The organism is Bacillus sp. P4_E1 (assembly GCF_056401715.1).
In genome coordinates this window covers 57,672-115,342 of the sequence record NZ_JBFUIV010000001.1, presented here as the reverse complement: position 1 = coordinate 115,342, position 57,671 = coordinate 57,672, and the positions used below count along the sequence as shown (strand labels likewise).

The following is a 57,671-nucleotide window of genomic DNA, read 5'->3' as shown; positions in this document are numbered from 1 at the left end:
GGGTCACCAACAGCGACAATTGCACCAGTTACATTTCCTTTTTTTGTGAATACATCTGAAGATCAAGATCTTTTCTACATATTCGGTAGCTTTGTACGACTTGTAAGTCTTTTGGGGATAGCAATTTCTATATTTCTTCCAGGAATTTGGATAGCACTAATTACATATCATCCAGATCAGATTCCCTATACGTTGCTAGCTACATTAAGCTTATCAAGAGAAGGGATTCCTTTTCCAGCTCCTTTAGAGGGGCTAATTATGATGACCTTATTTGAAATTTTGAGACAAGCAGGATTGCGTGTTCCTGCCGTATTCGGTCAAACATTATCTGTTGTAGGGGGATTAATTATTGGACAAGCTGCTATTAGTGCAGGCATTGTTTCAGCATCTATGGTCATTATAATAGCAATCTCGGTTGTTTCGACATTTGCTTTAACTAATCAGTCAGTAACAGGAATAATAAGTATATTGCGGTATGTAGTATTCTTAGTATCTTCTTTATTAGGCATAGTAGGATTTATCTTTTGTGTCCTTGTGATGGTGATACATGTAGTAAATTTACGCTCTTTTGGAGTTCCATTCTTTACACCATATTCACCCCCTGTGTTTAAAAGTATGCTAGCAGCCACATTTAGACTTCCTTTCACGTATATGAAAAAAAGACCTGAAGAATTGCATACGCAAGATAATACAAGGAAAAGAGAGAGTACCGATGAAGAAAAATAAAAGAATAGTTATATTTCTTTTTATGATGTGTACGTTTCTAACAGGGTGTTGGGATCAAAGAGAGTTGCATCACGTTTTGTATATAAATAGTCTAGGTATCGATTTTAAAGATAATAACTATATCATCCGTCCGCAATTTATTAATTTTTCTAACATAGCTAAACAAGAAGGGAGCACTACCCGTAATTATAGCCAGGCCTATATCGGAAAGGGAAAAGGCCCCATTTTAGATGAGGCAGCATTTGATTTTTATAAGGGTGCTCAACAAGAAATCTCATGGGAGCATCTCAAAACAATTGTTGTAACAGAGAGATTTCTAAAACATGGTGACTTAAATCAATTTAATGATTTTTTTTCTCGTTTTTTTCAATTTCGAGATACTATGTGGATATTTGGAACTAAGGAGCCTTTAGAAAATATATTAGCGAACAATAATATATTAAATATTTCTCAATTATATACAATCATTAATTTACCAAAAGAGATAACCAAGCAATATACAATAATAGATCCTTTACCTTTATATAAATTCCAAAGAAATTATTATGAACCTGGGATGACAACTCGCATTCCATTCTTAGCTACGACTAAAACATATTGGAAAAAAGGACATACATCATTTCCAATGTTAAAATTTAGTGGTTATGGTTTTATAAACGATAAATCCTATATAAATCATTTAAACAGCCATGATATTGCTGGGGTTCGATGGACGGATGAAAATACCAAACGAGCTCCATTACTATTAAAATTTAACAAGAAAATCATTGGACATATAGTATTAAAAAATCCAAAGATAGATACAAAGCATGTTATTAAAAATGGAAAATTACGTATACTTATGAACATCCATTTCGATGCTGATATTTTTCAATTAATAAATTCTATGCCTGTAAATGATATTAAAAAAATTGCAGAGGACCAAGTTGAAAAAGAAATTAAAAAAACGTACCGAAAAGGAATCGAAAGAGGGATTGACACGTATCAGTTATCACATTCCTTATATCGGCAGAATTCTAAATTGTGGAAACAGTATAAAAAAGAGGGGGGGATATCCCTTCAAAATAAAGAATTAGATTTAAATGTCTCGATTAATATAGCTACAAATGGAAAATCTAAAAATATGCGTAATATGATTGAGCATTAGAATGGTTGAAGATGAAAGGAAACGTAAAATATTAACTCTAAATAGGAGATTCGAACTTGAAAGACCACTACGATGTGGCGTCGTCTTCTTTAGGAATGGGAGGAGAGTTCGATTAGGAGAAGAGGGAGGCTTTTGCCTCCTTCTTTGCCTGAAAACATGCTTACATTTCTTAGCGTTTAGATAAGTACAAGTATTTAAAACTATATGTGCCGTAAAGTAGGAGCAGCTTAAATTCATTACTATGATTTATTTGTTACTTTTAAAGCGTCTAACACTATTTTAGTTGCATTTGCAATAAGTTTATCATCGTATTTCGCATCTTCTTTCGCATGATTAGAAAGTATCGCAAGAATAATTGGATTTTTATTTGGTGGCCAAATGATTGCAATATCATTCCTTGTTCCATAAGACCCAGAGCCGGTCTTATCGGCTACTTCCCATTCTCCTGGAACTCCAGCACGAATTAAGTTGTCCCCCGTAGTATTTCTTTTCATCAAATCTATTAAAAAGTTCCGTTTCTCAATGGAAAGTATATCGCCTAGCGCGTATGCTTGAAGACTAGTAGCTAATGCCTTTGGGGTACTAGTATCACGAGTGTCTCCTGGCTGCACTTCGTTTAATTCTGGTTCAAAACGTTCAGGATTTGTGACAGTATCTCCTATTTCTCTCAGTAATTTTTTGAATTCACTTGGCCCACCTAATTGTTTAAGAATAAGATTTTGTGCAGTATTATCGCTATATCGAATGGAAGCATCCGCAAGCTCTTTCAGAGTCATACCTGTATCTACATATTTTTCAGTAATTGGATTGTAATTCACAAGATCTTTGCTAGTATACTTAATTTTTTGATCTAAATCTTCTATTGATTTCTTTTGTAACAGTGCTCCAACAGCAAGGGCTTTGTGGGTAGATGCGTATGCAAACCGTTCATCTGAACGATAAGTAACAGTTTGATTCGTACCTGTGTCCAATGCATAAATACCAAGTTTAGCATCATATTCTTTTTCCAGCTTCACAAAAGAATGATTACTTGTATTTTCTTGTTTGGTTTGTTTCGGTGGTGCGGATTGAATATTACTATTGGAACAGCCTATAAGCGTTACACATGAAAGTAATACTACAGGTAACATCTTTTTATAATGCGAAATGTGAAAAAACTTCTTTGAAACTATCATACATTTTCAACCTCTTTCAAGAATTTATGGATTTTGTATAGGTATTTTACATACCGATACAATTAATAAATGTACCAGATAGCACTCATCTTGTGTTTCTTGCATTACAAAATGAGAGAACTACCAAAAGCACCTTTTTTATACGTAATAGACAATCTAAGTAACACATTTGTTCCATTTATGATTAAGGTTTTGAATATATCCATTAATTTTATTTATAAGAATCACAAAATCCACCTTTTTTGCACGCCACTTAATTTAATGTGGATTTAGATTGAGTTTACCTCGTAATGGGAATTTCAATTGGATTGCGCATATATAACAACCTCGTTCCGGACAGAATAAGTAATAACAACTACAGATTTCATTTTAAGTGAGGTGTTATACGATACATACGACAAAGCAAAAAAGACTTGTGGTGCAAAGTATAACTACATTTAGTCTACTAATAACGACTATCTTTACACCCATGCTTATTTACATTGTTTATGGATTACAGATTTCGAAAGGCTTTGAGGGATACTGGCCATCAATCTTGTTTTATACAACTTATATGACGGGTGTGTTTATCTGGATACCTATTGTGAATAAAGCTGGGATTCACCGCTCCTTATATTGGACTGTTTCTATTCTGATAGTATCATTACTTAGTGTTACTTTCTTTGGATGGAGTTCAAGGTGGCTAGAAATAAGTGCGTTATTTTCTGGTTTTGCAGTTAGTACAATTTCTACCATGACGAGTACTTTATTGTTTCTACATGTGGAAGGCGGGGGAAAGGTTTATAATAAAAATCAACAAGCGATTATTATTGGTATCGTTTTTCTTTTACTAATAATCGTATTGTTAGCGATTAGTTTTTTATCGCCGCCGCTGATAACATGCATATATGGGATTTGTTTAATCAGTATCCTTTTTGCTATAAAAAAAATGCCGAGAACAGAGTTAGCCAAAGGGCTTTTACCTATCTCCATCGTATCGGTTGTAGGAAAGTTTCTTTTTGTCTCAATGCTTATTCTTTTGATTCGAACAAGTCGTAACATAAATAATGAACAATATATTTTTTATTTTTTTCTACTTTCTATAGCGCTTATTTGTTTCATGTTTTTGAGTTTATTGAAAGGAAAGTTCTTTCATAAACTTTCATCTTCTTTACCAATTCGCTTAAAGGCAGAATCATTTTTACTTGGATTAGGAAATGGATATTTATTTTTGATGGGTATTTTTTATAGTTTTACTTTCTATAACATGTTAACCTGTATTTTCATTGTAGTTGGACCATACCTATTAGGGATTTTGATGTCCATATTTTTAGATATCAAAGCTGCTAAGAAAGTTAATCCAATCCATTTGTTTTTAGTAAGTACTTTAATCATGATATTCGGGTTTTATTCTCCAATATTTATAGTCCTTAGCGTTACATTTGGAAGCTATGCCATTAATAGTATTTCTTCTCAAAATAATATGAAAGTATATATGGTGAATGCTACACATAGAGAGCTTTCTTTACTCATTTACACAACATGGAGAAATATGGGGAATATATTTTTACAATTTTTTATATTGATTGTGATTGTGGGAGTAGGGGTGTTTTACGATGTCGAATGGTCGCAACTTTTCCAAACAATTGTTGGGAAGGGTCAAATGCAGATTGAAGGGTTATCCGTACAACGATTGATGTTTATGTTAGCAATTTGCTGTTGGCTTGGCATGGTGGGCTTAGGTATGTGGATTGGTAAAAAAGCTAATCCCAATATTGCTTAAAAAGTAACTCGAAAAATATCAATACTAAAACTACAAAAAACAAACAAACTCGTCCTACTAAGAGGGGAGTTTGTTTGTTTTTTGTTTAGATAATGGAATGTTCATGCAAAATTGTACACTATGTTCCATATTTTTTATAGAATATTTTATATCTAGCGTTTCAAGAATTTGTTTAACAATATATAGCCCCAAACCACTTCCTCCAGTATTTCGATTCCTTGATTTTTCAATTCGATAAAATGGTTTGAAAATTTGTTGTATATCCTCTTCTTTAATATTGACACCTGTATTCATAATTTGCATTTTGATTTGACCTTGTTTAGAATCCTCACTTAACTTTATATAGACTTTTTCATTATGTGGTGAATACATAACCGCATTATGGATAATATTTTTACATGCTTTTTCAAAAAGAACACGATCTGTATAAACAGAAAGATCAGAATCAATTTCTTTTATTATTTGGATGCTTTTTTGAGAAGCAAAAAATTCGAGATCTTTTGTGATTGTATCTATTAACTTCGAAAGATTAACTTCTTCTACTTTTAGTTTAAAGGTGTGTTGTTCTAATTTCGACATGCTTAAAATTTCACGAACTAATTGTTCCATACTTTCAATAATTTGATGATTTTTCTTTAAATATTGATCACGATTTTGATAAGGGCCAATATTGTATATCATCCCTTCTAAGTATCCTTTCATTACAGTAAGAGGGGTCTTTAATTCATGTGCTACAATCGCAAAAAACTCTCTGCGTTTTGTTTCTATTTCTCGTTCTTTTTCAATATCATTTTTTAATTGTTGATTTGCTTTTTTTAAATCAAACATAGCTTGTTGTAAGTTAATAGACATGTCATTCAAACTATTAGATAGTTCTCCTAACTCATCTGTAGAGCGAACCTCAATTTTTTCGGAGAAATCTAAATTTGCCATCTTTTGTGCACCCTCATTAATATAAATAAGTGGTTTTGTAATAAACCTGGAATAGAAATAAGCACTCCCTACACCGATTATGAGTACAATGATACTAATATAGGGGAGAAAGCGTACTAAAACCTGTGAAGCTTCATCAATTGGTTGAAATGTAGCAAAGACTATAAGCGTTAAACTAACATCTTGGAATTGAATTGGTTGCGTAACGTTATATGAATTGCTAAGGGTACCTGCATTCTCGAACCGTGTGGCTCTAGTAACTACTGTTGTTTGCGAACCATTTTGAGTAAAAGAAAATGAAGGAGAGTATTTAATTATTCMCTCATTATTTTGAAGATAAAGCATCGCATTATTTTTTTTTGCATATTCATCAAAAAGTGGTATCGCATCTTGAAACGTAAGATCTTTAGATTTATCAATGATTTCTTTTATCCCTGTTTGAAGTTGATCTGTTTTTTATTGCTCATAAAAYGTAGGGAGAAAGAAGTATAAAGTTAAATAAATCAATACTGCAAAGGATAACAAAATGAGAGAGGTAGTCATAAAGAGTTTATAAGTAATTTGCTTCATCTTCATGATTTTCACAATACTATTCATCAATTTTATAACCAATACCCTTTATTGTTTTAATATAAGGGATAGCTAACTTTTTACGTAGGTTTTTAATGTGTGTATCAATTATTCGTGTTTCTCCAAAATAATCGTACCCCCAAACTTTTTCTACGATATTTTCTCTTGTGAGTACTTTTCTCTCATTTTGAAATAGTAGTTGTAGAATTTCAAACTCTTTTGTCGTTAATAAAATTTCAACGTCATTTACATATACTCTATATGCATCGACATCGATACGCACTTCTTTAAATACCAAATGATTATTTACATTTTTATCATAACTTCTTCTAAGTACAGCTTCGACTCGTCTAATCAAAACATGAAACGAAAAGGGTTTTGTTATATAATCATCGATTCCAAGATCGAACCCTTTCATTTGATCTTCCTCTTCTTCCAATGCAGTTAGCATAATAATTGGTACGTTTGACTGACTTCGAATCATCTTGGATACTTCAAATCCATTAAGATTGGGCATCATTACATCTAGAAGAATTAAATCAAAGGATTGCTTATTAAATTGTGTCATACCCTCTAATCCATCTGATGCGACTACCACTGTATACTGTTGTGTCATTAAAAATTGTTTAATTAATTCCTGAATTTCTTGATCGTCCTCAACCACGAGGATATGATAGTTTTTCATAATATCACCTCTGGTAGTCATTATAGCCGTACTATCTGTAGTTTATGTGGAGATACAGTAGGAAACTTCATAGGACATTTAACGTATTAACTCCATTTTCAAGATTGTGTATTCTCCGTAAAAAAGGATTATTACCCATACTCCTTTTTTATGGAGAAATATTTGTGTGCTTGAAAAAACTTATCATATAAAAAGCTGAACGATTAATATTTACAAAAAACTAATGTATAATAATGTAAAATGTATGTAGTTTTTTTAACTGTTTGAAAATATACTTTCGATACTTTACTAGAAGGGGAAAGGGAGATGAATTTAAATATAAAAGAAGCCAGCGAAATTCTAGAGCGTACGCCACAAACTTTGTAGTTTTTTTGCTAATTTAGTAAAGGCCTAAGGTGCGAATAAGGGATTATTTAAATCATGTGAGAAAGGTTGTGAAATTATTTGAGGAGTTATAAAGCTATGCTGTTTGATTTAGATGATACGTTACTCGATAGGGATAAGGCAGTAGATAACTTATTTTTATTAGTTTTAGAAAAGTGTTATGAGGATGTTAGTGATACAGTCAAAAACAATATGTTACAGAAATTCAAAGAATATGATAAAAGAGAATATGGCATTAGTGATAAAACAATAGTTTTAGAATCATTATTTGATGAATTCGCGCCGAAATATAGATTGCCACGCAATTATATCCAAGATTTTTGGAATGAAAACTTTCCTAAATGTTTTTCAATTGACCAAAATACTATTCTTTTCTTAAATCATATAAAGAGGCACTTTAAAGTTGGAATTATTACAAATGGCTCAACTCAGAGGCAAAAAGCTAAAATAATGAATACGAGTTTAAATGAGTATTTTGATACGATTATTATTTCTGAAGAAGTGGGATTTAGTAAACCTGATAAACGTATATTCGAACTAGCATTAAATAAGCTAAATGTACAATCAGAAGATGTACTATTTGTTGGAGATGACTTAGAAAAGGATATTGCCGGTTGTCAAAATGCAAATATAAAGGGCATATGGTTCAATCCTAATGTGATTAAGAATAATACCGACACTAAACCATATGCCGAGATTACTTCTTTTGATAATTTATTAAGTTATTGTGGAGAGATAAATTTTCAAAAATAGTAAAAAGATAGATTACCCTTAATTTCATTGACCGTATGAGAAGTTTTAAAACAATATTTATTTACGAGGATATAAAGGATATTGGGCCAGGGGCAAATCATTTATGTGTGTTAATGAAGAGCTACACAGCGTGTTTAATATATACTTTATAAATTATAGAGGGGTGAGACTATGGAAATAAAGAAAGTAGTAATTGGCGGAATAAATATTGCCGTCGTCAGAAACGATACAGTATTAATATCCGACGTTCAATCTGCATTAGATCTCATGGCAACAGTTCAATATGAAGTGGATTCAAAGCGGATTGCTATCAATAAATCATTAATAAGTGAAAGCTTCTTTGACTTAAAAACACGGCTTGCGGGTGATATTCTTCAAAAGTTTATAAACTACAGAGTAAAGATTGCTATTATTGGAGATTTCTCTATGTATACGAGTAAAAGCTTAAAGGATTTTATTTATGAATGTAATAAAGGTAAGGATATTTTTTTATTAGCAACTGAGCAACAAGCAATTGAAAAATTAAGCTCATTGAAATAAAGATATAAAGATATAAATGTAATTCGAAAGAGGCATCTGTGAAGGTGCCTCTTATTTGTATTTTTATATAAATATGTTTTTCAAATTTAAATTTTGTACCGGTACAGTAACTGCAAATGTACATTGTTACTATATCCCTTCCAATTTACAATCAGCATATATTATTTTAATTTATAACTTATTAAGGGGTGCTGAATATGACAAAGTTACAAGATCAACTTTTCACAAGATTAAACCTTGAAAAACGTACTGAAATAAAATTTGAAGAATTAAGTACAATACTCTTTGCATTTGCCCACACAATCCCGTTTGAGAATTTAAATGTAATAGCAAGTAATGCGAATACAATTTCTATGAAAAACTTACAAGAGAAAATTTTAACTAGTTCTCGAGGTGGGCTTTGTTATGAATTAAATACTCTTTTTTACTATTTTTTAAAAGATAGTGATTATGATGTACAACTCGCACTAGGTACCGTATATAAAAATGATATAAACGCTTGGGCACTTGAAGATGGGCATATAACAATTATTTTAAATTACGAAAACGTAAGGTACTTAATTGATGTAGGTATTGCTTCATTAGTACCTCTTGTGCCAGTACCGTTTACTGGCGAACTTGTTTCTTCTAAAAACGGTTCGTATCGAGTAAGACAAAAAGATACGAGTAAAGGAAACTATGTTCTAGAAAGAATAGATGTTGATGGAGAATGGAAAGTTTGTCATGCTTTTTATAAACATATTATTGATGAGACAGTAGTAAACGATGTTCAAAGAAGAGTGATAGAAGATGAGAAATCTATTTTCAATAAAGGACCCATTGCAGTAAAATTGACGAACTTTGGCCATGTCTCATTAACGAATACTAGTTTAACTGAAATTATTTATGGAGAAAAAACGAAGCGTGAAATTACAGAAAATCAATATAAAGAGCTTTTATATACTTTATTTGCTATTGAGTTGTGAATATAAAAATAGCCGGTTCTTATTCAGAATCGGCTATTTTTATTATTTTTGGTTTAAATGGTTTTCGTCTAATATGTTTCGGAAACTGCGGTATAGTTAACGTTTTTAACGTTTCCTCAGCTTCTTCATATGTATGAAAGACTGGCTCTTTTCCATGATCTCCTTGCAAAACTAGCCCTTCATCTCGGATTACATACGGCATAAAACCACTCCTTATAGTAAAAAATTATGGTCTATTGAAACAGAATGATACGATTTCAAGTTTAATTTTCTTAATAGATATAATACACTAGAACAGTATAAAGAAGTATATAAAATGAATATTGGATGCAAAGGAAGATTATAATGTCAGTTATTGATAAATTGAAACTAAATAAGTATACAAATATGGTCGTAATTAACGAACCAAGTGATTATGACATTTTCACAGGTAAAGAAACCTCATTTTCAAAAGAACATGATGCTATTTTTATTTTTGTTGAAACACTTGATGAAATGGTGAAACAAACGAATTTTATTATTAGTAATGAAGAATTACTAATTGAAAAAGGTTACGTATTTTTCGCATATCCGAAAAAAGGTAATGCTCGTTACAGTACGTTTATTCACCGTGATGAGATGTTTCCGGCATTAAACGTTGGAGATGATGGATATGTGGGGGAAAGCGAAATTAAATTTGCGCGAATGGTAAGTATGGATGACGTCTTTACAGTTGTAGGTTTAAAACGTGAAAAGAAAAAAGCGAAGAAAACACCTGCAGCGAGTCAATGTGTTGCTGATTATGCAGACCGTATTCAAGATGTTGAAGCATTATTGGCTAATCATTCAGCTGAACTTAAGTTTTATCAAAGTTTAACTCCTGGTTATCAAAAAGATTGGGCACGTAATTTATTTTCTGTGAAACAAGAAAAAACACGCGATAAACGTCTTGAGAAAATGATTGAAATCCTTTCACAAGGCTATAAAACAATTGAATTATTCCGTAAGAAGAAAAAATAATGATTAGGAACGTCACAATGATGCAACAATTAATTACGTTGAGCACATTGAAAAAAGGATTCCTTTCAGTATACTAAAGTATGTTCTTATATTTAAATAATTAGCAAAAGAGAAAAGGTGTTTGAAATGAAATCGTATATTGTAGTTGGATCTGGAATTTTAGGGGCATCTACTGCCTATCATCTTGCTAAGGCTGGTGTGAAGGTTACTATTGTAGATCGTCAAGATTTAGGTCAAGCAACTGATGCAGCAGCAGGTATTGTCTGTCCGTGGCTGTCGCAACGTCGTAATAAAGCATGGTATAAAATCGTTAAAGGCGGTGCACGTTACTATTCTTCGTTAATTCAGCAATTAGAAGAAGACGGTGAAACGGATACAGGTTACAACCGTGTAGGTGCAATTAGTTTACATACTGATGAGAAAAAACTAGATCAAATGGAAGAGCGAGCGTATAAACGCCGTGAAGATGCACCGGAGATTGGTGAAATCACTCGCTTATCAGCTGAAGAAACGAAAAAGTTATTCCCAGCATTATCGGAAGAATATAGTTCTGTTCATATTAGTGGCGCTGCACGAGTAAATGGAAGATTATTACGCAACGCATTAATAAGCGCTGCGAAAAAACATGGTGCAACTTTCATAAAAGGTGATGCAGTATTAGTCCGTGAAGGGAATCATATTACGGGAGTTAAAGTAAATGACGAAAAAATTGTAGCAGAAAAGGTAATAGTAACTGCAGGCGCATGGGCGAACGAAATCTTGAATCCATTAGGAATTAATTTCTTAGTTACGTTCCAAAAAGGACAAATTGTTCATTTGCAAATGGAAAATACAGCAACAGAAAATATGCCAGTTGTTATGCCGCCGAACGATCAATATATTTTAACATTTGACAATGGCCATGTCGTAATTGGTGCAACGCATGAGAATGATACTGGTTTCGATCACCGTGTAACAGCTGGTGGTTTACATGAAGTATTCCATAAAGCGTTAACAGTAGCGCCTGGTTTAGAGGATGGTACAATGCTTGAAACTAGAGTTGGATTCAGGCCGTTTACGCCAGGATTCTTACCTGTTATTGGCCCACTCCCTAATTTTGAAGGCATACTCATTGCAAACGGACTAGGTGCTTCAGGATTAACAGCAGGTCCATACTTAGGATCAGAACTTGCGAAACTTGCGTTAGGGCAACCGATTGAATTAGATTTAAATGATTATGATGTTGCTGGGGCAATGGAATAGTAATAAACAAAAAGATTAGGAGTGATTTCCTAATCTTTTTGTTATGTTATTTGGGCGTAACTAAGTATTTTGAGAGGTAGGAGTTCTTTTAAACAAGTGGGATCACCACATCGCTATCAAGCTAAAAAAATAAATAATATCCACAAAACGAAAATTTTTTGCCCTTTATAGCAACGAAGTACATTTTTATCGTTTGAGGTATTAGAGAAGAAAGATTGATTCGTTCAATATAGAGGCGAAAATACATATCAGAAATATAAACAATAGCCTCAAAAACTGGGGGCTATTCAATTTCACAATCTATTATGATTAATTACAATAGATAAGCTCTTTAAAGTCTGTCCCATCGCTGCATTCGTAAAATGATGAATAACATCAAAACCCTCAACTTGATGGATATTAGCGAACCGTTCCACAAATGAAATTAAAGCGATAGACGGGATCCCAATTAAAGTTTTTTAAACCTAATTGGACTTACCATTAAGAGAGCGAGGATTAATGTAATCCATGCATTGCTATATGAAAACAATCCCATACCGGCCAATGGTAATCCAGCAGCTGGAATAGGTAATCCCTTAAAATATCCAATGGTTGGTTTTACACTAAATTTAGCTAATCTTAAAGCACCCATCGTTGGGAAAAGGATAAATGCCAAAGAAGTTAAAATAGAAGGTGTTGCTATCGAATGAAATAAAAGTGCAGGAGCAACTCCGAAACTAACAATATCAGCTAAGGAATCCAATTGTACACCAAACTCACTGTTCACTTTTAATTTCCTCGCAATTCTTCCATCAAGGAGATCTAAAACAGCTGAAAAGAAAATAAAAATGGAGGCTACTTCCAAATAGTCACTCATATTCATGGTAATTGAAAAAACACCGCACAATAAATTTCCAATCGTAAATAAATTGGGTACAGCTTTTACTATTTGATTGAACAAGGTTATCCCCCCTAAGTTGATCAAACTTCACGTTTATGTAGCATTTTCTATATATTCTTCCGTTATTCTTGAAAAAATATGACCACTGTATGCTAAGTAAATTTCGGCAAGAGAAAAACCGATTTCCTGTACGTTATGTTGGTTTATAAACATGTTTGATCAAAGGTAAGTCTATTACTGCTGATTTGCCGAAAATAAAAAACGTTTTTGAAAAAAAGAGCCTATTTTCGGTGCATCATATCTTCATATAGTCATAAAATTAATCTGTAGTCGAAAATACGTAAAGAGCTGCTAGAATGAATTACTGAGAATACGAAGAATAAAGGAGAGAAGCGGAGTAAAAACTAAAAAAATTAGACAAAGAAAATGGAGAGATGAACTAAATGTTAAAGATCATCAAGCATTTAAAACCATTTATTGCTTCCATCATTGCAGTTGTATGTCTTTTAACTGTACAGGCAGTATGCGATCTATCACTGCCAGACTACATGTCTAACATTGTCAATGTAGGGATTCAACAAAAAGGTGTAGAAAATGCAGTACCTGAGGTTATTCGTAAAAGTGAAATGGATAAACTTACGCTCTTTATGAATGAAAATGAGAAGAAAAAAGTTGCTGACAACTATGTGCTTTTAGATAAGAACAACCTCTCTCAAAGTGAACTGAAAAATGACTTAAACGATTATCCGCAGCTTGATAAAGAGCCACTTTATAAGTTACATACAGAAGATAAAAAAATAATTAACGAACTTAACGATATCTTTGGGAAACCAATGTTAATTACACAAGGAATTGAAAAAGGTGGCTCATCTGCTTTCTCTCCTGCTGCGATAGGTGACAACAACACACCAGCGAAACTTCCGCCAAATACAGATCCTTTTGCAGTCATTGCGAAACTTCCTCAAGATCAAATCAATGCAATGAAAGAAAAGGCAGATGAAAAGTTTAAGAATATGCCAGGCAGCATGGTAACACAATCAGCTGTTTCATACATTGAGAATGAGTATAAGAAAATCGGTATCAATACTGATAAACTTCAATCTAATTTTATCCTTACTTCCGGCGGGAAAATGCTGCTTTTATCCTTAGTAAGTATGGCAGCTACCGTTATCGTGAGTTTACTTGCTGCAAAAGTAGCTGCAGGACTCGGCAGAGACCTTAGAAAGAAAGTATTCCGGAAAGTTACAAACTTCTCGAATGCGGAGTTTGATAAGTTTTCCACTGCATCTCTAATCACAAGAAGTACAAATGATATCCAACAAGTTCAAACACTTATGGTTATGATGCTTCGCATTGTATTCTATGCACCAATTTTAGGTATCGGCGGCATTATTAAAGTACTTACTACAGACCTTTCAATGGGATGGATTATCGCAGTTGCGGTAATTGCGATTTTAAGCCTAGTCATTGGTTTATTTAGCATCGCGATTCCTAAGTTTAAGCGTATCCAAAAGTTAGTAGATAAAATTAACTTAATCACTCGTGAATCTTTAACCGGTATGCTCGTTATTCGTGCTTTTAATACTCAAAAACATGAAGAAAAGAAATTTGAAAAAGGAAATCAAGATTTAACAAAAACAAATTTATTTGTAAGCCGTTTAATGTCATTTATGATGCCAATGATGATGTTTATCATGAATGCCGTTACTGTACTTATTATTTGGGTTGGATCACACCAAGTGGATATGGGACATATGCAAGTTGGTGATTTGATGGCATTTATGCAATATACAATGCAAATCATCATGGCCTTCTTAATGATTTCAATGGTATCTATTATGGTTCCACGTGCTTCAGTTTCCGCACAACGTATCGCAGAAGTTTTAGATACTGACATTACCATTAGTGATGTAAAAGAGCCGAAAACATTTGCTTCAGACAAGAAAGGTTACGTTGAATTTAAAAATGTTGGCTTTAGATACCCAGGTGCAGAAGAAGATGTGCTTTCCAATATCACCTTTACTGCAAAACCTGGTGAAACGACAGCTTTCATCGGAAGTACAGGTAGTGGTAAATCAACATTAATCAACTTAATTCCACGCTTTTACGATGTCACAAGCGGCCAAATATTAATAGATGGCACGGATATTAGAGAAGTATCTCAGAAGGAATTAAGAGAGAAAATTGGTTATGTACCGCAAAAAGGAGTTCTCTTCTCAGGTACAATCGAGAGTAATTTGAAATACGGTAAAAAAGAAGCAACTGAAGAAGAACTCGAAAAAGCGGCGGAAATCGCGCAAGCTATGGAGTTTATTAACGCGAAACCTGAAAGCTTCCGCACAGAAATATCACAAGGTGGTACGAACGTTTCCGGTGGTCAAAAACAAAGACTTTCTATTGCGCGTGCTCTTACGAAAAAATCGAAAATCTTCATATTCGATGATAGTTTCTCAGCTCTTGACTTTAAGACAGACGCAGCATTGCGCAGAGCTTTAAACAATGAGATTACAGGAAGTACTATTTTACTTATTGCCCAAAGAATCAGTACAATCATGAATGCCGATAAGATTATTGTACTTGACGAAGGAAAAATAATTGGAACTGGTACTCATGAAGAGCTTATGGAAAACTGTGAAGTTTATAAGCAAATTGCTTTATCACAACTTTCAAGAGAGGAGTTGTCATCATGAGTGATAGAAAAATAGAAAATAGAAAACAAAGCGGCCCTGGTCCTGGCGGTGGCGGTGGCGGTCCTATGGGCGGCGGCATGAGAAAGATTGAGAAAGCAAAAAACTTCAAAGGAACGATGAATAAACTCCTTCAATACTTGAAGCCCTATAAATTATCAATCTTAGTCGTTATCCTTTTCGCAATCGGTAGTGCAGCCTTTACAATCGTTGGTCCAAAAATTTTAGGAAACGCGACAACAAAACTTTTCGAAGGACTCGTAAGCAAAGTATCAGGAGCACCCGGTGCGGCCATTGACTTTACCTATATCAGAAACATTGTCATTTTACTCCTTGGATTATATATACTGAGCACTGTGTTTGGTATTATCCAGGGGTACATTATTTCTGGAGTAGCTCAAAAAGTATCTTATAACTTCAGAAAAGAAATCGATGAAAAAATTAACCGTATGCCGCTGAAATACTTTGATAAAACAACGCACGGCGAAGTATTATCGAGAATTACAAATGACGTAGATACGGTGAGCCAAACTTTAAACCAAAGTATGTCGCAAATCATCACATCCGTTATTACAATCATCGGTGTACTTATCATGATGTTATCAATCAGCTGGCAAATGACATTAGTGGCGCTTTTAATATTGCCAGTATCGATGATTCTCATCATGGCAGTCGTAAAACGATCACAAAAATACTTCAAATCCCAGCAAGAATATTTAGGACACGTAAACGGTCAGGTGGAAGAAATTTATAGTGGTCACAATATCGTAAAAGCCTTCAACAAAGAAGAAGAAGAAGTAAAAAAATTCGAAAAGGTAAATGATACCCTTTACCATTCCGCATGGAAATCTCAATTTTTATCTGGAATGATGATGCCGATTATGACATTTATCGGTAATATCGGTTACGTCGCTGTATCTATTTTAGGTGGATGGCTTGCGGTAAAGAGAACCATCGCAGTTGGAGACATTTTAGCCTTTGTGCAATATGTTAGAAGCTTTACGCAACCAATCGCTCAAGTAGCGCAAATCGCGAACGTACTTCAATCCACTGCAGCTGCTGCAGAAAGAGTCTTCGAATTTTTAGAAGAAGAAGAGGAAGTGCCAGAAGCAGAAAATCCAGTGAAGCTGCAAAAAGTTCAAGGAGAAGTTACCTTCCAAGATGTTCAATTTGGATACAATCCAGATAAGATCATCATCAATAATTTCTCATCTAACATTAAACCTGGACAAAAGGTAGCAATCGTCGGACCAACCGGAGCTGGTAAAACAACGATTGTAAAACTGCTAATGCGTTTCTATGACATAAACAGCGGTGCAATATGTATCGACGGTCACGATATAAAAGACTTCACGCGAGAAGACCTGCGCAACATGTTTGGTATGGTACTTCAAGACACTTGGCTATTTAACGGCTCCATCATGGAAAATATACGTTACGGTAGACTCGATGCTACAGACGAAGAAGTAATTGAAGCAGCGAAAGCAGCTCACGTTCACAACTTCGTAAAAACATTACCAAATAAATATCAAATGGAACTAAACGAAGAAGCAAGCAACGTATCCCAAGGACAAAAGCAACTACTAACAATTGCACGTGCCCTTATAGCGGATCCGAAAATATTAATACTCGATGAAGCAACAAGCTCCATTGACACTCGTACAGAAGTACTGATTCAAAAAGCGATGGAAAACCTTATGGAAGGTAGAACAAGCTTCATTATCGCTCATAGATTATCAACAATACGTGATGCAGATTTAATCCTTGTCATGAAAGACGGAGATATTGTAGAACAAGGTAATCATGAAGAGTTATTGAAAGCTGATGGTTTCTATGCTTCGCTTTATAATAGTCAGTTTGAAGGTGCGGATGCTTCTTGAGTTAGGTGAAAGTCCATTTAAATAACTAAACCCACGAAGAAAATGCATTTTCTTTGTGGGTTTTTATTATTTTTAAGGTTCTGTTACAAAGTTTTTAAAAGTAAGCTAGACTTTTGCAAAACAGAGTGAGGAGCATGATATTTGCAAGCTTTTCAAGAAGAGAAAAGGCTGAAGAAAAAGGCTAAGCAAAAGAATGAGCTATGGAAGTAAAGGAATAAGTAAATGCGAGGATAAATGATTTTTGATTAAATTTATATTTACTGTTTTAGGCGCTGCCGTGATCGGTTTAGAGTCTTGTTTGTTGTTAAGGGATGAAATAGGTTTGAAACTTAAAGATTAGAAATAGTATTACTTTAAAATGCAGAAAGCAGGCTAGTAAACAAGCTATTTTTGTTTTTTAGCATAGAATATGATGAATCCTAAAGTTAAGAGGAGGTAATTATATTTATGGGATGTAATGGTAATTTCAGACGTTTCCGAGATTGTGATAGATTTTGGGATGATTTAATGTTTTGCAGACGTAGACATAGAGATTGTGATAACCGTCGTTGTAGACGTGACCGCGACTGTGATTGTGATGAATGTCGTCGTAGACGTAATCATGATCGTGACTGTGATTGCGATAATCGTCGAGATTGGTAAATTTCTTTCAATGAGTGCGTTTCTTCACAGCACTCGTTTTTTTTATTTATGGGTTTTCTGAACTCTTTATTGATAATATATAAAATACGAAGAATGTAGTTGTAATATATGGTTGTACAAAAATCTTCACCGTAAAACAAAGTGGGCTAAAAGTGATCGAGAAGAGTTAAAGAAAGCATTAGAGCATTAGAGTATTAATTAATACATTCTTTTGACCAGAGGTGATTTCACCGATGTAAGGAATCTTGTCCAGTTTGACACTCCCACCCCTAAAGGGGCCAGCTGACTAACGTCAGTGGGATTCTTGCTACCAAAGGCCAAAGGCGAAGCCCATTTCTGGTATCGTTGACGTGCAAGATTGCGGTGTGCCATCACCACTCCCACAACAGACCATATAGGTTCGTGGGCTACGGTACTGTGACCATACCGTACAGATTGTAGGTTCTCAAATGTTTTTACGTCTTTTGCATGACTATGAATAAAGTATACCATGTTTTGCTATGTAAAAACGATGCTTTCATCCCACGTCTAAAGACGGACTAAAGTCCTGCGTGGGCTTTCCCGTATCGTAAATTCTGTAATGTTTTAGTATTTCTTCTCCTTCTCCTGTTTTATGACTTTCTCCAGAGATAATGATTATTTCTTCTCCATTAATTGTTGTACAACGGATAACCGGTTTAATTAAAGGGAATTATCAAAAAGGGTACTATAAAATAGAACAAGCCCAAGAAATAGATAAGGAGTGAGCAAGCGATGGACAACATGATTAATACGGGCAGCTTTGGTTTACAAAGGGGGCCTGCTCAAAAAACGGTTGGCCAGTATTTGTTCGATTGCCTGAAATTCGAGGGCATTACCGAAATTTTTGGTGTCGCAGGGGACTATAATTTTACACTTCTTGATACTTTGGAGTGTTATAACGGCATCCGTTTTATAGAAGGACGAAATGAACTAAACTCGGGCTACGCTGCAGATGGCTATGCAAGAATCAAAGGAATATCGGCTCTTATTACGACATTTGGGGTCGGGGAGCTCAGCGCATGCAATGCGATAGCGGGAGCCAACAGCGAGCATGTGCCAATAATACACATTGTGGGTGCCCCTCCTGAGAAGGATCAAAAAGAGCATAAGCTGATGCATCACACCTTAATGGATGGAAATTTTGACGTTTTTCGCAAGGTGTATGAGCAGATTACGGCATATACCGCGGTCCTTACGCCAGAAAATGCCAAGATTGAAATTCAGACTGCGATTCGCATTGCTAAGGAAAAGAAAAAGCCGGTATACCTGGTTGTGGCTAATGATTTAGTGACCAAGCCAATTAAAGTCTGGGCAGAACGGGTACCACCACGTCCAACATCCAATCCGAATACCCTTCAGGCTGCAGTGAATCATGTCCGTCCGCTTTTGGAACGTTCCCACCGACCAGTTATCTTGGTGGATGTAAAAACGATGCGATTCGGCCTTCAGACAGCGACTCGGCAGCTAGCCGATGCAATGAATGTGCCTGTTGTAACGATGATGTACGGGAAGGGCGGATTCGACGAGAACCATCCAAATTATATCGGAATGTATTTAGGATCTTTCGGGAGGACTGAAGTCCAAAGTACAGTGGAGAATGCAGATTGTATCATTGCGATTGGTATGGTATGGGCGGATACAAACACCGCAAGTTTTACCGCAAAGCTGAACCCACTGATAACTGTCAATATTCAACCAGATATAGTTAAAATCGCTGAGGCGGAATATCCGAATGTTCTTGCAGCCGACATGCTACTTGCTGTGCAGAAGTTGAGTTATACAGGCAAAGGTTTGACAAAAAAATTGTCATTCCCTTATGAGCAATTCACAACTACTGCCGACGGACCTCTAATGGCTGACGGCTATTATCCACGTTTTCAGCGCATGCTGAAAGAGGAGGATATTGTAATCGCCGAGACCGGAACGCTTTATTACGGAATGGGAGAGATAAGACTGCCGGGCAATGTAACATATATTGGACAAGGTGGATGGCAGTCCATCGGTTACGCAATCCCTTCGGCGTTTGGTGCTATTATGGCCGCGCCGGAACGCCGAGTATTGGTGTTTACAGGTGACGGTGCCTTGCAGCTAACGGCACAGGAAATCAGTTCTATGCTCTATTACGGCTGCAAGCCCATAATCTTTGTCTTGAACAACGATGGTTATACAATTGAGAAATATTTAAATGTCAAAACAGAGGATCAAAAGTACAACCAAATCCCTCGATGGTCTTACACCAAGCTGGCCGAAGTTTTTGGAGGTAACGCGTTTACCGTTACGGTCCGGACCTATGGAGAGCTTGATCAGGCTATAATCCATGCTGAAAAGGAAAGCGCCGAAAGACTCTGTATAATTGAAATGATCGCAGGGAATCGAATGGACGCACCTGAATATATGCGACGGATGCGTAGTTATATGGAGAAGCAGGAAAAGCAGCGCAGTCAGAAATAGTATCCAATTCTCTAGTCCCTAATTGGATACTAATTGAACAGTTCTAATCATATTCTTTTAATAAAACGCAATTAAAGGGGTGTAAAGTGAGTTGACAAAAGTTAAGGTTAGTTTACGGCCCATTGCAAGTAAGTTCAATTTACCTACTGTTTTGAAAACAACTATACTACCAGGTGACTCAATTGAAAGGTTATTTATTGCAACCCAGGTAGGAGAAATCTTTTACATAGGAGACGGAGTTATAAGGACTTTTTTAGATATTCGCCCGCGAATTATCAAATTAGGCACGTTTGAAGAAGGTGTCTCTAGTAGCGGTTATGATGAACGCGGATTGCTAGGACTAGCGTTTCATCCACAATTTTATCAAAACGGTTTATTTTACCTTCATTATTCAGTAGCTGGCACTCAAGGTCCGGGTGCCCTTTCTGAACCTTTTAAACCTAATCCGTGTGATCCGAAAACTTTAAACTTAAAGTGGGTAAATAGAGATACTCAATATGATCATATTGATACGGTTGAGGAATGGATTTTACAATCACATAGTCAACCTCAAAAACGACGGACATTACTTAACATAAGAAGGCCCTTTTTTAATCATAACGGAGTCAATAGTTTAAACTTTTCACCTGAGAGTGGAAAACTTGTTTTTACAAATGGAGATGGTGGATCGGGTTATGATCCATTTAATTTAAGCCAGGATGATTTAGAAATAGCGGGTAAAATAATTGAAATTGATGTAAGTAAAAATACATTCATAAATAACCCTCCAGTAGTTACACGCTTTAATGAGTTTCCTTTATCTATACAAGAAACACTTACAGTAATTGCGAAAGGAGTTCGGAATATAACAGGTATTTCATTTCAAAGGTTTTATAATCAGTATATCAAATATGCTGGAAATGTCGGGCAGGATATTGTAGAGTCTATTTTTTCGTTTGTTCATTATAAACCCATACCGGTTACCGAACTTGTTCAAACGCATTTAATGAGATCCACTCCTAATCAAGATGGATTTATTAATTTTGGTTGGCGAGGATGGGAAGGAGAATTTCCTACTTCTTTTATAAGGCACTGTTCTGAGAATCCTACTTTGGATGAGAGAACAATGGCTTATTATAATGAAACAATAGAAACGTCAGTGAGGCGCATACAGCCCCTAATTAGTTATTTTCATAAAGATTCCAGAGCAGATAAGTTTGGAGGAACCTCACTTACAGGAGTACAACCATATATGGGAACTACAATTCCTAGTTTAACTGGTAGTATCGTGTTTACTGATCTTGCCAAGAAAGAAGAATCTCAGTCTCCAGTTAAAGGTGTTTTAGCATATATTAGGGCAAGTATAGACGATAAACGTAATGATTTTCATGTTATTGAAACCAATTATGATTTTGGTTCTCAAGCAGCTTATTATATGAGCTTGGGAACAAATGGAGATCAAACTAGATTATATTTAGGGGTTTATGGATCTATGAAAGTAACGGATTTTAACAAAGGTACTATTTTTGAAATTGTTCCATGATACGGTATAAACTCTTAGTATAAAAATATATGGAATTCATACTTTTTCAAACGCACGACTTAGCGCCTCTTAAAAAACCTTCTATGGATAAACATCTATTGTAGAGTGATTCCTAACAAGCAGAAAGTAAAACATAACCAATAAGTATTTGAATAAAAATAGAAAGTGGTGAATTAGGTCTCTTTAGGGGGGAATTTGATGAATCGCTTTAGAAGCTATTGGTATCAATGGATGATAGAGCAGGATGCGAATTTTGTTCATAAAAGAAAGGTGACGCCTGCAAGTAGGTTAGTCATTACAGCATTACTCGGTTCATTTGCTGCTATTTTTCAATCTGCGGGGAACTTAATCCCTGGAATAGGGTTATTTATTAGTCCTTTCGCGACGTTACCGATTTTTCTAGCTATTTGTTATTCTATTCGTGAGGGAGTACTCTCTTATATTCTTACTATTTTCCTATTATTCATTATTGAGCCAAGTGAACTAATTGTCTTTCCCTTTACTACAGGATTATTAGGTATAGCGTTAGGAGTATCCTTTTTACAATTCAAGAGGAGGATTTGGGTAATTTCCTTTTCAGCGATATGTCTACTTATAGGAATTATGATCATTCTCGATATCTTCCGTTTTCCTGTACTTGGTCCTACTATTCATACGACTATGGATATAAAAGTTATTACATTAATATTTATACTGAGTTTTCTATACTGCTGGATCTATGCAGAGCTGTGTAGAATAATAATGAATAGATTATATAAAGTATGGTCTTAACAATTGTATAAAATCTTTTTGAACGAATACACTTTCTCATATATTTTCAAAGATTGGAGATGTAAGCCATGTATAACGTTGAAATTAGAAGGCCGAATTCGGATGATATAGATGAACTATACTTGTTTTTCGGTATAGTTATTACGAATACATATAAAAATGAAGGGTTATCCCAATTATTAGATGACATAGAAAATGAAATTAACACGAAAAAGCAATATTTGAAAAATGATTTTGATAGTAATGGAGAAAGTCGTTACTTTTTATTAGCGATAGATACAAGTAACGATAAAATCATTGGAACAATTGAAGTCGGTCCAGCAAGTGCATTGATTAATAGTTGTACAGACGGTGTACTTAAGGATTTGTATGAAATAGGAACTGTATTTATACTTCCGGAGTATCAAAGAAAAGGTATAGGGAGTTTACTACTAAATACAATGTATCTTACATTACTTAGCAGAGGAATAACCGAATGCTGTTTAGATAGTGGATACAAAAAAGCACAAAGTATATGGACAAAAAAGTTTGGAGAACCTAGTTATATGCTGAAGGATTATTGGGGCGAATCAAACGATCATATGATTTGGAGAAAAAGTTTACATGATATACCTATAATATTTGAATTATAAAATGAAATATCTCTCTTAACATAGCTTTTCTTACATACTTATGCTATTATTTATCTTTATAATAAAAGAGGACGTGAATGAACTTGATTAAAATTAATATTCCTGAAGCCGATGTTTCAATTACTGAACGTAACCAAGTTATTAAAGGAGACGAGCCATTAATTACTCCAATTAACGGTTTTATCGATTTCCACTTGTTCCCTAGAGATAAAGGCGGCATTTTTATGTTTTACAATATTAATGACGAACTTCTTTTCGTAGGTAAAGCTCGTAAAATTAGACAACGTATTAAAAAGCATTTTGAAGATAATGTTTCACCAATCAAAAATAATCGTGATGAAGTATACCGTATCGATGCATGTATCGTAGAAGATCCAACTGAAAGAGAAATTTACGAAACATACATCATTAATAAGTACAAAGCGAAATATAACGTTGATAAAGTGTTTTATAAATAAGTAAAAAAACAATCCTAGCACATATACTAGGATTGTTTTTTTGTGTTTCATTCTTCATTTCTTTCTCCTTTTTTAAAATGATTAGCAGCAATTAAACAGAAAAGCCCTATAAATAAAGTTATTATTCCAAGCGTTTTATGTTTCCCTTCAAAAAAAGGAATATCCGAAATAACATTTGTCATACATAACCCAATAAACACAAGGATAGGTCCTGCCCAAAGTAATATATTGCCGAATTTTGTATGTTGCCACATAGTAACCCTCCTCACTCCTTTTTACATATATATCCATAAAATAAAAGTAAATTCATAGAGAAAAATAGTTTTTTTCATATCGAAAATTGAACCTTCATATATTGGTACAAGCAAACGAGAAAGGGGACCATCATGAATTGGTTAGAAGCTTTTATATTAGGGATAATACAAGGTTTAACAGAGTTTTTGCCGATTAGTAGTACAGGACATCTTTATTTAGGAAGGCATTTGTTTCAATTAGATGAAGCTGGATTGTTTTTAGATACGATGCTGCATATCGGGACTTTGCTTGCAGTGTTTATTTATTACAAAAAAGAATTTATATACTTAATTAAAAATCCATTTTCAAAACTAATGTTATTGCTTATTGTTGGGACGATACCTGCAGTTGTAATCGGATTGTTATTTAAAGACTTCTTTGAAGATATTTCAAAAACAGGTATTACGATTGGATGGGAGTTTTTAGTGACAGGTTTCTTTCTCTACATGGCCGATAAACAAAAAAACGGTCGTAAAAAAATGGATGACATTACATATAAAGATGCATTTATCATCGGTTCATTTCAAGCGGCTGCTATTTTCCCAGCAATTTCTCGCTCTGGTATGACAATCGTCGCTGCTTTATGGAGAAAACTAGACCGTGAAACAGCAGCATATTTTTCGTTTTTATTATCTACGCCAGCAATAGTCGGAGCAATCATCTTGCAATTTGCAGATGTTTATCAAGGGAAAGCAGAATCTATTTCTAGTACATCTTTAATTGTCGGCACGTTATCAGCAGCGTTTTTTGGTTACATAGCTGTTTCATGGATGATTCAATATTTAAAACGTCACTCCTTAAAAGTATTCGCGTATTACGTATGGGGATTAGGTATTTTAATTTTAACGTTGCAATTTACTCATGTGTTTTAATTTAGTAATTCTTCGTTTAGATCCTGTTTCATTCATACAAGGCAGGATCTTTTTTCATTAAGGGGGTAAATATGTTTAATAAGGCTATCGTTATTGGCGGAAGTATAGCAGGAAAACTCGCAGCAAAAGCATTATCAACTTTTTTTAAAGAAGTAATCATTATAGAAGTCGGCGAAAGATGGGATGGAAAAGCTTTGAGAAAAAGAGTTTCACAAAGTAATCATCCTCATGTGTTATTAAAAGGTGGAGAAAATGCAATCGAGGAATTGTTTCCTACTATTACTAATGAATTAATAGAAGCAGGCAGCATCGTAAATAACTTTACTCGTGATATAAAATGGCATCAATTTGGTTTATGGAAACAACCATTCATAGGAGAAGTGCATATGATTCAACAAAGTAGGCTTTTGCTTGAATGGCATATCCAAAAAAGAATGGATCAAATTTCAAATGTAATCATTAAATTTGGAACATTGGTTGAAGGGTTATTAGTAGATGGAAAGCTTAACAAAGTATGTGGAGTAAAAGCTAAATGTTTAGAGACTGGCACGCAAGAAGAAATTCAAGCAGATATTGTTGTTGATGCGAGTGGATTCGGTTCAAAAAGTATAGCGTGGTTACGTGAATACAATATCGAAGTGCAAGAAGAGAAAGTGCGTATCGATTTATTCTACGCAACTAAAATGTTTAAACTCAAAGAAAATGAGAAATTAGACTGCTGTAATATGCTAATGTCTCCAAGTTTCCCGGACAATCCGTATGGTGTACTTATTCAAACGATTGAGGATAATCGTTATTTTGTTACTTTCAGCGGATACGCAAATGAGAAAGCACCACAAACAGATGATGAGTTTTATGATTTCGCTGAAAATCTATCAATCCCTAACGTGACAGATTTTCTAAACAAAGCGGAGGCAATTTCAGATATCAAAACGTACAAAATTCCTTATCAAGTACGTCGGCGATTTGATTTAGTTAATCATTTACCAGAAGGCTTGTTAGTAGTCGGAGATGCACAATGTCGTTTTGATCCCGTTTTCGGGCAAGGAGTTTCAGTTGCGGCTATGGAAGCTCACCAATTGCAGTTGCTTTTACAACGGAGACAAAAGCTTGATAAAGCATTTACACAGCAGTTTTATAAAGAAACTGCTAATATCATACAAACTCCTTGGGAAATGACTACAACGGAAATATCACGTCATCCTCAGCTAAAAAGAAAATTAACGATAAAGCAAAAATTTCAGCTATGGTATACGAAACAAATATATCAACTATCTGCAAGTGACTCTGACGTTTATATTCGATTAGTAAGAGTGATGAATTTAATTCGTAGTCCATTTCACCTATTTCATCCGAAAGTGCTACTCGCTGTATTACTGATGCGAAAGAAATAGCAGGAAAATTATCGGTTAAAAAAGAATGTATAACAGTTAGTAAATCAAGAAGGGGTAAACGGGATGGAAATATACATAGAACAATTAAAGAATCAAGACGCTGAAGATTTATTTAATTTTGAACTCACGAACAAATCATTTTTTGAAACAATGGTACCAAGTCGTGGCTCTAATTATTACGTGTATGAATACTTTCAAAAGCAACTTGCCGAACTATTAAAAGAGCAAACTGAGGGGATTTCTTATTTTCATCTCATACGTAATACAGAAAAAGAAATTGTAGGACGTATCAATTTAGTTGATGTAGATAAGGAAAAACGAATTGGGTCGTTAGGCTACCGAGTTGGAGAGGGTTTTACAAAAAAAGGAGTTGCAGCAGCATCTGTAAAATTGATTTTGGCTCAAGCAAGAGTCTATGAAATTAATGAAATACGTGCTATGACAACAACAAATAACATAGCTTCACAAATTGTATTAGAAAAGAACGGATTTTCTCGTGAAAAGGAAGCGGAGACAACTACTGTAGATTTAAACGGGGAAAACGTAAATTTCATACATTATATTTGGAGGACTACTAAGGGTTAAAAATAATAGGGAGGGACATGTACATGAAGGATTTACGTTATCCAATAGGTCAATTTACTTACGTAGGAACTATTACAGAAGAAATAATTGATAAATGGATTCAAGAAATAGAGGATTTACCTAATGAACTAGCAAGAGCGATAAAAGATTTAGATCAGAAGCAGTTAGATACACCGTATCGCGTCGGTGGATGGACTGTTCGCCAAGTTGTTCATCATGTTGTTGATAGTCATATGAATAGCTACATACGCTTTAAATTAGCAATGACAGAAAAGAATCCAACTATTAAACCGTACAAAGAAGAAAAATGGGCAGAGCTACCTGACTCGAAATTACCAGTAGATGTTTCACTTGTAATGCTAGATTCATTACATAAAAGATGGGTTAACTTATTATATTCTTTAGAACCGGCAGATTTAGAAAAGACATTTAATCATCCTGAATCAGGAGAAACAAAACTTGCTGCTGCAATTGGACTATATGCATGGCACGGTCGTCATCATACAGCTCACATTACTTCTTTAAGAGAGCGTTTAAATTGGTAACATTAGAGAAGGCGACAGAAATTGATGCAGAGATTATATTTCAAATGCAAGTAGAATCATTTAGTTCATTATTAGAAAAGTATAAGGACTATGAAACAAGTCCGGCAAATGAACGTATTGAAAGAACGATTTCAAGAATAAATAATCTGGACGGTGGATTTTATAAAATTTTCGTAAATACGAATCTTGTCGGCGCGATATGTATATCACGTAAAGAAGAGGCATCTAAATTTTGGATAAGCCCGATGTTTATTATTCCAAACTATCAAGGGAACGGAATTGCTCAAAAAGTATTAATTTTAATCGAGGAGATGTTTCCGGAAATAACGACTTGGGAGCTTGCTACAATTTTAGAGGAAGAACGAAATTGTTTTCTATACGAAAAGATGGGATATATAAGAGCGGAATTTAAAAAGAAATTAAATGATAAAGCAACTTTAATTTATTATACAAAAGAAAGGTAAAGCACATTTTAAATGCTTTACCTTTTTGTATTGTTTTAGATTAAATATACAAAATTAATGTATATTCTTCCAAAATATTCGGGTTAGTAATTTAGAATTCGAATAAATATACAAAAACCAACTATTTTGTCGTATATGTTACTAACGCTTTTTGAATACTTAATATGCTATCATCGCCTTTAAATTCTTTCGTAATTGGCGCGCTCAAACTAGATACCCATATTTTAAGTTCTGCATCTAAATCAAAATGCCCAGCTGTTTCAATGCTAAATTGTGTAATGCTTTTATAAGGAATAGAATGATACTCTGTTTTTTTACCTGATATCCCTTGTTTATCAACTAAAATAAGACGACGATTTGTAAATACGATTAAATCACGAATTAATTTATAAGCATGCTCAACTTTCTCATCATCTAGCATAATCTTTTCTAAATCACGTTCAACGCTTTCTGTACTCGCACTTGATGCATTTCCTAAAATACCACTAAATAAACCCATATGAAATTCCTCCTTTATAATATGTGGAATGAGTTTCTTATATTGTACCATGCGAATGACTAATAGATTATGACATTGCTTCAATAGTTTTTTGTTATTATTGCAACTAATTTATATAACCTCATCCTAAAATCTTGTGCTAACATATAATTAAGAAAAAAGAAGCAGAGGGATATAGCATGAAAAATATCGGTTTAGTATTAGAAGGCGGCGGAATGAAAGGATTATATACTGCAGGAGTACTCGAATATTTTATGGAAAGGGACTTATTCTTTCCGTATGTAGTCGGTGTATCCGCTGGAGCATGTATGGGAGCGACCTATTTATCACGTCAAAAAGGAAGAAATAAGAAAGTGAATACAGAGCTAGTAGGAGATCACAGGTATATATCTTATCGAAACTTAATTAGAAAACGTGAATTATTTGGAATGGATTTTTTATTTGATGAAGTACCAAACAAAATTGTACCGTTTGATTTTCAAACATTCCTAAATTCAAATGAACAGTTTGTAATCGGAACGACTGATTGTGAATCAGGACAGGCAGTTTATTATAATAAAACAGAACATGGAAATGATATTTTAAAAATTATTCGTGCATCAAGCTCTGTGCCGTTTATAGCACCTGCTGTAGAATATGATAATCGAAAATTGTTAGATGGAGGGATTATAGATCCTATTCCAGTATTAAAAGCGCAAAATGATGGTTACCAAAAGAATGTTGTTATTATGACAAAGCAGGATGGATACGAGAAGCAGCGGAATAAATTTTCTGGGCTAGCTAAAATGTTATATAGAAAATATCCGAATATCGCACAATCTTTAGTAGAACATTATCGTTTTTATAATGAGACGATAACTTATATGAATCAAATAGAACAAAAAGATAATTTTTATATCATTCAGCCTAGCGTACAGCTTCCTATAAGCGGAATAGAAAGAAATAAAGAGAAACTTGTTAACCTATATAATCTTGGCTATACAGATGCTCAACATCATTATGAAAAATTATTAAGTTGGGTAAGGAAATAAAGGGGTGGAAAATTGCTATTAGGTAAAAAGGTTATTTTTAATGAATTGCAGAAAATGCATAGTCCGCTGCTTAAACCGTTTCCGAATTGTGACCTTCGAAAAATACGAAAAGATTTTAATAATATGTTTACAGATGATGACTGTATAAATGCTGATTTAAATTATTATTGGATGCATACAGCAGGTACTTTAAGTTACATACTTAATAACAACAAAAAGGAGATTGTGTTTGATCAAATAAAGTGGCTAAAGAAATCGTATTTTGAATGGTTTCCGCAATATCACTTTCTAGAAATAGAAATTGTGAAGTATCCCATTTTGTATAGAGATTTCATGAATTTTGAGAAGACCAGGAAACTACTACTATATTACCTTACTGAATAAAAATAAAAACGTACAAGTTATGATGCTTGTGCGTTTTTTTGTTCATAAAAAATACAATTTTAATACCTTGTTTATATAGGGATTCTAATACGAAGAAAGAAGTACATATAGAATGATGTAAAGGAGGGAGAGGCGTTTAGATACCGTTTTCCTTTAATCCATTATCCAATTCGAATATAGTTAGTTATTTATGATAAAATATTTCGAGTGAAATCAAGTACTTATTATATCCAGTATTAAATAAGTTAAGCCAGGAGGAACAATAGTAACATGGAAAACGTGTCAAATATAGATAAATTTGAATCAATAAAATCTTTACAATCGACAATCCGTAAACTTGAAAATGCTTTTTCACAGATGACTCAAAAGGGAGCAAATACTACCTTAGTGAAAAAAAGGCTTAAAGCCGTTTGTATAGGGCTAGCAGTGTTAGAGAACGTGTGGAATCAAGAAAGTCATCGGTATAGCCAAGAAGAGTTAGGAGAAGCACGTAATGTCCTTGCTGGTTTGCTCCCATCAATTGAGAGAGCCTATGATAAGTCTAAGGCTGGTAGTCCTCAAAGAACACTTTTAGAAAGAAGAATAAAAGCGTTGGAACTTTCTATTCAGGCAATTGATAAACCTTCTAATAAATAACTCATCTAAATACATAACATACTAATCTTAAATTTTATAAAAGCAATCTAATGAAAAGAAAGAAATACAAAGGAGGCAGATGGGTGACTTCAATAATTAGTCCTAAGTTAGAGGAGCTTAATAATCAATTAAAAAAGGAAACGAGAAAGCAATTTATACTTTTTTGCATGAAATAAAGTCAAATAATACGCCACTAATAGAACAATGTCCTGTAGAAAATCAGTATAAGCTTATAACGTATATATGGTTAGGGGATCAAAAAACTGAAAACGTCTATGTATTCGGTAGTTTTCCTGGTTGGGATCTGTCTGTAAATCAACTACAACGGTTGTTACAGACAGATATTTGGTATGTAACGTTTAGGACGGATGAGAGTTTTATTTCAACGTACTATTTTTCAGTAAACGATTTTTTCGAAAATGATTGGATAAAGCGCAGTGAAAAGTACCAACTAGACCGATTTAATAAAAATACATTTGGAGAAGATGCCAATAAAGCGTCTGTGTTAAACATAGGAATGGAAGTACAGTATAGCAGTCGTTTTCCTTCAGATCATTATCCATCTGGAAAAATTGAAACATATTCTTTTCATAGTACGATTTTAAATGACACACGTAAAATTTATATTTATACGCCTCATGACTCTTCTCACACTTCACATCTTCAAGAACTTCTCATTGTGTTTGATGGGAATTCATTCATTAATAACCTTTCAATCGCAAGAACACTCAATTATTTAATATACGAAAAAGAAATCCCATCTTGTATTGCTGTTGCAATAGAACCCGTTGATCGACTAGAAGAGCTAACTTATAACGATAAAATGAATACATTTTTAACGGAGGAACTACTTCCATGGATTCAAGCTAGGTATCACGTATATCAAGAAAAGAATCATACAACAATTGCTGGTTTCAGTCTTGGTGGCTTAGCAGCTTTTTATGCAGCGCTTCAAAATCCACATGTTTTCGGAAACGTGTTGTCAATGTCTGGATCAGTGCATTGGAAAAAGGATGGTTATGAAAATCAAATTCCTTGGATTGAAAATCAAATTTCATCTATAGATTCTAATACGAGTCAACCTCATTTTTACATAGCAGCAGGAGAACTTGAAAACAAACCTCTTTTAACGGCTAATAGACGCCTGTATAAAGCTTTAAAAGAAAAAGGATACCAAATTACTTATGAAGAGTTTCAAGGCGTTCATGACGGTGTTTGGTGGCGAGAAAAGTTATTTGATGGGTTGAAAGCATTAAAACATACAAAAACCACACTATAAAATAAAAAGGAGAGAGAATCTATGAATCAAGATGAGCTAGATAAAAAACTTAAAAAACAAGAAATTTTAGTTAAAGATGAAAAAGTTTGGTCGTTCACGTATGAGGATCATATTAGCTCTATCGTTAAAGAAGCAGAAAAGAAAGGGTCTTTTGATAATTTTCCAGGTAAAGGGAAACCTCTAAATCTAGATAAAGATCTTTCGTATAATCCTGAAAAACAACTGTATAGAACTTTAAAAAATAATCATGTTTTACCTAGGTGGATTGAGCTTTCAAAGGAAATTGATGATTTAAAAGAAAGGCTAAAAGAAACTACAAATACTGCAGAAGCAGCGGATTTAATTCGAACTATTAATAAAAAGGTTTTAGAACATAATTTACTTTGTCCACCAAGTGCGCAAAAAACGAGGGTGAAAACAGATATTTAACGATTTTCAATGAAGTTATCTTTTGCTATATAATTAAGTAAGGCATTTTCAATTCATTATTAAGGGGAGGCAAATGTAATGAAGAATACGTATTAACTTCAAATTCCGAAAGAACTAGAGCAGTATCGTAGTATTTTAGAAGAAAGTGTGAAACCGTATATTAAAGTGTCTGGAACGCAAGCAGAAACAACTCTTTTTGAAAGTAAGTTTGGTGGCTATCCGTATGTACATATAGATCAAGAGCATCCTAAAGATTCAAATGGACAACCTATGATGTTACTTGCGCAGCTAAACTTTGAAGAAATGCCGCATGTTGAATATATGCCTCAAAAGGGTATGCTGCAGTTTTTCGTAAGTGCTGAAGATGAGCTTTACGGAGCAGATTTTGATCATCCAACAATCCAAAAAGACTTTCGAATTATTTATCATTCTACAATTATAGAAGATTTAAATAAGGTTATTACTGATTTTAGTTATTTAAACACTTCAGAATTAGAGGACTTTATCATACCTGAAGCAGCGAAATTAAAGTTTGAATTGGGTTATCAACCCGTAACATCAAGGGATTATCGATTTGAAAAGATGTTTAGTGAGGAAATTGATTGGGAAGAAATTGTTGATGAAGAAAATAATACAGAATTAGGCGAACTGTATGATGATTTATGTAAAGATCAAGGGCATAAAATTGGTGGTTATCCATTTTTCACACAGACAGATCCAAGGGAATGGGAAGAAAAATACCAGCAACATGATATATTATTGCTGCAAATCGATACAGATGATTCATTAAATATTATGTGGGGAGATTCTGGTGTTGCTAATTTCTTTATAAAGAAAGATGATTTATTAAATCTAGATTTTTCCAATGTTATTTACAATTGGGATTGTTACTAAAAATAGATAAATGGATTACTAGCTAGCAAAAGAAATCTTCCTGAAGGTGAGGAGGATTTTTTTACGTTAAAAATAAACGTTATGTTAACTAGAATGAAGAATACAATGAAAGTCAAGCGTAAATAAAAGAAATAACAACAAAAATATAAAATAATAAAACATATGTAATTAGCAATAAATCTATAAAGCAAAACATAAAATGAAATTTATCATTTGTATAGAAAAATTTATTTCGCATAAAAAAATTCCGTGCTAATCAAAATTATTTTTGACTCGTTAAACGATAATTAATCGATTAAGATTTGCGGTGATTAATTTATAGCAAAATAAACGATAAAAACTGTAGAAATTCATTTAGATAAGATTTTATGTGAATCTCATTAAAAATACCCATTTCGTCTCATTAAGTATAGTTTACTTGGTTTTTGATACAGATAAACACTTACTCTATACAACTTCGTATAATATATATTATGTTAACTAGTAAAAAGTAATAAACTTATTATATGTTAGTTTCGGTTATTAGTCTCCCCTTTTTAATTGGGTTCATAATGTGTTGTAGATTGTGTGGTTATTTGTTTTTTTAAGTTATTTATGTTGTGTTATTGATAAGAATGTTTCCGTGTATAATTTATATTTTAGTTAATAAAAAACGCAATTCATTTAAAGTGAACGAATTGCGTTGATATGATTAAGAATAAGTTTTTAAAATTAGTTTGCTACAGCAATTGCTTCGATTTCGATTAATAATTTATTGTTAATCAATTTGTTAACTTCTACAGCTGAACTTGCTGGTGGATTGTTTGTGTTGATGTATTGATCTCGAATATCTCTAACAATGGCCATTTGAGAAATGTCCGTCAAGAAAAATGTTAATTTTACTACATCATTAAAATTTAAGTCTGAAGTTTTTAATGCGATTTTAATATTTTCAAATACTTGTCGTGTTTGTGTAGCTAAATCATCAATTCCAACTATTTGACCGTCAGTATTAATTGCTACTTGTCCTGATATGTAAATGGTTCGTTTAGCGTTACTAACTTCGACTACATGTGAGTATCCAAAAGTTGCTGGCATTGTTTCTGGATTGATAAATTTCTTTTGCATGGCTCTTCTCTCCTGTTAATATCTTATTTTCTTTATATTAGGTTTTAATTTTGAATTATCCTCTATTTACTAATTATTGTCTATACATCATTCAGCTGCTACATATGCAAAAGGATATTAGTCACTTTAATTTAAAGTTTTTAATAGATTATGTACGTTTGTTTTTTTTGAGCGCTTGTTATAATTACGCCTTTTTGTATTCATTCTTCAGTTACTTTTGTATAGAAAAAGTGATACCACCAAATAAAAAATTCTTCGTAAGTTATTTCTTTTGAGTATCTGCTGCTTGTAAAGTATTCTTTTAAAGGCTTTTCATTTTCTTTACATAATAAAATCAAATCTTCACTGATCGTGTTCGCGATTTCGTTAAGTATAGATAAATCTACGGCTGTAAACACTGGGATAACAGGTTGTGAATTTTTATATAAGCCTAATTTTTCGTATAATACATTTGAATTTAAGTCTACTTGTCTATCTACTGCTACAAAATTTTCAACTAATTGCTTTTTCGTATAATTAATATCGATAATAGCATCGTGAAAATATTCTTTAAACGTTTCTTTATTCGCAGTTATTAAATTCAAATTTGTATATCGAGTGTTTCCATAAAGACCAATTTGATATTCCCCTAAATCCAAATACGTATTACCATACATTCCAAAGGACTCTTTGTCTGTTTGTTCTTGTTCTAGAATCGCATAATAATATCTTTTATTGTTTCTCAAAGGCCGTTCTGTTTCTAAATAGTTTTCTTCAATGTTAATTATTTGTCCAAAATCTAATAACACACCAATATATGGTAAAAGACTATACGATTCTTTAAATAAATGATTAAATGTCTCGATTCTTTTAGACATAGCATCAATTTGATTAGAATACTTTTCAAGTATGTTAAGTGCAGTTTTAATTAGAGGCTCACATAGGTTATACAGTTTTTCTCCTTTATTAGCTGTTATAACCATACATGTTGGATAGTAACTCCCTTCTGTCTTATTCAATAAACCTTCTAGTTCTAATGCGTGCATTTGTTTTTCGAATTCCTCGCTAGTCCAATTTAGCTTCGTTTTTATAGTATTTGATTCTATGCCCAGATGGAGCATTACAAGTAAATATTGAAGGTTTGTTCCGCTTATTTTTAAAGTTGGATAATTGTCAACTTATGAAATCATTTTTGTCTCATAAGTTGTTTTAAGTATTTTCTCCGGAGTATAATTAGCAAGCATTTTAAAATCCCTTCTTTTTTAGTAATTTAATTGTAAAATCTATGTATTTACTATGTTCTATAAATAAAAATAAGTATCCTTTAATGATTTCAAATAAAAAACCTTAGTATAGCTATGTTAATACCTATACTAAGGTTATCTAGAATTTTATATTTAGTTATTGCTATTTGATAGTTTACATTTAGACTTCTTTTTTCTTTCTTCAAGCATTTATAGACTCTCCTTCCTTTGGATAATTAGTTACCTACCTGCTTCTATAACATATAAAGAAACATACGGTCTTTGTTGTTTATAAGAAAGAATTTACTTAAACAAAACAATTCACAAATACATAATATTAGTTTTAGCTGCTGCTAAATGAATTCTATTATTTATATATAAATAATAAATTTGAAGAATTTATGAAATGTACTGCATTTAAGATGAAAGGTAAAATGATTTCGTTTAAACTACAATTAGCTACAATAACAACATACGTATATTGTTAAACGTAAAAAGGAGAACTAATGAAAAAGAAATATATGAATCAAATTCCGACTGATGTAAGTTTTAATCCGAAAGATATTATCGGTTTAATGACTGATTACTTTAAAATGAAAACAAAGCTACGTCCTGTAAAGAATTTACCTATTGTTTTATCGAATAAAAATAATGAATCTTTAGAGAGTGTGACATGGTTTGGGCACTCTGCTTCTCTTTTGAAAATAGAAGGTAAAAAATTGCTATTAGACCCTATGTTTGGAGATGCCTCTTCCCCATTTCCTGTGTTTAATAGTAAGCGGTATAGTGGTGCTTTTTCTTTAGAACATGATGAACTTCAAGAAATTGATGCGATTATCATTTCGCATAATCACTATGACCATTTAAATTACAAAAGTATTATGCGGTTAAAAGATCGCGCAAAGCACTTTTATGTTCCGACGGGAATTGCGCAATATCTTATTAAATGGGGTATTTCACCTAGTAAAATTAGTGAGCATAATTGGTGGGATGAAATTACGTTTGATAATATTAAGTTAGTTTGCGCTCCTGCAAGGCATTTCTCTGGACGAAGTATGACAGATAGAGATTGTTCGTTATGGTGTTCATGGCTTATTCTTGGTCAAGAAACTAAAGTCTTCTTTAGTGGTGATAGCGGTTATGCTCCTCACTTTAAGGAAATTGGTGAGAATTATGGTCCATTCGATCTTACTTTAATGGAATGCGGGCAGTACGATACGAGATGGTCTGCTATTCATATGTTGCCAGAAGAAACAGTACAAGCCCATATTGACGTTAAAGGAGAATTGCTCGTTCCTATTCATTGGGGTGCTTTTACGTTAGCATTACATGAATGGAGTGATCCTATTGAACGTGTTACGAAAGAAGCAAATCGTTTAGGGGTTAATATTGCAACGCCACAAATCGGTGAAGCTATTGCGTTACAATCTAAAGATTATCCTACGGCTGCTTGGTGGCGAGAAGTGTAAGTATAATAAAAAGCGAACCAATTTAATATTGATGGTTCGCTTTTTATTCATTTATGACTCATCTATTAATATTCTTTGTTTTATCTACTGGAATTGCATTTGCATTTTTTCTTTTTTCATGAGCCCCTCCTTCTATTAAATATTAATCGCCCCTAATTACTACTTTACTATATTTGCTTTCCCGCTATCTAAAACTCTACTTGTCGGCACGGAGGTAATATCAATGACTGTATTCATGCTCTTATCAGTTAGTTCAATGAGTTCGTTTTCGTGATTAATTTTATTTAAATCCCACACCATTGCATTGAACTCGTTATGCTGTCCACTCACCCTTAAAATATTTTTTGTTTTACTTGAAGGTTGTATTTGTAGATTTGTAAATTGATTCCCGCTAATCTCATTTGGCGTAGTTAAATTACTATCCATATAAATCATATTTACACAATCCTCTAGAGAGAAGTTCATAAAACGGTTGGCATTTATCCAGGAATGTCCAGCTTTCGGTTTTTTCGCTACTAATTTTAGCCCTGTTTCCATTCCTGCTACTTTAATGTTTTCGAAGTTAACAAACGAAATCTCATTTTCTTTGCCACCGGAGTATAAAGAAATCCCTGTACCTTTGTTCGTTTCCGTCCAATTGATAATGTTAATATCTTTTACTTGTGTTTTGTTCCAAGTGTTATAGTACTTATTTTTGCCGTCTAAATATATAACTTCAGAATTAAATTTAGGATMGTCAATAGCTATATAAGCTCCTTCAATAGAAGCATTTTTTTCTAGTTCCAGAACCCTAAAGTTTCCCTCTACAACAAATTGTGTTCCATAACCGAATAATAGTTTTACACCTTGTTTAACGATAATTGGTGAAGTGATTTTATACTTTTTATCATCGAGCAAAACCGTTTTAATTTTACTTGATTCTGCTTTATTAATAGCTGCTTGAATTTTATTTGAATCATTTTTACCTTTAAAGTCTTCAACAAACAGTTTATCATTTTGAACTAAACTTTCTTTATTGTAATGAAAAAAAGCAAAAGTAATTAGAACAATACCTAAGAGTAAAGCGATTATTTTCTTCATAATACTCACCCTCACGTTAAAATTTATCTTTAGTTACATTTCGATTACACTAACTATTTTCTGTTCATGCTTACACTAATTTATGTATTGAATCTATTGGGCTGGTCTGCTTAGCTAATTCTTTATTCTTATACTCTACTAATTTATGATTTGATAAAACGCAAGAGTGCTCTAATATTAATTCATTATAAAGTACTTCAGTTAAAAATTTAGGTATCATCTCTCCTACGCCGTAATTATAGTCACTTAGAATCCAAGATACCTCTTTCCAATCTAGAATTCCTTCTGAGACTTTTTTTGGAGTGTGATATGTAAATTCATTAAGTAGCTCTACTAAATAGACATATATGCCACCAGAATATGAGGAATCCTCCCATTTAATAATGCCTTTAAATTGAATTTGATTTTGTTCAACATCTATATTTGTTTCTTCTTTTATTTCACGAATTGCATTTTCTAACGGTGTTTCTCCTTTTTCTATCTTCCCTCCTACACCGTTCCATAATCCTTTTACAGGATCATATTCTCTATTTAACATAAGTATTTCTTCATTTCTTTTGATAAAACATAAAGTGTGCTTGTACATAATTTAATTCCTTCCTTTGTTCTCAATAAGTTCTAACAGGCGATATTAAATATACTGCTGCAGATTGTTCACCTGCTTCAATTAATATCGGTCTCATGGAACCACCAAAACTTAAAGTAACTCTATCTTCTTTTATTGCTTTTAAAGTATCGACCATATATCGTCCGTCGAAAGATATATTTAATTGCTTTTCACCGTGAATCGCATCTATTTGTTGTGTCTCGGATATTTTACCAATCTGAGAAGCATTAGAAGAGATTTGTATTGTGCATTCGTCGATGATTTCTAAGTTAACGTTGTTGTTTGCCCATTCACTAGCCAATAAACTTGACCGATCTACACCTTGTAAAATCTTTTTTCTATCTATATTAATAATCGTTTGGGATTCATTTGGAATTAGGCCGGATATATTAGGATATTTCCCTTCAATTAGCCTTGAATACAACGTAATTGTACCGAATTTAAAAACAATGTGACTCTCTGAAAGATATATGTATACTAAATTTGAATTATTGTTCATTAATTTTAGTAGTTCACTAATAGTGGAACTTGGTACAATGCAATTTGCTTTCGCATGAGATGAAATTAATATTTCACGTAAAGCCAGTCTATGTGAATCAGTCGCAGCGCAAATTAATTTATTATGCTCAAAAACGATATGTACGCCAGTAAGAACTGGTCTAGATTCATTTTTAGCAGCTGCAAAGACAGTTTGTTTGAATACCTCAATCAGCTGTTCCGTTTCTACTTGTATTTCTGTATGTGAGTCTAAAAATGGTACATTAGGAAATTCATTTGCCGAGAATCCATTTAAGTTTAAAGTAATTTCATCAGATTGAATTGTAATCAACTGCTCATTCATGCTTTTTATTAAAATATCACTTGGCATTTTCTTAATAATTTCAATGAAATATTTTGCTGGTACAACAATACTCCCTGCTTTTAAAATAGTTGTAATTTGTTCGTCTTCAATTGAAATGGGTATAAATTTTTCAATGAAAATATTCGAATTACTTGCGATTAAAGTAATTCCAGATTGATCTGCTGTTATCTTTATTCCGGATAATATAGGAATTAAAGTTTTTGTTGAGATAGCTTTACTTACTTCTGAAAGAGCTTGTGTAAATTGTTTGTGATTAACGATAAACTCCATTTTTCCCCCGCCTTAAATGAAATACTATCTTTATGAAGATTGATGAATAATAGTTCCATTAAAAATATAAGGAACTGTTTCTTTCTTTTGTAAAAGGCTTTTTAAGTGTTCTGGTATACGTAAATAAGGTTCTGCTGAATCTAATTCCATCCAGGTAATCTCCTCAATCTCTTTTGGCCGTGATATACAGATTTCCCCTCCGATTATTTCTCCTAAAAAATTAAAGAAGATTGCATGATGTCCTCTCTCCTCAAAAAAGGCTTCACTAATGGAACAAACCCCTTTTACGGATATGTCTAGCCCTGTTTCTTCTTTCACTTCACGAATTGCTGCCTCTTCTAACGTTTCCCCGAATTTAACTGCTCCACCTGGTAAAGTGTAATAAGAACCATTTTCCCCTTTGTTTTTAACCATTAATAGCTTTTCATGAGTTTCATCATATAGAAGTGCGTATGTAACATTTACTTTTTTCATATGTAACCCCCTTGAATGGTGAAAATTTTCTGTCTTTATTTTATTCTATCATTAAATTGTTTTGATTCATAAAAAGTAATTTGAGTAAATAACTAATACGAAACGATATCGTGTTCATAGACACACAAAAGAAAAGAGCATATTTTGAAAAAGATTAATCATAATACACTCTTTAATGATTCATTTATAACCTTTTTTCTAAATAGTAATGATTATGCCCTTTAGGATGATCTTCACGTACCCCTATCACTTTATACCCATGCTTCTTATAAAAATTAGGGGCTTGGAAACTAAAAGTATCTAATTTGATTAGCCTACATTCTTTTTTTATTGCAAATTCTTCAATAAGATTCATTAAATTGCTTCCATAACCTTCATGCCTGTATTCTTCAGAAACCCATAGGAAGTCAACATATACATGATGCCAGAATGTTATTGCTGTTATCCCTCCTACTATTTCTTCTTTTGCATTTTTTACTATAAAACTAACCGTTTCTGAAGGTGTTTTTTCTTCATTTGAAAGTTGCTTTTGGTTATATTCAATTACTTTTCTCTTATGTAATCACTATCTTCTTGTACCCATTGCTTTACTATTTTTATTTTAACTAGCACGCTCTTTTATGTTATTTATTCAATTTAATAATCGGAATTTCCTATCTTCTTTAATGTTAGTTATGTAGTAAGTACAGGGACAAAATTAGATTTTTTGAATGGCATCCATTGTTTATACATTATGCTGTAATGAAAAAGAGCCCTAGCATAAGGACTCTTTCTTAGCATTAAGCTATTTTTCGATTTAACTGTTTTATTTCCTTCTTCTTGTCTGCATTTGGAGGGCGGATTACTATAGAGATAATGAAAGATATAACACATAGAACACCGATTGTAATGAAGGTTGGTTGAAATCCGCCAAGTAGTGCTCCAATGAATGATCCTGCAAGTGCACCAAATCCGAAACCTTGGTAAACAATCCCGTAGTTTGTACTATGGTTTTTTAATCCGAAGAAGTCTCCCACAATGGCTGGGAATATGGTGATATTACCACCAAAGCAAAAGGCGACACTTGCTACACAAGCAAAATAAATCCCGTAATTTAGTGGAATAAAACTTAAAGTGAAGACGGATAATCCAATAATAATAAATGTAGCCGAGACGATTTTTAATCGGCCTATTTTATCTGATAACGTTCCAAGAATAATTCTACCTATTGTATTAAAGATTGCGATCATTGCGACGGCATTTGCGGCAGTCGCTGCACTAAGACCAACGAGCTGCACCCCGATGTCTTTTACCATACCGATTAAATACAGTCCGCCCATACATGATGTGAATAACATGAAAAATAAGAGATATACTTGTTTCGTTTTCATCATTTCACGCGGCGTATAATCATTGTGTAATGTTTCAGTTGCAGTGTTACTTACAATTGCTTCACGTAAGAAGAATGATCCTATCAACACTAATAGTAAGACGATAATACCCCAGTATAAAAATGCTTGTGATACTCCAAGATTGTTGATAAGATTTCCGTTTATATATCTAAAGATTAAGCTTCCCATTCCATATGCCGAAACAGATATACCAGAAATAAGTCCTTTACGGTTTGGAAACCATTTAATTAAATTAGATAGTGATGTAATATACGCTGTTCCATCAGCGTATCCAACGACAACACCGGCTAATAAATAAAGTAATGGTAATGAGGAAACTTGTGAACTAAGTATTAAACCGAGTCCTAAAACAATTCCTGCAGTAGCGATAAGTTTACGAAGTCCAAATTTTTGTTGTAGCTTTCCTGCAAATAGAGTTGAGAATGATAAAGAAAAACTCGTAATTGAGAACGTGATCGCGACTGAATTGAGGTTCCATCCAAACTTACTTACAAGGGGTTGATTAAATAAACTCCATGTGTAAATTGTTCCTAGGCCAATTTGAACAATGATTGTACCTAGAACAATTAGCAATGGATTTATAGATGTTTGTTTCATGCTAACTGTCCCCTTCTTTTATCATGACATGAATTTTCACAGTTAGTATATCCATGATAAATTGCAAGATACTGTACGGAAAATGGAAATTGAGTTAGCTTACACAAAAAGACACTTCATCAAGAAGTGCCTTTTTGTAGGTTATATACAGCATTTAAAGAAAGCTTTGTTAAGATAAGACATTTTCGAATGCTTATGTATATATGTTATCAAATAATTTGCTGAAAGTGATGAGACTTAAGACGTATTTTTCTTTCATAAATAAGTCGGAGAGAAAATTAATATTCAATTTCCTCAAAGTCTTTCGGCTGCGGTACAGTTTGCATATTAGCTGCATCTTTCGGATCGCTATAAATCGCGTTTTGTTCTGTGTTTACATCCTTTATATTTTGCTTTTTATTTTTATTCACTTCATTTTTCATTAAAGTTCACTCCTTTTTATTATAGGAGTAGTTATACCCTAACCATAGTATTTTTACTGCTACTAAATGTATCAGCGACTAAATTGCTAAATTCACGTAAATAATATAAATAATTATCCCCACCATAGTTGTATCTTTTATTGTACATTTTAGCAACGACGACATTATATTCTGGAATGACTAATATCGTTGGTCCTGTAATTCCTAATATTTGATAGGAACCTTTAGGAACTCGCTCACCAAGTTCGCTAAATAAAGAAGGTTCATTTTGAACGAACCAAAACAACCCGTTTTGAGGTAGTTCTTTATTTGTATACTCTGGACTTTGTAAGCTCGTAGCAAGTGCTATAACTTCTTTTGGCACAATTTGTTTACCATTTAAAAACCCTTTATTTAAATGCAGGTTACCCCAAAATGCAAATTCTCTCGCAGAGACAAAAAGATTTTTCTCGGAGCCGTCATCTACTGCACCAACACTACTTATTGCATCTTCATCTGGATTTACAACAACCTTAACTAAATTATCATCTTGTTTTATTCTCCATCCAGTTTCCTTGAAGTCAGCAGGTATGAATACACGCTCCTTTAATAGTTCAGGAAAACTTTTGTTATACAAGTGATAAATAAGCTGCGTCACCATTCTTACATTAATATCTCTGTACGCCCAAGCTTGTCCCGGCTCAAATTCACGAAAAGCTGTCCCATCATCGGTTTCATTTAAACCGTGTGAATGAGTTACTAAATGTCTTATCGTTGTCTTTCCAAGTAATGAAGGATCATATTCTTTAAAATAATTTACTGCCTCGTCATTAAGAGATTTTATTTTCCCCTCATAAACAGCATAAGCTACCATTAATCCTAAATAGCTTTTTCTTGCGGAAGCGACATTGAACTGTGAAGATATGGTTACTTTTTTACTAGTAGGAGTATTTGAATGAGTTCCACTATAATGCTCTAGCACAATCTTATTATCTTTAATAATACAAAGTACTGCCGCAGAACTTTGATTGGTCTCTTTAATGCTTTCTACCCATGAAATTAATTTTTCATATTTGTACAAATAAATATCCCCCTAAAACATATAAAAATAACAGCATGAAAGAAAAGTTTCAATACATTATAACTTTGCATCTGTACTTTTCTTTCATGTGAAATATTATTGATCTATAGTACTTAAATAATCCACCAGTTCCAGCAATTAGAACAGCTGAAACAACCAACACAGCCTACACAACCTACGCAACCGCCGCAACGTCCGCCGCCACAACCACCACAGCGACCACCACAACCGCCACAACGTCCGCCGCCACCGCATCCGCCACAACGACGTGCATCGTCTTGAATGTAGTAATATGGATATTGATTTTGTTGCTGATCCCAATACACAACATTACCAGGTTGATAAGCATTAAGGTTTAACGCTTGTAGTTCTTGTTGAAACTCATTCATTATGAAACCCTCCATTTACAAATGTAAATTCCGTCCAAATTTCCGAGTTTATTTACTTTTAAAAATAAAGTAGAAATAAGGCTATAGACTAAATGCGTACATCAACAAAATATGACTTTACACTAGGTGATGTACCTTGTTTATGAGCCTATTTTCTTTATATTCTTTTAGTGGACGGAATTAATATAAATAGAGACAATTAAAAGTTACTAATCCAGCAAGTTAATAGTTCATCACTTAATTTTCTTTCTAGTAATTCTTTTACTGAAGGTGTCGGCATTATTGTATAGGAATTTATATTTTCTTTATTAAAATCAACCCAGTGAAATGCTAAATGGGACTCTTTAGATATTGGAGTGAAATCGGATTTTAACTCATTTGAATCTATTTCAAAAATGTGGTTAATTTCATGGTGGAGGGTTTCTTTGGCTTGCCATTGATTTTCTATGACGCCTAAAAATTGTTTTATACTGCAAGTTACTCCAAGTTCTTCTCGTAACTCTCTTATTAGTGCATTCTCTGCTGATTCCCCAATTTCAACATGGCCACCGGGTAAAAAATAGTGATGGCCTATGTATTCAGCGACTAGTAGTTTTTCATCTTTTATCATGATAGCTCGTACAATATGATGGAATTTACTTTTCATTTTGTATTCCTCCTAATCATTCACTTTATACTTGCTCGAAAATTTTCATTTAAAAGCGGGATAATATAAATCATAGGTGTTTCATATGGGTGAATTTCATTGATAATTGCAAGAGTACCTTTTACAAGTTCTCGTTTATACGTTAATTAAAACTAATAATTTTGATAAATGATTCTAAAAAAGAGTATGTTTATGAAGAAAATTATCAAAACATACTCTTAATATTTTTAGTTGATTCATTCTTTTACAATAAGGTTTGATTAGCCCTATTCTTTGCGGCCTCAAAATCGAATCCGTAGCTAAAGTATGCAATCACTACTATTCCCTAAGCAAATATATTCTCTACTTCAAATTTACCTGCCTGTACAAATTTTAGACTCTTAACGAACCACGAAAGCCTCTTGCGGCATAGTAGGATTCTGCTCCATTGTGATACACAAAGACATGTCCAAAGCGATAATCGCAAAAAAGGGCACCGCCAAGTTCTCTAATATCAGAAGGTGTTTGCACCCAACTCGACGTCTTCATATCGAAATTTTCAAGATTATGTAATGTACGATATTCTTCTTCCGTTAATAGTTCAATACCCATGGCAGTTGCCATATCAATAGCGTTATTTTCTGGTTTATGTTTCTTTCTTGATTCTAGCGCTTCAAGATCGTAACAAACACTTCTACGACCTTTAGGACTTTCTGCTGAACAATCATAAAAAATATATTCGCCTTTTTCTTTATCAAAATCAACAACATCAGGTTCGCCACCAGTTCGTTCCATTTCGTTGAGCGACCACAACTTTTCAGTATTAGCATCCAGCCTTTCTTGAACATTAGCCCATTCTAAACCTTTATGACGGTTCATATTATTCTCAAAACGATCTTTCAATGTTTGTAGTAATTCTTCACGTTGCTCTAGTGACAACTCTTTTTTATTGCTTTCTTTCATATTAGTTCCTCCATTGATGTTTTTATTAATGATAGTTTAAGTATATATAAATACTGTTTTATAATAAAATGTTTAAATAATTGCGTGAATTGAGTTTGCGATAATTTATATGAATTAGTACAACCAATTCTCCGCGATATGACCCTTTAACGGAACAACTTATTGTTTCAAAACAGTACATCTTTATTTCAACAACAATAAGCGATATACTTCCTCACCGTCATATACATTTCCTAATGGTTTAAAATCATAACATTCATATAGTTTCTTTGCAGAAATATTATCTTTATGGACAGTTAATCTAATTTCCTCACACTCTTTAAAGTTATTTTTTATTAAGTTAATGATTTCCTGTAATGCTGCTTTTCCATATCCTTTTCCTTGCTCTTTTTCATCAATGATAAATCCGTTAATCCAATACATATCTGTTGACTCTCGCACAAAAGCATGCATAATAAAACCAACTATAAGGTCACCATCATATATAGCGAATGGAATATATTCGACATTTTCACCATCTGGTTTTATGTATACTTTAGCAAGTGATACTGCCACTGCGGGAACAAGATGGATTTGATTTTCTTTAACTCGTAACTTTAATGCGTCTTCCCAATTTTCTCTCGTAACAATTTTTAATTGGACGTTCACTATTTTAAGCTCCTTTAAAAAGAGAATTTATCTTTTATATTCAACGGAGTGAAATGATTCCCTTTTTCGACATCAACTTATAACATGATTTTCATAAAATCCTGAATAAATTTTTCCTCATCTAATTGTAACGCTATACGCGCCCCTTCAGATTTAGAGTGTGGACGAAAATCAGCAAAAGTTTGTCCCTTCGTTTCGCCACATATATCCACAGTCACTTTTCGGGATGTATAATTTAAAAATGTAGGATTCACTAAACCGCTTATAGCAAGTACATCGTGTAATAATGGCCCTTCAATATATGGATTGAGTTTTTGGTATGCTGATAAATAATAATCGTACAGGGGTTTCATAATCGGCTTAAATGGATTTTGTGTATTAACTAAAATATAAGTAAATACACTTGGGGTTAAAACCGTTTTATTTGTTACATTTAAAGGGAATAACGTTATATTTTTCGCTTGCTGAAATACAATTTGACTTGCTATAGGATCTCCGTACACGTTTGCCTCTGCTAATGGAGTAACATTCCCTGCTTCTAAAAAGACACCACCCATAAAATAAATTCCTTTTATATTTAACATCAAGTCGTTCCATAAATTAAAAGCAATCGCTAACGAGGTAGATCTTCCTACATCGACAATTGTTAAATCTTCTCCATACTTTACAAGAATCGCAGCAATACTACCAAAATTGTATATAGGAATAGATAACACACTTTCCGGTACATGGATGGGCCCTAATCCTTCTGGTCCATGAATTTCAGGGTAATACGTTGTAATTTCATTTGTAAGTGGGCCTGTTGCACCGCTAATTACAGGAATATCTTGTCTGTTTGCTAACTGTAAAATATATGCGGCATTATGAGCGGCATGTATATGTTCAACATTTCCATATCCAGTTACGATACCAACGATTTCAATTTCAGGATGCAGTAAGCCATACATAATTGCAAACGAATCATCAATACCTGGGTCTCCAAAAAATAAAACCTTCTCCAAGAAATGCACTCCTTTCATAGGTAAGATAATTATGTATATGTGGAAATAATTTAAATCTATACAGTTCTAAGCAAATATTAATGGTGAGTATTGTATTGATAAAAAAGAACTAGCATTATGCTAGTTCTTTTGCAGATAAATAATCTACCAGTTTAATTAAATCTCGTACAAATATTGGACTAGCTGATTTTAATATAGATTTTTTTCACTATATTTATAGAATTGAAAGCCTGTATTAATCCGAAATTTTGCATTTAAATTGCAAATACTCGCAGGGATGTCTTACCATACTTTTTCACTCTCAATTTGCTTATAATCATCTTTATTAAATGTTAAATGAGCAATCACAACTCCAAGTATAGTAATTCCTCCTCCAATTATCGAAACAAAGGTTGGCACCTCACCTAACCATATCCAGGCGATAATACATGCAGTTACTGGTGTTAAATATAGAGAACTTGTTGCCTCAGAAGCACTGGCATGGGATGTAATATATGCTAATGCAATATACGGCAGTACTGTCGGGAACACACCTAAATATATAACACTCAAGGTAACTTCTATAGGAGCTGCTACAATTTCTTCATAAATCCCTGGCAAAAAAATAAGCATAAATACAGTACCAGACCAAATTGTATATATTGTAAATGGCAAGAAACCGTACTTTTTTAAGTATGGCCTTTGAAAAACGAAAAATAGACTTTCTGAAATTGCCGCCAATAATATTAGTAATCCCCCACTATTCAATTGAATGGAATCTCCTTGACTTAACGATAAAAAAGCAATTCCTACAAAACTAATTACACCACCGATCCAACCATTTAATTTCATTTTTTCATTCAAAAAAACAGAAGCAAGAATTGCCGTTAATATAGGTGTTACTGATACAATTAAACTAGCAGGTCCAGCATTCACACTCTTTTCACCGTAGTTCAGTGCAATATGATAAATTGTAAATCCAAGAGCACCAAATATAAAAATTACTGGAATATCTTTCAAATCAGGTAAACGTAATTTGTATATAAGTGAAAACAGAAAAAGAATCAAAGAAGCGATTAATAATCGTAGCAAAGTAAGGTGTTCAGGGGTGTAAGCTTCAAGCCCCATCCGAATTCCTGGAAAAGCTGTTCCCCATATAAGAATCGTAAAAGCGTGAGCACATACAATACGAAAATCCCATTTTTTATTATGCATATTTTCTCTCCCTCTCCAATAAACCAGCCATTTTCTAATTACCAATTATTTCTTTTCATCATATTTAATAGTTGATACAATGTCTTCAACCAGTTAATCCTCGAAAAAACCAACCACTTTGCATTTTTAAAATGAATGAGGGAGTTTTTAATATGTCTACTGATAAAAAACTGCCTAAATATCGGCAGATAATAGACTATATGAAAGAAAAAATTGAATACGGAGAATGGCCGATTGGAAGTAAGGTTCCTAGCCAGCGGCAGTTAGCGAAATTATTTCATGTAAATCGTAGTACTGTAATAACTGCACTAGAAGAACTTATGGCAGATGGCTTAATTCAAGGGCAAATCGGGTCAGGAACAATTGTAACGAATAATACATGGTCATTATTAGCCACCAATCCCCCGCCCGATTGGAGTGAATATGTAAAGGCTGGTATTCATAAACCAAGCAAGTTAATGGTACGAGAAATAAATGAAGCAGAAGCAAATAAAAAATTGATTCATCTTAGTAAAGGAGAACTTGCACCTCATCTTTTCCCGTTAGAAACTATGCAATTCATTATGCGTAACGTATGTGAGGAACTAGATTATTTCGGATATGAAGAACAAAAAGGATATCTCCCTTTACGTGAAGCAATAAGTAATTATGTAAAATCATTTGGAATAAATACATCACCAAGCTCTATATTAATAGTCTCTGGTGCATTACAGGCATTACAATTAATATCAATCGGTCTTTTACATAGAGAGTCAACTGTTTTACTTGAACGACCTTCTTACTTATATTCTCTTCACGTATTTCAATCGGCTAATATTCACCTTTCTGGAATACAAATGGATCAACATGGAATTATCCCTAATGATTTGTTAAGAAAAATTAATTATAGTCAAAAGAAAAATATTTTATATTCGATTCCTTGTTTTCAAAATCCGACGGGTGTATTAATGTCCAAGGATCGACGAAAAGAAATACTAAGAATATGCGAAAAAGAACAATTGCCTATCATTGAAGATGATATTTACCGTGAGTTATGGATGGATGAACTACCGCCCCCTCCTTTAAAGTCGATGGATAAATATGGACATGTTTTATATATCGGTAGTCTATCTAAAACACTTAGCCCAGGACTTAGGATTGGTTGGATTATCGGACCAGAGCCTGTTATTGAGAGATTATCAGACATAAAAATGCAAACTGACTATGGGTCAAGTTCTTTATCTCAAAGAGTTGCTGCAAAATGGTTAAGTAAAGGGTTTTATGAGGATCACGTAGCGAACGTAAGGATTCACCTAAAAAAACGAAGACGAATAATGATACAAGCACTAAATACGTACTGCGCTGACATTACTACATGGGATATTCCTAGTGGTGGATTTTTTATATGGCTAAGGGTAGTGCCTAACATTTCGATGAAAAAACTATTTTCAGAGGCTCAATCAAAGGGAGTTCTTTTTAACCCGGGACGTATTTATGAAGAAGAATCAGATCAGTTTATACGTTTATCTTATGGGTATTCTTCCCCTGAACAAATTACTCAAGGTATTATTATATTAAGTAATTTGATTCGTAAGTTAATGGCATAATAAAAAAATCCTCTTTTTATAAAGAGGATTTTTTGTGTGCCTTTTTTACCATAATCTCATTTCCTGTCCTAATAAAATAAGTTCTTTATAGGGATCACCGTCAATGTTTAATACTTGAGTAAAAGCCGGTTCTGTTTTTAACCCTTGTTCTTTTAATTCAATTACTTCTTCTCTAATGTGTGGGTGCTGCATTAATAGCATGTGCTCCACTATCATATGTTTATATGCATTTTGGTTACGTACTGGCCGCGGTTGAGCAAATAATTCAAATTCAAAACCTTCAAATTGAAAATTCACCTTTATTGTTAAGATATTCTTAATGATTTTCTTTTTCATTTCAAATCCTTCGTATGAGCCATACAATGATCTAATTTCCTGTTCAAAAAAATCATAATTATGTACTTCCATTACAATGTCTAAGTCAGAATGAAGGGTATCAACTCTAATAGGGATTGTCCCGCAAAGTACAGGGCTATATAAAGCTAAATCCTCCATTATGTTTAGTTTATTAATAACTTCGTAAACTTTTTGTTGCTTATCATTCCCAGATTGTAAATATGTAATAGATGTAAACATAGAAGTCTCTCCTTCATTTAACGTAATAATCGTCTCACTAAATTTGAGAAAAAATTTAATCATTCCATTTTGTTCTAGGAGTACCTTTATTTCAATATATTAAGGCGAACTAACTATATTGTTCAACTTTTCTCCTATACTGCAATACTATAAAAATAAAAAAGGAGGAACTTTTATGAGCATTTTCAACATTCTTTTGACCATACACATATTATTTGGAACCATATGTTTAATTACTGGTATTGTAGCGATGGTTGCTCAAAAAAAGAAAGGAAAACATACGGAATGGGGCGAAATATACCATGCGTCCTATGTTGTCATAACCCTTACTGCAATTATATTGTCTATTTTAAACTGGGATAAAATCGCATATTTATTTTATGTAGCAATTATCTCCTATTCATTTGCGATTTACGGATATCTCGCAAGAAAAAAACGATGGAGAAATTGGTTGCAACACCATATTAGAGGTATGTTAGGCTCTTATATTGGTGCAGTTACCGCACTTTTAGTAAACATTGGTATGTATATCCCTATTTTAAATCTACTTCCACCAATATGGTTTTGGTTCTTACCTACTATAATCGGTATTCCTCTCGTAGCCAGTGTATCAAAAAAATATAAAAAAGAAAGGAACAATTAATTACATTTTGATTACTTTCTGACAAAACTTATGAAAAATAATAATCAATATTGTATTATATCAAGTTTGGCGTATAGAACTAAAAAAGAATCCAATATGTTTATTGGATTCTTTTTTGTTTATTACTCCCTTAAGAATAATACTTTTTAATTATGACTTTTCAAATCTAATACTGAATGTAAACGATCCGGATAATTAGTAAACATCCCGTCGATGCCCCAAGAAAGTAACTTTTTCATATCTTTTTCATTATTTACTGTAAATGGATGAACTTCTAATCCATAATTCTTTATTTTTTTTACGTAGGCTGCATCAATATATTTATAATTCATACCAAGACCTATGCAGTATGTTTTATACTTTTCTATTTCTGAGTCTGTTAATTGAACTGCTTTTTTATATGATAATAATTGTACTAACGGTATATTATCATTTAAACTGTGAATCTTTCGCAGACTTTCTTCACTAAATGATTGAATAATAACTTTATCATTTATTTGGTAGTGATTAATAATTTCTAATAGTTTTTCCTCCATTCMAGGATATTCATCTGGTGATTTTGTTTCGATATAATAATTAGCATTATGTCCAAACGTTTCAATAATCTCTTCTAATATTGGAACTTTAGTATCTTCAAATTCTTTCTTTGCTAAATTTGGATGCTTTTTATTGAAAAAAGAACCTGCATTCAGTTGTTTTATTTCATCTAATGTATGATCTTTTACAAAACCAGTACCGTTTGTTGTGCGGTTTAATGTTTCATCATGCATAGCTACTAAATGTCCGTCTTTTGTCATTTGGAGATCTATTTCTATATATTCACCTTTTAATTGCTGTCCTAATTGATACGCTTCTAATGTATGTTCCGGTGCATATGCAGAAGCCCCTCTATGCGCAATATTTTTAATATGATTTGATTGATTAATAGCTTTTGTATATTTTTGTTCATTTACTTGTTGAAAAACAAAGATGCTTATTACTGTGAAGAAACAAATGATTGTAATTATAGATGTTTTTTTCATAACGGTATGTTAACTCCTATATTTAAAACAATTTGACTTGGATGATTTACTCAAATAAATGCCGATTTTCAAAAACCGTCATTTGTCCTAAAGCTTGAAAGCCGGATTTTTTATAAATATTTATTCCATCAGGTGAAGCTTGTAATACACAATACGTATTTTTTAATTGTTTTGCTTCTTGCAGCAGGAAATTAAACATAGTAGAGCCAAAACCTTTTCCTCTCATTTCTTCTTTAGTCGCTATATCATAAATACCGACACTATCTTTCGTACATACTAAAGAGCCAACAGATACTACCTCACCTTTATAAAGACCTAAGTATAGTTTCATATTATCGCTATTCCATAAATTTAAAGAAGAAATTTGATTATAGTATGCTTGTACATTTTTACCTTCCTCTGATGTACCAAATAGATTAGCTAACGTTTCTCCAAACTTTTTGATTTGTCCTGAAGAAGATGCTTTTTGTATCGTAAAACCTACTGGCATGTTTATTCTTGGATGAATTGTTTTTAATTCTGCTACCATCGCGATATTCTTTTCAGCTTCTTTTAAACCAAGTTTGATTAATTCGCTTTTTATAGTCTGCTCTTGCTTATCATCCCAAAACCAAACACTCATTGGAAATTTCTTTTGATTATAGTATTCTACCTCCTTATATAATTTCTCGATTCCTTCCGTTACATTACTATTTAGTAGTGTGATAATATTAAATGTATCTGCAGGTAATCCGCAGTCGACAGTAATGTAATCCTTCGTTTCTTTTACATCCATTTCATTTACCTGCCGCGCAATATATGAGGTTTTATATGTAAAATTGTCTATTAGTAACTGTTTATAATTCATTCATTTTGCTCCTTTCATAAAAATTCGTATTCGAATCCTTCAGTATTAAATATATCATATAAGAAATGTACCTATTTCTATAAAAATATCTCTATAAATCACTCTTTGCGCCCTAAAAGAATTAAAAATGATATAACGTTGTCGGAATGAAAAAAGTGGTATATAATAAATATTAACATTACTAGTAATTATTTTAGGTATTCCTAGAATAAAGGAGCGATACATATGAAAATTACTATTTATTTCGGAAGTCATGAAGATCAAGATGTTCGTACTATGGACTGTCATTTAGATGTAGAAGATACAGAAGAGATTGTATCTGTATCTTAATATAAATAATGGGATGAAACCTCTTCCCTGCAACGTTTAAGGCACCTTTTATAGGTGTCTTTTTTATTGTTTTTTCGTCAAAAACCCTTTACTTTAGTGCGTTTTAATAGTAAAATATAAATATACGAACAAACGTTCTTTTTAWTTTATTTGTACATGAAGGGATGATTTCAACAATGACTCAAGCAAAGCGCAGAGGAAGAAAAAAGCAAACACCTATTATTTCAAATACAGGCTTTATCGGCTCTGTCTTTATTGATACATTGGAGTTACAAAAGAAATCCTATTATTTCGCTCGTAAAAAACTTCAAATTGTGCATCACGTACTAGATGGTCTATCTGGAGCAACGAGTGCATTATTTAAAGAACATAATACCGCTGCATACATGTCATGTGTGTATTTACATAAACAAAAGAAAATCGGCTTCGTTCTTTCAACAAAACCTTTTGAACAAAGTGATGGTGTTTCTTATTTTATAAATTATTTAATTGAAAAGAATTTTTACGGTAACGAAGAAGTAGAATATCAAGAAGTATTTAATACAGGTTTTATTGGTGTAGTATTCGCGGATTTATCTAGTATAGATCGCTTTAATTTTGAGTTTGAAATGGGTATGTTAACGAAATTAATGAAAGATATGATTATTCCGGTTAAAGAGCTCTTTTTACGCCACAATGTACCGGCTTACATCTCCACTTCTCATTTAGAGGAGCAAAATAAATTAGGTTTCGTTCTTTCTGTAAAGCCATACGATGAACGTGCAGAAGCAGATTTATACTTCGAAACATATTTAAAAGAACGTGGATTATTTATTGGTGATGAAGAGGATGATATTGATAAGATTGTTATTAGAAAGACGGCTGAATTACGATAGTTTTCCAGTACAACTCACATTAATAAATTGTTCAGTATTTAATTTAAACTTAATACCTTCCTATTGCCAATAGGAAGGTATTAATAATTTATTAGCCCTTATGCTTTTCATACATCTCTATTTTTTTATTTAGTAAATCTTTACCCCAGATTTGCATTGCTTCTAATACAGGTATAAACTTTTCCCCCTGCTCTGTTAAAGAATATTCTACCTTTGGTGGAACAACTTTATAAACTTCTCTGTGTACTAGCTCGTCCTCTTCAAGCTCTCTTAATTGTCTAGTTAAGATTCCTTTTGAGATGCCAGGTAACATCCTCAATAATTCATTAAACCTAATAATTTCATTTTTGCTTAAATGCCACAAAATCACGATTTTCCATCTTCCTGCAATTGCATTTTGGGTAACTGTTAATGGACAAATTTCTTGCTGTGTTTCTTCAGAAACCGATTCATCTTGATAACTAAAACGTGCCATAATAAAATCTCCTTTTTCGCTAAGTACTATTTTTATGACTATGTTATTAAATTGTGCCTACTTACATAAATCCTTCTTAAGAAATAGTATATGTAATGTATACAAAAATCAAAAATAACGCTGTATGTAACGGAGGAGATTGTATGAAAGTTTTAGTAACAGGTGCGAACGGAAATTTAGGTTCTAAAATTGTTGAGTATTTACTTACCAGATTATCAATTGAAGAAATAATTGTTGGGGTACGTGATGACAAGTCTAAAAAAGCACTTAGCTATAAGGAACAAGGCTTAGAAGTACGTGTAACGGATTTTGAAAATCAAGAAACCTTGTTTTCAGCATTCAAAGATGTTGATCGTTTATTCATCATGTCAACATTTGGTGACTTTGACACAGTTATACGTCAGCATACAAATGCAGTAGAAGCTGCCAAAGCAACAGGTGTAAAACAAATTATTTATCCAAGTGTTACAAGAGCAGAAGGAAATGACTTCTTCCTAGCAGGCATGCATAGAGCACGTGAAGTAGCAATTATTGAATCAGGTATTCCTTATGTGATTCTGCGTAACAACTGGTATGTAGAAAATGAACTTGGTACAATTCAAAGCTGTATGGCTGGTGCCCCTTGGGTGACTTCTGCAGGAGAAGGGAAAATCGGTTGGGTATATCGTCCGGATTTAGCTGAAGCAGCAGCGAATGTTTTGGTATCTGATCGTCACAAAAATAAGATTTATGAACTTTCTGGTGAAAATTTAAAACAACAGCAATTTGTTGATACATTAAGTGAAGTATTAGGAAAAGAAATTCCTTTATTAGAAGTAGATGACTCTTCTTATGAAGAAATGTTAAAAGGTGCAGGAGTACCTGAAGCCTACCTTCCAATGTTAGTAATGACTCAAAAAGGGATTCGTGAAGGAGGATTAGAATCAACACAAACCCATTTGAATTTCTTATTAGAACGTCAGGCTACACCATTAAAGCAAGCATTAACACATTTATTAGTAAATACAAAATAGATAAATCAAATTCCACAGCCGAAATCAAATAATAAATTTTGTATTTAAAAAAGTGCCAGTCCACATTAGGACTGGCACTTCTTTATTACTGCCTTTATTTCGACCATCTATCACTTTAGTTAAAGAAGGATTTTTAAACAACATTATTATTTTTCAAAGGACTTTATTGCAAAATAAACATCTTTTTGTTACTTAACAAATTTACTTAGCTACGCAAAACACTATAATCTTTTGAATGAATTTCTAAATTTAACTTATTTGAGTAAGCCTTATTCAAAATAAGAAATACTATCCCTCCTGTAATTGGAAGCGTGTAAGCAGGGATATAATTTAATAATAATCCTGATAATGCCAATGCTATTGGCTGCATCATTTTACCTATACTTAATCCAATACTGAGTACCCTCCCCCTATATTCATCAGGAATCTCTTTTTGCATGAAATAAATTAAAGGAATATCAATTAACGCTATTATTAGCCCTAAAAAGAACATAACGACACAATACGTAATAACGTATACAAAATCATTTACTTCAAAACTTTTGAATAGAACTGGAATTCCTGAAATAATCATAAAAACTGCCAACATTGAACTTAGCTTTTTCAAAAGATAAGAGTAAGAAAAACGATAAGTTATCTTTTTTACTAAAATTGCACCAATTATCATCCCTACTGGAAAAGTCCCTTGAATGATACCAAATTGCTTAGAACTAAGATTGAGAACTGTGTTAATAATGTATGGCAATGGAACAGTTACAGCAAACCCTAAGAAGAAATTAAGTGAGATTAAAATTCGAAACGTATTCTTTAAGCTTTCTTTTTCAATTAAGTATGAAAACCCCTCTTTTATATCTTTAATAAAATTAATTCTCCTTTTTGGGCATTCCTCATTTATGTTGAACTCGAACAGTTTAAAATGAATAAATAATATGGATATACCCGAAAGAATAAATGAAATACCGTTTATAATTATAAAAATTTTAATATCAAAGACTGCAAAAACGATGCCACCTAACATAGGACCGAGAATTAAAGATACAGAATCGATAATTTTACTTATAGAGTTAATACTCATAAGCCGCTCTTTAGAGACGATATTTGGTTTTGCGGCTTCTAATCCTATTCCAAAAAATGTTGTAAATACCGTCATAAGAAAGGTAGTAGTATAAATGATGAATAAGTTTAATCCATAATAGCTGCTTAATATATAAACAGTTATTAATAAGCATCCACTTAGTAAATCCATACAAATAACCAGTTTCTTTTTATCAACCTTATCAGCAATTACACCGGCAAATGGATTCATAACAATCATTGGAATCGTTCCTAAAATGAGCGTAATCGCAAAATTTAACGCAGATCCGGTTATTTGTAAAACATATAATCCTAATGCGAAACTATATATAGAGCTACCGGATATTGATACTGTTTTTGCAATTGAATATAAACAAATATTTCTTAGTTCTTGGTTTCTTTTTTTATTTTCCATATGTAATCGTAAACTTCCCATAACATTTCCCTCCCGCTGAACTTTGTATTACGTACAGTGTAAGTTCTCGGGTCAACCCAATATCAATATGCTAGTATTAAAAACTTTTAAAAGAAAAATTAAAAAAGATGGGGTTAACCCCATCTTTTTCCGAAAAATGAATATGTATAAATTTCTTCTCCTTGAACAAAGAAATCCTCGTATTTTCCTCCTCGTTCTATATATTCTGAAGTTCTTTCATCTATGGAATTAAACTGTAGCTTTTGAATTTCTCCCTTGACTTTTGAAGACGTAAAATTATC

Annotated in this window: 58 protein-coding genes and 3 pseudogenes (2 of these 61 cut by a window edge); 32 read left to right on the top strand and 29 right to left on the bottom strand. The window is 33.1% G+C overall.

Annotated features, from left to right (window positions below; translation table 11 throughout):
- On the top strand, positions 1-726 hold the final stretch of the coding sequence (gene gerXA / locus AC1DS7_RS00575; RefSeq protein ID WP_063219038.1) for a spore germination protein GerXA. Its footprint begins 753 nt before the window's first position; the window shows 726 of its 1,479 coding nt (coding positions 754-1,479); its start codon lies beyond the left edge, outside the window; its stop codon occupies positions 724-726.
- The gene (gene gerXC / locus AC1DS7_RS00570; RefSeq protein WP_002141901.1) at positions 713-1,873 is read left to right on the top strand and encodes a spore germination protein GerXC; all 1,161 of its coding nucleotides are present in this window, start codon (positions 713-715) and stop codon (positions 1,871-1,873) included. The genes gerXA and gerXC overlap by 14 nt, the downstream gene beginning before the upstream one ends.
- Before the next feature lie 239 nt (positions 1,874-2,112).
- On the opposite strand, the gene bla is transcribed toward gerXC, so the two are convergent.
- Complete coding sequence (bla, locus tag AC1DS7_RS00565) at positions 2,113-3,048, bottom strand: class A beta-lactamase (RefSeq protein WP_002141903.1); 936 nt, start codon at positions 3,046-3,048, stop codon at positions 2,113-2,115.
- Positions 3,049-3,517: 469 nt separating this feature from the next.
- Between bla and AC1DS7_RS00560 the strand changes: the two genes are divergently transcribed.
- Entirely contained in the window at positions 3,518-4,810 is a 1,293-nt protein-coding gene (locus AC1DS7_RS00560) for a hypothetical protein (protein ID WP_002127575.1), read from the top strand.
- 57 nt (positions 4,811-4,867) lie between these two features.
- On the opposite strand, the pseudogene AC1DS7_RS00555 reads toward AC1DS7_RS00560, so the two are convergent.
- Positions 4,868-6,340, bottom strand: a pseudogene (locus AC1DS7_RS00555) (sensor histidine kinase).
- Positions 6,333-6,998, bottom strand: coding sequence for a response regulator transcription factor (locus AC1DS7_RS00550; RefSeq protein WP_000800741.1), 666 nt, complete (start codon positions 6,996-6,998; stop codon positions 6,333-6,335). Before AC1DS7_RS00550 ends, AC1DS7_RS00555 begins: the two are co-directional and overlap by 8 nt.
- Before the next feature lie 462 nt (positions 6,999-7,460).
- Here AC1DS7_RS00550 and AC1DS7_RS00545 point away from each other — a divergent pair, with 462 nt between their 5' ends.
- The 3 genes from AC1DS7_RS00545 (at position 7,461) to AC1DS7_RS00535 (ending at position 9,640) form a co-directional block, all read left to right on the top strand.
- Entirely contained in the window at positions 7,461-8,135 is a 675-nt protein-coding gene (locus AC1DS7_RS00545; RefSeq protein ID WP_476998673.1) for an HAD family hydrolase, read from the top strand.
- A gap of 171 nt (positions 8,136-8,306) precedes the next feature.
- A complete protein-coding gene (locus tag AC1DS7_RS00540; RefSeq protein WP_002141909.1) occupies positions 8,307-8,675 on the top strand; it encodes a DUF4180 domain-containing protein in 369 nt (122 codons plus the stop codon).
- A gap of 197 nt (positions 8,676-8,872) precedes the next feature.
- Positions 8,873-9,640, top strand: coding sequence for an arylamine N-acetyltransferase family protein (locus AC1DS7_RS00535; RefSeq protein ID WP_215589063.1), 768 nt, complete (start codon positions 8,873-8,875; stop codon positions 9,638-9,640).
- A 19-nt stretch (positions 9,641-9,659) separates the two neighbouring features.
- On the opposite strand, the gene AC1DS7_RS00530 is transcribed toward AC1DS7_RS00535, so the two are convergent.
- A complete protein-coding gene (locus AC1DS7_RS00530; RefSeq protein ID WP_476998672.1) occupies positions 9,660-9,842 on the bottom strand; it encodes a hypothetical protein in 183 nt (60 codons plus the stop codon).
- A gap of 143 nt (positions 9,843-9,985) precedes the next feature.
- Between AC1DS7_RS00530 and AC1DS7_RS00525 the strand changes: the two genes are divergently transcribed.
- Together AC1DS7_RS00525 and AC1DS7_RS00520 are read left to right on the top strand one after the other, a co-directional pair.
- On the top strand, positions 9,986-10,639 hold the full coding sequence (locus AC1DS7_RS00525) for a YdeI/OmpD-associated family protein (RefSeq protein WP_088039453.1): 654 nt from the start codon (positions 9,986-9,988) through the stop codon (positions 10,637-10,639).
- A 126-nt stretch (positions 10,640-10,765) separates the two neighbouring features.
- On the top strand, positions 10,766-11,881 hold the full coding sequence (locus AC1DS7_RS00520) for an NAD(P)/FAD-dependent oxidoreductase (RefSeq protein ID WP_002165712.1): 1,116 nt from the start codon (positions 10,766-10,768) through the stop codon (positions 11,879-11,881).
- 448 nt (positions 11,882-12,329) lie between these two features.
- Here AC1DS7_RS00520 and pssA read toward each other — a convergent pair whose 3' ends face one another.
- Positions 12,330-12,821, bottom strand: a complete 492-nt coding sequence (gene pssA / locus AC1DS7_RS00515; RefSeq protein ID WP_002085344.1) for a CDP-diacylglycerol--serine O-phosphatidyltransferase — start codon at positions 12,819-12,821, stop codon at positions 12,330-12,332.
- A 383-nt stretch (positions 12,822-13,204) separates the two neighbouring features.
- Here pssA and AC1DS7_RS00510 point away from each other — a divergent pair, with 383 nt between their 5' ends.
- The 8 genes from AC1DS7_RS00510 to AC1DS7_RS00475 all read left to right on the top strand — a co-directional run bounded on the left by AC1DS7_RS00510 (position 13,205) and on the right by AC1DS7_RS00475 (position 23,825).
- Entirely contained in the window at positions 13,205-15,451 is a 2,247-nt protein-coding gene (locus AC1DS7_RS00510; protein WP_215589065.1) for an ABC transporter ATP-binding protein, read from the top strand.
- Complete coding sequence (locus AC1DS7_RS00505; RefSeq protein WP_215589066.1) at positions 15,448-17,328, top strand: ABC transporter ATP-binding protein; 1,881 nt, start codon at positions 15,448-15,450, stop codon at positions 17,326-17,328. The genes AC1DS7_RS00510 and AC1DS7_RS00505 overlap by 4 nt, the downstream gene beginning before the upstream one ends.
- A gap of 447 nt (positions 17,329-17,775) precedes the next feature.
- Entirely contained in the window at positions 17,776-17,970 is a 195-nt protein-coding gene (locus AC1DS7_RS00500) for a hypothetical protein (RefSeq protein WP_002099904.1), read from the top strand.
- A gap of 753 nt (positions 17,971-18,723) precedes the next feature.
- Complete coding sequence (locus AC1DS7_RS00495) at positions 18,724-20,442, top strand: alpha-keto acid decarboxylase family protein (protein WP_476998671.1); 1,719 nt, start codon at positions 18,724-18,726, stop codon at positions 20,440-20,442.
- Positions 20,443-20,533: 91 nt separating this feature from the next.
- Complete coding sequence (locus AC1DS7_RS00490) at positions 20,534-21,964, top strand: PQQ-dependent sugar dehydrogenase (protein WP_215589068.1); 1,431 nt, start codon at positions 20,534-20,536, stop codon at positions 21,962-21,964.
- 198 nt (positions 21,965-22,162) lie between these two features.
- Positions 22,163-22,735: a YybS family protein gene (locus AC1DS7_RS00485; protein ID WP_149190556.1), complete on the top strand. Its 573-nt coding sequence runs from the start codon at positions 22,163-22,165 to the stop codon at positions 22,733-22,735.
- A gap of 68 nt (positions 22,736-22,803) precedes the next feature.
- A complete protein-coding gene (locus tag AC1DS7_RS00480; protein ID WP_215589069.1) occupies positions 22,804-23,367 on the top strand; it encodes a GNAT family N-acetyltransferase in 564 nt (187 codons plus the stop codon).
- Positions 23,368-23,444: 77 nt separating this feature from the next.
- Positions 23,445-23,825 (top strand): nucleotide excision repair endonuclease, encoded by a 381-nt coding sequence (locus AC1DS7_RS00475; RefSeq protein ID WP_002013261.1) that lies wholly within the window; start codon positions 23,445-23,447, stop codon positions 23,823-23,825.
- A gap of 47 nt (positions 23,826-23,872) precedes the next feature.
- On the opposite strand, the gene AC1DS7_RS00470 is transcribed toward AC1DS7_RS00475, so the two are convergent.
- The gene (locus tag AC1DS7_RS00470) at positions 23,873-24,079 is read right to left on the bottom strand and encodes a hypothetical protein (RefSeq protein ID WP_002141925.1); all 207 of its coding nucleotides are present in this window, start codon (positions 24,077-24,079) and stop codon (positions 23,873-23,875) included.
- A gap of 132 nt (positions 24,080-24,211) precedes the next feature.
- On the opposite strand from AC1DS7_RS00470, the gene AC1DS7_RS00465 reads away from it, so the two are divergent.
- The 5 genes from AC1DS7_RS00465 to AC1DS7_RS00445 all read left to right on the top strand — a co-directional run bounded on the left by AC1DS7_RS00465 (position 24,212) and on the right by AC1DS7_RS00445 (position 27,979).
- Positions 24,212-24,991 (top strand): undecaprenyl-diphosphate phosphatase, encoded by a 780-nt coding sequence (locus AC1DS7_RS00465; protein ID WP_002085334.1) that lies wholly within the window; start codon positions 24,212-24,214, stop codon positions 24,989-24,991.
- A gap of 71 nt (positions 24,992-25,062) precedes the next feature.
- Complete coding sequence (locus AC1DS7_RS00460; protein ID WP_215589070.1) at positions 25,063-26,385, top strand: NAD(P)/FAD-dependent oxidoreductase; 1,323 nt, start codon at positions 25,063-25,065, stop codon at positions 26,383-26,385.
- A 63-nt stretch (positions 26,386-26,448) separates the two neighbouring features.
- The gene (locus AC1DS7_RS00455; RefSeq protein ID WP_215589071.1) at positions 26,449-26,970 is read left to right on the top strand and encodes a GNAT family N-acetyltransferase; all 522 of its coding nucleotides are present in this window, start codon (positions 26,449-26,451) and stop codon (positions 26,968-26,970) included.
- Positions 26,971-26,993: 23 nt separating this feature from the next.
- Entirely contained in the window at positions 26,994-27,515 is a 522-nt protein-coding gene (locus AC1DS7_RS00450) for a YfiT family bacillithiol transferase (protein ID WP_002085329.1), read from the top strand.
- Entirely contained in the window at positions 27,455-27,979 is a 525-nt protein-coding gene (locus tag AC1DS7_RS00445; protein WP_002165709.1) for a GNAT family N-acetyltransferase, read from the top strand. Before AC1DS7_RS00450 ends, AC1DS7_RS00445 begins: the two co-directional genes overlap by 61 nt.
- A gap of 121 nt (positions 27,980-28,100) precedes the next feature.
- Here the strand turns inward: AC1DS7_RS00445 and AC1DS7_RS00440 are convergent, their stop codons facing one another.
- Positions 28,101-28,478, bottom strand: coding sequence for a PH domain-containing protein (locus AC1DS7_RS00440; protein ID WP_002141936.1), 378 nt, complete (start codon positions 28,476-28,478; stop codon positions 28,101-28,103).
- Positions 28,479-28,657: 179 nt separating this feature from the next.
- On the opposite strand from AC1DS7_RS00440, the gene AC1DS7_RS00435 reads away from it, so the two are divergent.
- The 6 genes and pseudogenes from AC1DS7_RS00435 (at position 28,658) to AC1DS7_RS00410 (ending at position 33,131) form a co-directional block, all read left to right on the top strand.
- Entirely contained in the window at positions 28,658-29,509 is an 852-nt protein-coding gene (locus AC1DS7_RS00435) for a patatin-like phospholipase family protein (RefSeq protein WP_215589072.1), read from the top strand.
- A 12-nt stretch (positions 29,510-29,521) separates the two neighbouring features.
- Entirely contained in the window at positions 29,522-29,893 is a 372-nt protein-coding gene (locus AC1DS7_RS00430; protein ID WP_476998670.1) for a YxiJ-like family protein, read from the top strand.
- 270 nt (positions 29,894-30,163) lie between these two features.
- Positions 30,164-30,529 (top strand): hypothetical protein, encoded by a 366-nt coding sequence (locus tag AC1DS7_RS00425; RefSeq protein WP_215589073.1) that lies wholly within the window; start codon positions 30,164-30,166, stop codon positions 30,527-30,529.
- 83 nt (positions 30,530-30,612) lie between these two features.
- A pseudogene (locus tag AC1DS7_RS00420) lies at positions 30,613-31,808 on the top strand (alpha/beta hydrolase-fold protein).
- 21 nt (positions 31,809-31,829) lie between these two features.
- Positions 31,830-32,237 carry a DnaJ family domain-containing protein gene (locus tag AC1DS7_RS00415; RefSeq protein WP_002141945.1) on the top strand — a complete coding sequence of 136 codons (408 nt, stop codon included), beginning with the start codon at positions 31,830-31,832 and terminating at the stop codon, positions 32,235-32,237.
- 102 nt (positions 32,238-32,339) lie between these two features.
- Positions 32,340-33,131, top strand: coding sequence for a YwqG family protein (locus AC1DS7_RS00410; RefSeq protein ID WP_476998751.1), 792 nt, complete (start codon positions 32,340-32,342; stop codon positions 33,129-33,131).
- A 711-nt stretch (positions 33,132-33,842) separates the two neighbouring features.
- Here AC1DS7_RS00410 and AC1DS7_RS00405 read toward each other — a convergent pair.
- Positions 33,843-34,238 carry a RidA family protein gene (locus AC1DS7_RS00405; protein WP_113769500.1) on the bottom strand — a complete coding sequence of 132 codons (396 nt, stop codon included), beginning with the start codon at positions 34,236-34,238 and terminating at the stop codon, positions 33,843-33,845.
- 200 nt (positions 34,239-34,438) lie between these two features.
- On the bottom strand, positions 34,439-35,200 hold the full coding sequence (locus tag AC1DS7_RS00400) for a hypothetical protein (RefSeq protein WP_476998750.1): 762 nt from the start codon (positions 35,198-35,200) through the stop codon (positions 34,439-34,441).
- A gap of 767 nt (positions 35,201-35,967) precedes the next feature.
- Here AC1DS7_RS00400 and AC1DS7_RS00395 point away from each other — a divergent pair.
- Positions 35,968-36,930, top strand: a complete 963-nt coding sequence (locus AC1DS7_RS00395; protein ID WP_215589075.1) for an MBL fold metallo-hydrolase — start codon at positions 35,968-35,970, stop codon at positions 36,928-36,930.
- A 159-nt stretch (positions 36,931-37,089) separates the two neighbouring features.
- Here the strand turns inward: AC1DS7_RS00395 and AC1DS7_RS00390 are convergent, their stop codons facing one another.
- The 14 genes and pseudogenes from AC1DS7_RS00390 to AC1DS7_RS00325 form a co-directional block, all read right to left on the bottom strand.
- Positions 37,090-38,010, bottom strand: a complete 921-nt coding sequence (locus AC1DS7_RS00390; protein ID WP_476998669.1) for a hypothetical protein — start codon at positions 38,008-38,010, stop codon at positions 37,090-37,092.
- 70 nt (positions 38,011-38,080) lie between these two features.
- The gene (locus tag AC1DS7_RS00385) at positions 38,081-38,596 is read right to left on the bottom strand and encodes an NUDIX hydrolase (protein WP_016101908.1); all 516 of its coding nucleotides are present in this window, start codon (positions 38,594-38,596) and stop codon (positions 38,081-38,083) included.
- Between the two features lie 22 nt (positions 38,597-38,618).
- Complete coding sequence (gene dnaN, locus AC1DS7_RS00380; protein WP_476998668.1) at positions 38,619-39,749, bottom strand: DNA polymerase III subunit beta; 1,131 nt, start codon at positions 39,747-39,749, stop codon at positions 38,619-38,621.
- Positions 39,750-39,779: 30 nt separating this feature from the next.
- Positions 39,780-40,223, bottom strand: coding sequence for an NUDIX hydrolase (locus AC1DS7_RS00375; protein ID WP_016101906.1), 444 nt, complete (start codon positions 40,221-40,223; stop codon positions 39,780-39,782).
- Positions 40,224-40,407: 184 nt separating this feature from the next.
- Positions 40,408-40,823 (bottom strand): annotated as a pseudogene (locus AC1DS7_RS00370) (GNAT family N-acetyltransferase).
- A gap of 179 nt (positions 40,824-41,002) precedes the next feature.
- Positions 41,003-42,211: an L-lactate MFS transporter gene (locus AC1DS7_RS00365; protein WP_476998667.1), complete on the bottom strand. Its 1,209-nt coding sequence runs from the start codon at positions 42,209-42,211 to the stop codon at positions 41,003-41,005.
- A 278-nt stretch (positions 42,212-42,489) separates the two neighbouring features.
- Complete coding sequence (locus tag AC1DS7_RS00360; RefSeq protein WP_002013225.1) at positions 42,490-42,633, bottom strand: hypothetical protein; 144 nt, start codon at positions 42,631-42,633, stop codon at positions 42,490-42,492.
- Between the two features lie 31 nt (positions 42,634-42,664).
- Positions 42,665-43,693, bottom strand: a complete 1,029-nt coding sequence (locus AC1DS7_RS00355; protein WP_476998666.1) for a serine hydrolase domain-containing protein — start codon at positions 43,691-43,693, stop codon at positions 42,665-42,667.
- Positions 43,694-43,806: 113 nt separating this feature from the next.
- Positions 43,807-44,082, bottom strand: coding sequence for a heterocycloanthracin/sonorensin family bacteriocin (locus AC1DS7_RS00350; protein WP_002032388.1), 276 nt, complete (start codon positions 44,080-44,082; stop codon positions 43,807-43,809).
- Positions 44,083-44,281: 199 nt separating this feature from the next.
- Positions 44,282-44,728, bottom strand: a complete 447-nt coding sequence (locus AC1DS7_RS00345; protein WP_476998665.1) for an NUDIX domain-containing protein — start codon at positions 44,726-44,728, stop codon at positions 44,282-44,284.
- A gap of 372 nt (positions 44,729-45,100) precedes the next feature.
- Positions 45,101-45,670 (bottom strand): DUF4256 domain-containing protein, encoded by a 570-nt coding sequence (locus AC1DS7_RS00340; protein ID WP_002013217.1) that lies wholly within the window; start codon positions 45,668-45,670, stop codon positions 45,101-45,103.
- 183 nt (positions 45,671-45,853) lie between these two features.
- On the bottom strand, positions 45,854-46,318 hold the full coding sequence (locus tag AC1DS7_RS00335; protein WP_002168287.1) for a GNAT family N-acetyltransferase: 465 nt from the start codon (positions 46,316-46,318) through the stop codon (positions 45,854-45,856).
- A gap of 77 nt (positions 46,319-46,395) precedes the next feature.
- Entirely contained in the window at positions 46,396-47,319 is a 924-nt protein-coding gene (locus tag AC1DS7_RS00330; protein WP_002189748.1) for a nucleoside hydrolase, read from the bottom strand.
- A 282-nt stretch (positions 47,320-47,601) separates the two neighbouring features.
- A complete protein-coding gene (locus tag AC1DS7_RS00325) occupies positions 47,602-48,513 on the bottom strand; it encodes a DMT family transporter (RefSeq protein ID WP_431186177.1) in 912 nt (303 codons plus the stop codon).
- Positions 48,514-48,665: 152 nt separating this feature from the next.
- On the opposite strand from AC1DS7_RS00325, the gene pdxR reads away from it, so the two are divergent.
- Positions 48,666-50,099, top strand: coding sequence for a MocR-like pyridoxine biosynthesis transcription factor PdxR (gene pdxR / locus AC1DS7_RS00320; RefSeq protein WP_040963165.1), 1,434 nt, complete (start codon positions 48,666-48,668; stop codon positions 50,097-50,099).
- 45 nt (positions 50,100-50,144) lie between these two features.
- Here pdxR and AC1DS7_RS00315 read toward each other — a convergent pair whose 3' ends face one another.
- Positions 50,145-50,675 (bottom strand): DUF4269 domain-containing protein, encoded by a 531-nt coding sequence (locus tag AC1DS7_RS00315; protein WP_476998749.1) that lies wholly within the window; start codon positions 50,673-50,675, stop codon positions 50,145-50,147.
- Between the two features lie 175 nt (positions 50,676-50,850).
- On the opposite strand from AC1DS7_RS00315, the gene AC1DS7_RS00310 reads away from it, so the two are divergent.
- The gene (locus tag AC1DS7_RS00310) at positions 50,851-51,318 is read left to right on the top strand and encodes a DUF2306 domain-containing protein (RefSeq protein ID WP_476998664.1); all 468 of its coding nucleotides are present in this window, start codon (positions 50,851-50,853) and stop codon (positions 51,316-51,318) included.
- 146 nt (positions 51,319-51,464) lie between these two features.
- Here AC1DS7_RS00310 and AC1DS7_RS00305 read toward each other — a convergent pair whose 3' ends face one another.
- On the bottom strand, positions 51,465-52,340 hold the full coding sequence (locus tag AC1DS7_RS00305) for a glycerophosphodiester phosphodiesterase (RefSeq protein WP_476998663.1): 876 nt from the start codon (positions 52,338-52,340) through the stop codon (positions 51,465-51,467).
- 46 nt (positions 52,341-52,386) lie between these two features.
- A complete protein-coding gene (locus AC1DS7_RS00300) occupies positions 52,387-53,187 on the bottom strand; it encodes a GNAT family N-acetyltransferase (RefSeq protein ID WP_476998662.1) in 801 nt (266 codons plus the stop codon).
- A 506-nt stretch (positions 53,188-53,693) separates the two neighbouring features.
- Between AC1DS7_RS00300 and AC1DS7_RS00295 the strand changes: the two genes are divergently transcribed.
- Positions 53,694-54,392 carry a hypothetical protein gene (locus tag AC1DS7_RS00295; RefSeq protein WP_012261012.1) on the top strand — a complete coding sequence of 233 codons (699 nt, stop codon included), beginning with the start codon at positions 53,694-53,696 and terminating at the stop codon, positions 54,390-54,392.
- A gap of 91 nt (positions 54,393-54,483) precedes the next feature.
- Here the strand turns inward: AC1DS7_RS00295 and AC1DS7_RS00290 are convergent, their stop codons facing one another.
- Positions 54,484-54,867, bottom strand: coding sequence for a winged helix-turn-helix transcriptional regulator (locus tag AC1DS7_RS00290; RefSeq protein ID WP_012261013.1), 384 nt, complete (start codon positions 54,865-54,867; stop codon positions 54,484-54,486).
- A 143-nt stretch (positions 54,868-55,010) separates the two neighbouring features.
- Between AC1DS7_RS00290 and AC1DS7_RS00285 the strand changes: the two genes are divergently transcribed.
- Positions 55,011-55,880, top strand: a complete 870-nt coding sequence (locus AC1DS7_RS00285; protein WP_476998661.1) for an SDR family oxidoreductase — start codon at positions 55,011-55,013, stop codon at positions 55,878-55,880.
- Positions 55,881-56,085: 205 nt separating this feature from the next.
- On the opposite strand, the gene AC1DS7_RS00280 is transcribed toward AC1DS7_RS00285, so the two are convergent.
- Both AC1DS7_RS00280 and AC1DS7_RS00275 read right to left on the bottom strand, forming a co-directional pair.
- On the bottom strand, positions 56,086-57,390 hold the full coding sequence (locus tag AC1DS7_RS00280) for an MFS transporter (RefSeq protein WP_476998660.1): 1,305 nt from the start codon (positions 57,388-57,390) through the stop codon (positions 56,086-56,088).
- A 113-nt stretch (positions 57,391-57,503) separates the two neighbouring features.
- On the bottom strand, positions 57,504-57,671 hold the 3' portion of the coding sequence (locus AC1DS7_RS00275; RefSeq protein ID WP_476998659.1) for a methyltransferase domain-containing protein. It continues 1,056 nt past the right edge of the window; 168 of the gene's 1,224 nt are visible here — the last part of the coding sequence; its start codon lies off the right edge, out of view; the stop codon is at positions 57,504-57,506.

Excerpts from the sequence above, each read along its gene's own strand:
- gerXC (WP_002141901.1), top strand. The coding sequence starts at position 713 with ATGAAGAAAAATAAAAGAATAGTTATATTTCTTTTTATGATGTGTACG.
- bla (WP_002141903.1), bottom strand. The coding sequence starts at position 3,048 with ATGATAGTTTCAAAGAAGTTTTTTCACATTTCGCATTATAAAAAGATG.
- AC1DS7_RS00560 (WP_002127575.1), top strand. The coding sequence starts at position 3,518 with ATGCTTATTTACATTGTTTATGGATTACAGATTTCGAAAGGCTTTGAG.
- AC1DS7_RS00550 (WP_000800741.1), bottom strand. The coding sequence starts at position 6,998 with ATGAAAAACTATCATATCCTCGTGGTTGAGGACGATCAAGAAATTCAG.
- AC1DS7_RS00545 (WP_476998673.1), top strand. The coding sequence starts at position 7,461 with ATGCTGTTTGATTTAGATGATACGTTACTCGATAGGGATAAGGCAGTA.
- AC1DS7_RS00540 (WP_002141909.1), top strand. The coding sequence starts at position 8,307 with ATGGAAATAAAGAAAGTAGTAATTGGCGGAATAAATATTGCCGTCGTC.
- AC1DS7_RS00535 (WP_215589063.1), top strand. The coding sequence starts at position 8,873 with ATGACAAAGTTACAAGATCAACTTTTCACAAGATTAAACCTTGAAAAA.
- AC1DS7_RS00530 (WP_476998672.1), bottom strand. The coding sequence starts at position 9,842 with ATGCCGTATGTAATCCGAGATGAAGGGCTAGTTTTGCAAGGAGATCAT.
- AC1DS7_RS00525 (WP_088039453.1), top strand. The coding sequence starts at position 9,986 with ATGTCAGTTATTGATAAATTGAAACTAAATAAGTATACAAATATGGTC.
- AC1DS7_RS00520 (WP_002165712.1), top strand. The coding sequence starts at position 10,766 with ATGAAATCGTATATTGTAGTTGGATCTGGAATTTTAGGGGCATCTACT.
- AC1DS7_RS00510 (WP_215589065.1), top strand. The coding sequence starts at position 13,205 with ATGTTAAAGATCATCAAGCATTTAAAACCATTTATTGCTTCCATCATT.
- AC1DS7_RS00505 (WP_215589066.1), top strand. The coding sequence starts at position 15,448 with ATGAGTGATAGAAAAATAGAAAATAGAAAACAAAGCGGCCCTGGTCCT.
- AC1DS7_RS00500 (WP_002099904.1), top strand. The coding sequence starts at position 17,776 with ATGGGATGTAATGGTAATTTCAGACGTTTCCGAGATTGTGATAGATTT.
- AC1DS7_RS00495 (WP_476998671.1), top strand. The coding sequence starts at position 18,724 with ATGGACAACATGATTAATACGGGCAGCTTTGGTTTACAAAGGGGGCCT.
- AC1DS7_RS00485 (WP_149190556.1), top strand. The coding sequence starts at position 22,163 with ATGAATCGCTTTAGAAGCTATTGGTATCAATGGATGATAGAGCAGGAT.
- AC1DS7_RS00480 (WP_215589069.1), top strand. The coding sequence starts at position 22,804 with ATGTATAACGTTGAAATTAGAAGGCCGAATTCGGATGATATAGATGAA.
- AC1DS7_RS00475 (WP_002013261.1), top strand. The coding sequence starts at position 23,445 with ATGAACTTGATTAAAATTAATATTCCTGAAGCCGATGTTTCAATTACT.
- AC1DS7_RS00470 (WP_002141925.1), bottom strand. The coding sequence starts at position 24,079 with ATGTGGCAACATACAAAATTCGGCAATATATTACTTTGGGCAGGACCT.
- AC1DS7_RS00465 (WP_002085334.1), top strand. The coding sequence starts at position 24,212 with ATGAATTGGTTAGAAGCTTTTATATTAGGGATAATACAAGGTTTAACA.
- AC1DS7_RS00460 (WP_215589070.1), top strand. The coding sequence starts at position 25,063 with ATGTTTAATAAGGCTATCGTTATTGGCGGAAGTATAGCAGGAAAACTC.
- AC1DS7_RS00455 (WP_215589071.1), top strand. The coding sequence starts at position 26,449 with ATGGAAATATACATAGAACAATTAAAGAATCAAGACGCTGAAGATTTA.
- AC1DS7_RS00450 (WP_002085329.1), top strand. The coding sequence starts at position 26,994 with ATGAAGGATTTACGTTATCCAATAGGTCAATTTACTTACGTAGGAACT.
- AC1DS7_RS00445 (WP_002165709.1), top strand. The coding sequence starts at position 27,455 with ATGGCACGGTCGTCATCATACAGCTCACATTACTTCTTTAAGAGAGCG.
- AC1DS7_RS00440 (WP_002141936.1), bottom strand. The coding sequence starts at position 28,478 with ATGGGTTTATTTAGTGGTATTTTAGGAAATGCATCAAGTGCGAGTACA.
- AC1DS7_RS00435 (WP_215589072.1), top strand. The coding sequence starts at position 28,658 with ATGAAAAATATCGGTTTAGTATTAGAAGGCGGCGGAATGAAAGGATTA.
- AC1DS7_RS00425 (WP_215589073.1), top strand. The coding sequence starts at position 30,164 with ATGGAAAACGTGTCAAATATAGATAAATTTGAATCAATAAAATCTTTA.
- AC1DS7_RS00415 (WP_002141945.1), top strand. The coding sequence starts at position 31,830 with ATGAATCAAGATGAGCTAGATAAAAAACTTAAAAAACAAGAAATTTTA.
- AC1DS7_RS00405 (WP_113769500.1), bottom strand. The coding sequence starts at position 34,238 with ATGCAAAAGAAATTTATCAATCCAGAAACAATGCCAGCAACTTTTGGA.
- AC1DS7_RS00400 (WP_476998750.1), bottom strand. The coding sequence starts at position 35,200 with ATGGTTATAACAGCTAATAAAGGAGAAAAACTGTATAACCTATGTGAG.
- AC1DS7_RS00395 (WP_215589075.1), top strand. The coding sequence starts at position 35,968 with ATGAAAAAGAAATATATGAATCAAATTCCGACTGATGTAAGTTTTAAT.
- AC1DS7_RS00385 (WP_016101908.1), bottom strand. The coding sequence starts at position 38,596 with ATGTACAAGCACACTTTATGTTTTATCAAAAGAAATGAAGAAATACTT.
- dnaN (WP_476998668.1), bottom strand. The coding sequence starts at position 39,749 with ATGGAGTTTATCGTTAATCACAAACAATTTACACAAGCTCTTTCAGAA.
- AC1DS7_RS00375 (WP_016101906.1), bottom strand. The coding sequence starts at position 40,223 with ATGAAAAAAGTAAATGTTACATACGCACTTCTATATGATGAAACTCAT.
- AC1DS7_RS00365 (WP_476998667.1), bottom strand. The coding sequence starts at position 42,211 with ATGAAACAAACATCTATAAATCCATTGCTAATTGTTCTAGGTACAATC.
- AC1DS7_RS00360 (WP_002013225.1), bottom strand. The coding sequence starts at position 42,633 with ATGAAAAATGAAGTGAATAAAAATAAAAAGCAAAATATAAAGGATGTA.
- AC1DS7_RS00350 (WP_002032388.1), bottom strand. The coding sequence starts at position 44,082 with ATGAATGAGTTTCAACAAGAACTACAAGCGTTAAACCTTAATGCTTAT.
- AC1DS7_RS00345 (WP_476998665.1), bottom strand. The coding sequence starts at position 44,728 with ATGAAAAGTAAATTCCATCATATTGTACGAGCTATCATGATAAAAGAT.
- AC1DS7_RS00340 (WP_002013217.1), bottom strand. The coding sequence starts at position 45,670 with ATGAAAGAAAGCAATAAAAAAGAGTTGTCACTAGAGCAACGTGAAGAA.
- AC1DS7_RS00325 (WP_431186177.1), bottom strand. The coding sequence starts at position 48,513 with ATGCATAATAAAAAATGGGATTTTCGTATTGTATGTGCTCACGCTTTT.
- pdxR (WP_040963165.1), top strand. The coding sequence starts at position 48,666 with ATGTCTACTGATAAAAAACTGCCTAAATATCGGCAGATAATAGACTAT.
- AC1DS7_RS00315 (WP_476998749.1), bottom strand. The coding sequence starts at position 50,675 with ATGTTTACATCTATTACATATTTACAATCTGGGAATGATAAGCAACAA.
- AC1DS7_RS00310 (WP_476998664.1), top strand. The coding sequence starts at position 50,851 with ATGAGCATTTTCAACATTCTTTTGACCATACACATATTATTTGGAACC.
- AC1DS7_RS00300 (WP_476998662.1), bottom strand. The coding sequence starts at position 53,187 with ATGAATTATAAACAGTTACTAATAGACAATTTTACATATAAAACCTCA.
- AC1DS7_RS00295 (WP_012261012.1), top strand. The coding sequence starts at position 53,694 with ATGACTCAAGCAAAGCGCAGAGGAAGAAAAAAGCAAACACCTATTATT.
- AC1DS7_RS00290 (WP_012261013.1), bottom strand. The coding sequence starts at position 54,867 with ATGGCACGTTTTAGTTATCAAGATGAATCGGTTTCTGAAGAAACACAG.
- AC1DS7_RS00285 (WP_476998661.1), top strand. The coding sequence starts at position 55,011 with ATGAAAGTTTTAGTAACAGGTGCGAACGGAAATTTAGGTTCTAAAATT.
- AC1DS7_RS00280 (WP_476998660.1), bottom strand. The coding sequence starts at position 57,390 with ATGGGAAGTTTACGATTACATATGGAAAATAAAAAAAGAAACCAAGAA.